General features: G+C 57.7%; 48 protein-coding genes and 2 tRNA genes. 20 read left to right on the top strand and 30 right to left on the bottom strand.

The window, feature by feature from the left end; all coding sequences use genetic code 11:
* Positions 1–27: 27 nt before the first annotated feature.
* A complete protein-coding gene (locus tag QZ534_RS15590) occupies positions 28–2,622 on the top strand; it encodes a bifunctional aconitate hydratase 2/2-methylisocitrate dehydratase (RefSeq protein ID WP_069183680.1) in 2,595 nt (864 codons plus the stop codon).
* Positions 2,623–2,713: 91 nt separating this feature from the next.
* On the opposite strand, the gene QZ534_RS15585 is transcribed toward QZ534_RS15590, so the two are convergent.
* From QZ534_RS15585 to QZ534_RS15525, 13 genes are all read right to left on the bottom strand, one after another.
* Positions 2,714–3,460: a sulfite exporter TauE/SafE family protein gene (locus QZ534_RS15585; RefSeq protein WP_296935684.1), complete on the bottom strand. Its 747-nt coding sequence runs from the start codon at positions 3,458–3,460 to the stop codon at positions 2,714–2,716.
* A gap of 125 nt (positions 3,461–3,585) precedes the next feature.
* A complete protein-coding gene (putP, locus tag QZ534_RS15580) occupies positions 3,586–5,076 on the bottom strand; it encodes a sodium/proline symporter PutP (protein ID WP_296935682.1) in 1,491 nt (496 codons plus the stop codon).
* Positions 5,077–5,379: 303 nt separating this feature from the next.
* A complete protein-coding gene (locus tag QZ534_RS15575; protein WP_296935680.1) occupies positions 5,380–6,159 on the bottom strand; it encodes an AraC family transcriptional regulator in 780 nt (259 codons plus the stop codon).
* Between the two features lie 111 nt (positions 6,160–6,270).
* Positions 6,271–6,900 carry a dTMP kinase gene (gene tmk, locus QZ534_RS15570; RefSeq protein ID WP_296935678.1) on the bottom strand — a complete coding sequence of 210 codons (630 nt, stop codon included), beginning with the start codon at positions 6,898–6,900 and terminating at the stop codon, positions 6,271–6,273.
* Complete coding sequence (gene mltG, locus QZ534_RS15565) at positions 6,897–7,961, bottom strand: endolytic transglycosylase MltG (protein WP_296935677.1); 1,065 nt, start codon at positions 7,959–7,961, stop codon at positions 6,897–6,899. The genes tmk and mltG overlap by 4 nt, the downstream gene beginning before the upstream one ends.
* A gap of 5 nt (positions 7,962–7,966) precedes the next feature.
* Positions 7,967–8,785 carry an aminodeoxychorismate lyase gene (pabC, locus tag QZ534_RS15560; protein WP_296935676.1) on the bottom strand — a complete coding sequence of 273 codons (819 nt, stop codon included), beginning with the start codon at positions 8,783–8,785 and terminating at the stop codon, positions 7,967–7,969.
* Positions 8,786–8,793: 8 nt separating this feature from the next.
* Positions 8,794–10,041, bottom strand: a complete 1,248-nt coding sequence (gene fabF, locus QZ534_RS15555; RefSeq protein WP_296935674.1) for a beta-ketoacyl-ACP synthase II — start codon at positions 10,039–10,041, stop codon at positions 8,794–8,796.
* A gap of 130 nt (positions 10,042–10,171) precedes the next feature.
* A complete protein-coding gene (gene acpP / locus QZ534_RS15550) occupies positions 10,172–10,405 on the bottom strand; it encodes an acyl carrier protein (RefSeq protein WP_008174976.1) in 234 nt (77 codons plus the stop codon).
* Between the two features lie 133 nt (positions 10,406–10,538).
* Positions 10,539–11,282: a 3-oxoacyl-ACP reductase FabG gene (gene fabG, locus QZ534_RS15545; protein ID WP_296935672.1), complete on the bottom strand. Its 744-nt coding sequence runs from the start codon at positions 11,280–11,282 to the stop codon at positions 10,539–10,541.
* 18 nt (positions 11,283–11,300) lie between these two features.
* Positions 11,301–12,239, bottom strand: coding sequence for an ACP S-malonyltransferase (fabD, locus tag QZ534_RS15540; RefSeq protein WP_296935670.1), 939 nt, complete (start codon positions 12,237–12,239; stop codon positions 11,301–11,303).
* Between the two features lie 112 nt (positions 12,240–12,351).
* A complete protein-coding gene (gene plsX / locus QZ534_RS15535; RefSeq protein ID WP_296935668.1) occupies positions 12,352–13,383 on the bottom strand; it encodes a phosphate acyltransferase PlsX in 1,032 nt (343 codons plus the stop codon).
* 13 nt (positions 13,384–13,396) lie between these two features.
* Positions 13,397–13,576 (bottom strand): 50S ribosomal protein L32, encoded by a 180-nt coding sequence (gene rpmF, locus QZ534_RS15530; protein WP_008174968.1) that lies wholly within the window; start codon positions 13,574–13,576, stop codon positions 13,397–13,399.
* Positions 13,577–13,676: 100 nt separating this feature from the next.
* Positions 13,677–14,231, bottom strand: coding sequence for a YceD family protein (locus tag QZ534_RS15525; RefSeq protein ID WP_296935666.1), 555 nt, complete (start codon positions 14,229–14,231; stop codon positions 13,677–13,679).
* Between the two features lie 138 nt (positions 14,232–14,369).
* Between QZ534_RS15525 and QZ534_RS15520 the strand changes: the two genes are divergently transcribed.
* Positions 14,370–14,987: a Maf family nucleotide pyrophosphatase gene (locus QZ534_RS15520; RefSeq protein ID WP_296935665.1), complete on the top strand. Its 618-nt coding sequence runs from the start codon at positions 14,370–14,372 to the stop codon at positions 14,985–14,987.
* Here QZ534_RS15520 and QZ534_RS15515 read toward each other — a convergent pair.
* Genes QZ534_RS15515 through rluC form a run of 3 tightly spaced genes read right to left on the bottom strand, consistent with a single transcriptional unit; the run spans position 14,984 to position 17,769 of the window.
* Positions 14,984–16,027 (bottom strand): S49 family peptidase, encoded by a 1,044-nt coding sequence (locus QZ534_RS15515; RefSeq protein WP_296935663.1) that lies wholly within the window; start codon positions 16,025–16,027, stop codon positions 14,984–14,986. The two genes, QZ534_RS15520 and QZ534_RS15515, sit on opposite strands and share 4 nt — an antisense overlap.
* Before the next feature lie 39 nt (positions 16,028–16,066).
* Positions 16,067–16,714 carry an HAD-IA family hydrolase gene (locus QZ534_RS15510; RefSeq protein WP_296935661.1) on the bottom strand — a complete coding sequence of 216 codons (648 nt, stop codon included), beginning with the start codon at positions 16,712–16,714 and terminating at the stop codon, positions 16,067–16,069.
* Complete coding sequence (gene rluC / locus QZ534_RS15505) at positions 16,711–17,769, bottom strand: 23S rRNA pseudouridine(955/2504/2580) synthase RluC (protein WP_296935659.1); 1,059 nt, start codon at positions 17,767–17,769, stop codon at positions 16,711–16,713. Before rluC ends, QZ534_RS15510 begins: the two co-directional genes overlap by 4 nt.
* Positions 17,770–17,813: 44 nt before the next feature.
* Between rluC and QZ534_RS15500 the strand changes: the two genes are divergently transcribed.
* The 3 genes from QZ534_RS15500 to QZ534_RS15490 all read left to right on the top strand — a co-directional run bounded on the left by QZ534_RS15500 (position 17,814) and on the right by QZ534_RS15490 (position 22,045).
* Entirely contained in the window at positions 17,814–18,104 is a 291-nt protein-coding gene (locus tag QZ534_RS15500) for a hypothetical protein (protein WP_296935656.1), read from the top strand.
* Between the two features lie 260 nt (positions 18,105–18,364).
* The gene (gene rne / locus QZ534_RS15495) at positions 18,365–21,499 is read left to right on the top strand and encodes a ribonuclease E (RefSeq protein ID WP_296935654.1); all 3,135 of its coding nucleotides are present in this window, start codon (positions 18,365–18,367) and stop codon (positions 21,497–21,499) included.
* A gap of 3 nt (positions 21,500–21,502) precedes the next feature.
* Positions 21,503–22,045 (top strand): YecA family protein, encoded by a 543-nt coding sequence (locus tag QZ534_RS15490; RefSeq protein WP_296935653.1) that lies wholly within the window; start codon positions 21,503–21,505, stop codon positions 22,043–22,045.
* Here QZ534_RS15490 and QZ534_RS15485 read toward each other — a convergent pair.
* Positions 22,042–22,920 (bottom strand): PHP domain-containing protein, encoded by an 879-nt coding sequence (locus QZ534_RS15485; RefSeq protein ID WP_296935651.1) that lies wholly within the window; start codon positions 22,918–22,920, stop codon positions 22,042–22,044. The two genes, QZ534_RS15490 and QZ534_RS15485, sit on opposite strands and share 4 nt — an antisense overlap.
* A 131-nt stretch (positions 22,921–23,051) precedes the next feature.
* Here QZ534_RS15485 and QZ534_RS15480 point away from each other — a divergent pair, with 131 nt between their 5' ends.
* From QZ534_RS15480 to QZ534_RS15470, 3 genes are all read left to right on the top strand, one after another.
* A complete protein-coding gene (locus tag QZ534_RS15480; protein ID WP_296935649.1) occupies positions 23,052–23,351 on the top strand; it encodes a YciI family protein in 300 nt (99 codons plus the stop codon).
* 126 nt (positions 23,352–23,477) lie between these two features.
* Positions 23,478–24,149: a TIGR04211 family SH3 domain-containing protein gene (locus tag QZ534_RS15475; RefSeq protein ID WP_296935647.1), complete on the top strand. Its 672-nt coding sequence runs from the start codon at positions 23,478–23,480 to the stop codon at positions 24,147–24,149.
* Positions 24,150–24,153: 4 nt separating this feature from the next.
* On the top strand, positions 24,154–24,444 hold the full coding sequence (locus QZ534_RS15470; protein ID WP_296935646.1) for a PilZ domain-containing protein: 291 nt from the start codon (positions 24,154–24,156) through the stop codon (positions 24,442–24,444).
* Positions 24,445–24,495: 51 nt separating this feature from the next.
* Here QZ534_RS15470 and rraA read toward each other — a convergent pair whose 3' ends face one another.
* Both rraA and ppsA read right to left on the bottom strand, forming a co-directional pair.
* Entirely contained in the window at positions 24,496–24,975 is a 480-nt protein-coding gene (gene rraA / locus QZ534_RS15465; RefSeq protein ID WP_296935644.1) for a ribonuclease E activity regulator RraA, read from the bottom strand.
* A 30-nt stretch (positions 24,976–25,005) separates the two neighbouring features.
* Complete coding sequence (gene ppsA, locus QZ534_RS15460; RefSeq protein WP_296935642.1) at positions 25,006–27,378, bottom strand: phosphoenolpyruvate synthase; 2,373 nt, start codon at positions 27,376–27,378, stop codon at positions 25,006–25,008.
* A gap of 180 nt (positions 27,379–27,558) precedes the next feature.
* On the opposite strand from ppsA, the gene QZ534_RS15455 reads away from it, so the two are divergent.
* Positions 27,559–28,374: a pyruvate, water dikinase regulatory protein gene (locus tag QZ534_RS15455; RefSeq protein ID WP_296935640.1), complete on the top strand. Its 816-nt coding sequence runs from the start codon at positions 27,559–27,561 to the stop codon at positions 28,372–28,374.
* A gap of 74 nt (positions 28,375–28,448) precedes the next feature.
* Here QZ534_RS15455 and QZ534_RS15450 read toward each other — a convergent pair whose 3' ends face one another.
* The gene (locus QZ534_RS15450; protein WP_296935638.1) at positions 28,449–31,373 is read right to left on the bottom strand and encodes an insulinase family protein; all 2,925 of its coding nucleotides are present in this window, start codon (positions 31,371–31,373) and stop codon (positions 28,449–28,451) included.
* A 100-nt stretch (positions 31,374–31,473) separates the two neighbouring features.
* Between QZ534_RS15450 and QZ534_RS15445 the strand changes: the two genes are divergently transcribed.
* The 3 genes from QZ534_RS15445 to QZ534_RS15435 all read left to right on the top strand — a co-directional run bounded on the left by QZ534_RS15445 (position 31,474) and on the right by QZ534_RS15435 (position 34,511).
* Entirely contained in the window at positions 31,474–31,935 is a 462-nt protein-coding gene (locus tag QZ534_RS15445) for a hypothetical protein (RefSeq protein ID WP_296935636.1), read from the top strand.
* A 115-nt stretch (positions 31,936–32,050) separates the two neighbouring features.
* Complete coding sequence (locus QZ534_RS15440; protein WP_296935634.1) at positions 32,051–33,364, top strand: PEGA domain-containing protein; 1,314 nt, start codon at positions 32,051–32,053, stop codon at positions 33,362–33,364.
* Positions 33,365–33,416: 52 nt separating this feature from the next.
* A complete protein-coding gene (locus QZ534_RS15435; protein ID WP_296935632.1) occupies positions 33,417–34,511 on the top strand; it encodes a response regulator in 1,095 nt (364 codons plus the stop codon).
* Here QZ534_RS15435 and QZ534_RS15430 read toward each other — a convergent pair.
* On the bottom strand, positions 34,471–35,175 hold the full coding sequence (locus tag QZ534_RS15430) for a nucleotidyltransferase family protein (protein ID WP_296935630.1): 705 nt from the start codon (positions 35,173–35,175) through the stop codon (positions 34,471–34,473). The genes QZ534_RS15435 and QZ534_RS15430 overlap by 41 nt on opposite strands.
* Before the next feature lie 72 nt (positions 35,176–35,247).
* Here QZ534_RS15430 and QZ534_RS15425 point away from each other — a divergent pair, with 72 nt between their 5' ends.
* The gene (locus QZ534_RS15425) at positions 35,248–36,099 is read left to right on the top strand and encodes a 6-carboxytetrahydropterin synthase (protein WP_296935628.1); all 852 of its coding nucleotides are present in this window, start codon (positions 35,248–35,250) and stop codon (positions 36,097–36,099) included.
* Positions 36,100–36,248: 149 nt separating this feature from the next.
* On the opposite strand, the gene QZ534_RS15420 is transcribed toward QZ534_RS15425, so the two are convergent.
* The 3 genes from QZ534_RS15420 to gltX form a co-directional block, all read right to left on the bottom strand.
* Positions 36,249–36,324, bottom strand: a tRNA-Glu gene (locus QZ534_RS15420).
* 7 nt (positions 36,325–36,331) lie between these two features.
* Positions 36,332–36,407: transfer RNA gene (locus QZ534_RS15415), tRNA-Ala, on the bottom strand.
* A gap of 113 nt (positions 36,408–36,520) precedes the next feature.
* Positions 36,521–38,005 (bottom strand): glutamate--tRNA ligase, encoded by a 1,485-nt coding sequence (gene gltX, locus QZ534_RS15410; RefSeq protein WP_296935626.1) that lies wholly within the window; start codon positions 38,003–38,005, stop codon positions 36,521–36,523.
* 187 nt (positions 38,006–38,192) lie between these two features.
* Here gltX and QZ534_RS15405 point away from each other — a divergent pair, with 187 nt between their 5' ends.
* Positions 38,193–39,176, top strand: coding sequence for a zinc ABC transporter substrate-binding protein (locus QZ534_RS15405; RefSeq protein ID WP_296935624.1), 984 nt, complete (start codon positions 38,193–38,195; stop codon positions 39,174–39,176).
* On the opposite strand, the gene QZ534_RS15400 is transcribed toward QZ534_RS15405, so the two are convergent.
* A complete protein-coding gene (locus QZ534_RS15400; protein ID WP_296935622.1) occupies positions 39,153–40,067 on the bottom strand; it encodes an AEC family transporter in 915 nt (304 codons plus the stop codon). The genes QZ534_RS15405 and QZ534_RS15400 overlap by 24 nt on opposite strands.
* 5 nt (positions 40,068–40,072) lie before the next feature.
* On the bottom strand, positions 40,073–40,843 hold the full coding sequence (locus QZ534_RS15395) for an SDR family oxidoreductase (RefSeq protein WP_296935621.1): 771 nt from the start codon (positions 40,841–40,843) through the stop codon (positions 40,073–40,075).
* Between the two features lie 107 nt (positions 40,844–40,950).
* Between QZ534_RS15395 and QZ534_RS15390 the strand changes: the two genes are divergently transcribed.
* From QZ534_RS15390 to QZ534_RS15365, 6 genes are all read left to right on the top strand, one after another.
* Positions 40,951–41,445: a hypothetical protein gene (locus tag QZ534_RS15390; protein ID WP_296935619.1), complete on the top strand. Its 495-nt coding sequence runs from the start codon at positions 40,951–40,953 to the stop codon at positions 41,443–41,445.
* A gap of 111 nt (positions 41,446–41,556) precedes the next feature.
* A complete protein-coding gene (gene dusA, locus QZ534_RS15385) occupies positions 41,557–42,591 on the top strand; it encodes a tRNA dihydrouridine(20/20a) synthase DusA (RefSeq protein ID WP_296935617.1) in 1,035 nt (344 codons plus the stop codon).
* 127 nt (positions 42,592–42,718) lie between these two features.
* A complete protein-coding gene (gene tal / locus QZ534_RS15380) occupies positions 42,719–43,684 on the top strand; it encodes a transaldolase (protein WP_296935615.1) in 966 nt (321 codons plus the stop codon).
* A gap of 42 nt (positions 43,685–43,726) precedes the next feature.
* Positions 43,727–44,176: a TerB family tellurite resistance protein gene (locus QZ534_RS15375; RefSeq protein ID WP_296935613.1), complete on the top strand. Its 450-nt coding sequence runs from the start codon at positions 43,727–43,729 to the stop codon at positions 44,174–44,176.
* A gap of 11 nt (positions 44,177–44,187) precedes the next feature.
* A complete protein-coding gene (locus QZ534_RS15370) occupies positions 44,188–45,315 on the top strand; it encodes a 3-deoxy-7-phosphoheptulonate synthase (protein WP_296935611.1) in 1,128 nt (375 codons plus the stop codon).
* The gene (locus QZ534_RS15365) at positions 45,312–46,106 is read left to right on the top strand and encodes a glycerophosphodiester phosphodiesterase (protein WP_296935610.1); all 795 of its coding nucleotides are present in this window, start codon (positions 45,312–45,314) and stop codon (positions 46,104–46,106) included. Before QZ534_RS15370 ends, QZ534_RS15365 begins: the two co-directional genes overlap by 4 nt.
* 63 nt (positions 46,107–46,169) lie before the next feature.
* Here the strand turns inward: QZ534_RS15365 and sthA are convergent, their stop codons facing one another.
* The 4 genes from sthA to nqrF are packed head-to-tail and all read right to left on the bottom strand — an operon-like array spanning position 46,170 to position 50,157.
* A complete protein-coding gene (sthA, locus tag QZ534_RS15360) occupies positions 46,170–47,561 on the bottom strand; it encodes a Si-specific NAD(P)(+) transhydrogenase (RefSeq protein ID WP_296935609.1) in 1,392 nt (463 codons plus the stop codon).
* A 58-nt stretch (positions 47,562–47,619) separates the two neighbouring features.
* Positions 47,620–47,859, bottom strand: a complete 240-nt coding sequence (nqrM, locus tag QZ534_RS15355) for a (Na+)-NQR maturation NqrM (RefSeq protein WP_296935608.1) — start codon at positions 47,857–47,859, stop codon at positions 47,620–47,622.
* 12 nt (positions 47,860–47,871) lie between these two features.
* Positions 47,872–48,921: an FAD:protein FMN transferase gene (locus QZ534_RS15350; protein ID WP_296935606.1), complete on the bottom strand. Its 1,050-nt coding sequence runs from the start codon at positions 48,919–48,921 to the stop codon at positions 47,872–47,874.
* A gap of 9 nt (positions 48,922–48,930) precedes the next feature.
* A complete protein-coding gene (gene nqrF / locus QZ534_RS15345; RefSeq protein ID WP_296935604.1) occupies positions 48,931–50,157 on the bottom strand; it encodes an NADH:ubiquinone reductase (Na(+)-transporting) subunit F in 1,227 nt (408 codons plus the stop codon).
* Positions 50,158–50,200: the final 43 nt, after the last annotated feature.

Here is a 50,200-nt window from a genome sequence, read left to right as displayed (position 1 = left end):
ACATTCCAACTGATGAGGGTCCATATCGTGTTAGAAGCCTATCGTGAACACGTTGCCGAACGTGAAGCCCTGGGTATTCCTCCCAAGCCCCTGAACGCCGAGCAGACTGCTGCTCTGGTCGACCTGCTGAAAAACCCGCCGGCCGGTGAGGAAGATACCCTGGTGTATCTCCTGGAAAACCGCGTACCGCCGGGCGTCGATGAAGCCGCCTACGTGAAGGCCGCTTTCCTGACCGCCATTGTTAAAGGCGAAGCGTCTTCTCCGCTGCTGGACAAGCAGACTGCGGTCAAGCTGCTGGGCATGATGCAGGGTGGCTACAACATTGCGACCCTGGTTGACCTTCTGGACGATTCCGAGCTGGCCGAACTGGCTGGTGAGCAGCTCAAGCGCACCCTGCTGATGTTCGATGCCTTCAACGACGTGAAGGAAAAGATGGACGCAGGCAACCCCGTTGCCAAGGCAGTTATCGAATCCTGGGCCAACGGTGAGTGGTTCACCAACAAGAAGAAGGTACCCGAGAGCACCAAGATGGTGGTGTTCAAGGTTACTGGCGAAACCAACACCGACGACCTGTCTCCGGCCCCGGATGCCTGGTCCCGCCCGGACATCCCGCTGCACGCCCGCGCTGCCTATAAAATGGAACGTGACGGCCTGAAGCCCGAGGAGCCCGGCGTGACCGGCCCCATGAGCCAGATCGATGAAATCAAGTCCAAGGGCCTGCCTGTTGCCTTTGTTGGTGACGTTGTTGGTACCGGCTCCTCCCGTAAGTCGGCCACCAACTCCGTTCTGTGGTTCTTCGGTGAAGACATCCCGGGCGTGCCCAACAAGCGTGCCGGCGGTGTCTGTATCGGTAACAAGGTAGCCCCTATCTTCTTCAACACCATGGAAGATGCAGGCGCCCTGGTTTTCGAAGCGCCCGTTGACAACATGAACATGGGCGACGTGATTGAGATCCGCCCGTACGAAGGTAAGATCCTGAACGAAGCCGGTGAGACCATCTCCGAGTTCAAGTTCAAGTCTGACGTCATCCTGGACGAAGTTCAGGCCGGCGGCCGTATCCCGCTGATCATTGGCCGTGGCCTGACTGCCAAGGCCCGTACAGCACTGGGCATGGGCGCGACCGACCTGTTCCGTCTGCCAAAAGATCCCGAGGCTGGTACCAAAGGCTTCACCCTGGCCCAGAAGATGGTCGGCAAGGCCTGTGGCCTGGAAGAAGGCAAAGGCGTTCGTCCGAACACCTACTGCGAGCCACACATGACTACCGTCGGTTCCCAGGATACCACTGGCCCGATGACCCGTGACGAGCTGAAAGATCTGGCGTGTCTGGGCTTCCAGGCCGATCTGGTCATGCAGTCCTTCTGTCACACTGCCGCTTATCCGAAGCCGGTTGACGTGGAAATGCAGCACACCATGCCGGACTTCATCCGCACCCGTGGCGGTGTTTCCCTGCGCCCCGGTGACGGCATCATCCACTCCTGGCTGAACCGCATGCTGCTGCCGGACACCGTGGGCACCGGTGGTGACTCCCACACCCGTTTCCCGATGGGCATCTCCTTCCCGGCCGGTTCCGGCCTGGTGGCGTTTGCCGCTGCCACCGGCGTTATGCCGCTGGACATGCCAGAGTCTGTCCTGGTTCGCTTCAAGGGCGAAATGCAACCGGGCATTACCCTGCGTGACCTGGTACACGCTATCCCGCTGTACGGCATCAAGCAGGGCATGCTGACCGTTGAGAAGAAGGGCAAGATCAACGAGTTCTCCGGTCGCATCCTCGAAATCGAAGGCCTTGAGCACCTGACTGTTGAGCAGGCGTTCGAACTGTCTGACGCTTCCGCTGAGCGCTCCGCCGCCGGTTGTACCATCAACCTGTCTGAAGACTCCGTTGCCGAGTACCTGCGCTCCAACATCACCATGCTGCGCTGGATGATTGCCGAAGGTTACGGCGACCCGCGTACCCTGGAGCGCCGTGCCCAGCAGATGGAAGAGTGGCTGGCTGATCCGAAGCTGATGCGTGCCGACAAAGATGCCGAGTACGCCCACGTCATCGAAATCGACCTGGCCGACATCAAAGAACCGATCGTATGCTGCCCGAACGATCCGGACGACGCCAAGTTCCTGTCCGAAGTGGCTGGCGACAAGGTGGACGAAGTCTTCATCGGCTCCTGCATGACCAACATCGGTCACTTCCGCGCCGCTGGCAAGCTCCTTGAGCAGCACAAGGGCCCGCTGAGCACCCGTCTGTGGATGTCTCCGCCAACCAAGATGGATCAGGCGCAGCTGATGGAAGAGGGTTACTTCAACACCTACGGCACCGCCGGTGTTCGCACCGAGATGCCGGGCTGCTCACTGTGCATGGGTAACCAGGCGCGGGTAGCACCGAAGTCAACCGTGCTGTCCACGTCCACCCGTAACTTCCCGAACCGCCTTGGTGATGGTGCCAACGTGTACCTGACCTCTGCGGAACTGGCGGCTGTGGGTGCGGTTCTGGGCAAACTCCCCTCCCCTGCGGAGTACATGGAGTACGCCAAGGACCTCAACAGCATGTCGAAAGAGATCTACAAGTATCTCAACTTCGACCAGATGGAGAACTACACCAAGAAGGCTGCCGAGGCGAACGTTGCCTGAGCGCTGACCTTCAGGGTTTAGCTCCACGGAAACGCCAGCCCCCGGGCTGGCGTTTTTTATGCCTGATTACCTACCCGGGATACACCTACACTCAGTAGATAATCAGCCTCACCAGAATCGCAGCCACCATGACCAGGGTAATACCCTTGATCCAGCGTGCTCCGCGTTTGCTCATATTGACCCGGGTAGCAATGAATGCGCCGGTAACATTGCCCAGTGCCAGGGTCAGGCCCACGCCCCAGCGCACCTGATCGTTGAGGGCGAACACCACCAGCGCTGCAAAGGTAAACGGCAACACAATCGAGACCTTGAGCACGTTCACCTGGCGCAAGTCGATCTTGAGCATGTGGTACAGCACCACAAGGAAAAGCACTCCCACACCAACCTGAATGAAGCCGCCATACATACCAACGACAAACATCGCCAGGTAGACAGCCGGACCAAGGCGCTCGGGTGTCAATGGGCGGGTATTGAGAACCGGCTGAGGCAGTAACATGAAGACAGAGGCGCCGATCATGGCCGACACGAGCACCCACTCAAACACGGTGTCGGATACCCAGGTTGCGATCCAGGCACCCACCAGAGAGCCCAGAACCGCCGGTATGGCCAGGTGCAGGCTGACAACAAGGTTGCCATGCCCCATCCGGTAGAAGCTGCCTACGGCAGTGATACTCTGCAGGGTTATCGCCACCCGGTTGGTGCCGTTGGCGACCTGAGGCGGAAGACCGAGAAACATCAGCAGGGGCAGGGTCAGCATGGAACCGCCGGCTGAGAGAACGTTAATAAACCCGGCAATGCCGCCGATCGACAGTAAAGCCACGATTTCCAGAACAGTCACCCAGCGCGCTCCATCGGAGATTGGGGGATACGAAAGAAGCCCCGATCCGGAATCATTATGACCAAAAAAAGGACTCCCGGAGGAGTCCTTTTCACATCTTACAACGCGTTTTGCGCGTTTTTTCTTTACCGCTCGATATGCTGGTACTCGCCGGCATCGGCGGTAACCGAGCTCACTACCAGGATTGCAATAAAGGCAGCGATGAAGCCGGGAATAATCTCATAGACACCCGGGCCGCCCATGAACGAGCCGTTCCAGCCCAGGGAAATCCAGATGATGACGGTGGCAGCACCAACTACCATGCCGGCAATGGCGCCTGCGCCATTGGTACGTGGCCACATCAGAGACAGAATAATCAGCGGACCGAAGGCAGCACCGAAGCCTGCCCATGCGTTAGCAACCAGAGCCAGAACCTGAGAGTTCGGATCGGACGCAATAACGGCCGCCACCAGACCGACGAGTACAACGCACACCCGGCCAATATTCACGCATTCCTTGTCGGTTGCTTCCTTGCGCAGGAACAGGCGATAGAAATCCTCAGTCAGCGAAGAAGAAGACACCAGCAGCTGACTGGAGATCGTACTCATCACCGCCGCCAGCAGGGCCGCGTACAGGAAGCCTGTAATCAGCGGGTGGAACAGCATGTCAGACAGAATAATGAAGATGGTTTCCGGATCCTGTACGTCCATGCCATTGCGGATGGCGTAAGCGCGGCCAAACACACCAAGGGAAATCGCACCGATCAGGGAAATCAGCATCCAGCTCATCCCGATGTTCCGGGCAACCGGAACATCTTTCAGGGTGCGGATGGCCATGAAGCGCACGATGATGTGAGGCTGACCAAAGTAACCCAACCCCCAGGTAACCGCAGACAACCAGCCTATGAAGGTCAGGCCTTCCGTCCACGACAGTAGCGTGGGATCCACTTCATTCAGGGTTTGCGACGCCTGGGCAAAGCCTCCGCCGCCCTCACCGAAGAGCACAACCGCAGGCATGATAACCAGCGCCAGCATCATGATGCAGCCCTGAACAAAATCGGTCAGACTCACCGCCAGGAAACCGCCCACGACGGTATAAGCCAGAACCACACCAAGGGTAATCACAATACCGGCAGCATAGTCACTCAGGCCACCAAAGTTGAAAATGCCGGCAAACGCGCTTTCGAACAGCTTGCCACCGGCCACCAGACCGGATGCTGTGTAAACCGCGAAGAAGATAACGATAACGATGGCCGAGACCGTACGCAGCGAAAGAGACTGCGTTGGAAAACGGTTCGCCAGGAACGACGGGATGGTGATCGCATTGCCGTAGTGTACAGTCTGTTCACGAAGACGCGGCGCCACCAGCGTCCAGTTGAAGAATGCACCCACGAGCAGGCCAATACCGATCCAGGCCGATCCCAAACCCGAAGCAAACAGAGCCCCGGGCAGACCCAGGAGCAACCAGCCACTCATGTCAGAAGCACCAGCAGAAAGCGCTGCCACCTTTGGACTCAGGGCTCGACCGCCCAACATGTAGTCCTCAGATGAAGACGTCGCTCTGCGCATTGCGAAAACGCCAATGGCAATCATGAGCGCGAAATATAAAAAGAGACTTATCCAAACACCAATAGCCATAGGGGCTCCTCCGGTTTAATGAGTCGGACTAGATCCGCTCGCAAAGCACATGGCTGACCTGACGCCAACTCGCTGTACTGTTCTTCTTTTCTTTCCGAGTTCCATCTCGATTGAAGCAGGAATTTTCCATGTGACAACTTCCTGAACCTGAGCACGCAAAGATGGTTTGCGACTCGCGCCCCGCACGCACGCGTGAGACCGGGCTTCAGTCGCTATAAGTTAGTATCAGTACGGATTCCGAGCTTACGAAATCCTACGATTCTTTTGCACAATCCTACGGGACTGGGAAACTGGCAGGCCAAATCAGGCCACTCGGTCGCCAACCTGCAATCGTGATGGCGTTGTCCCCTTGTATTTCCGCAAGGCATTAGTCAGTGCGCTTTGGGACGAGAAACCGGTTCGATAACTGATTTCGGACACCGTAAGGGTCGTTGTTGTCAGGAGGGTGGCGGCCTGATCGAGGCGTGTCTGTAACAGGAACTGGTGAGGCGTAATGCCTGCCACCTCCCTGAACACCTCATGGAAACGGCTGACACTCAGGCAAGCTTCTCCTGCCATGTCTTCGACGGTAATCTTCTTGTGAAGGTTTTTGAGAATGTATCGCCGGACCGCATCCGGACTGATGGCATTCCTGTTGGAAGTGAAGGACTGGCCATCCGTGATCCGGTCAGCCATGCAGTAGAGAATACTGGAAGCCAGGTGCTGCTGAAGCGTCGTGTGATCTGGCGCGCGGTCAAACTCGCCGGCGGCGAACTGGACAAGACCGTGCAAGCGGCTGTCCATCTGCAAGGTTCGCGGTTTTTCAAACACCCGCATCATTCGCTCGTAATCTGCGTGAGCGGGAGAATTGACGGCGGGCATGAGCGGATCGAGATTAATGACCAGAACATGATTCTTGTCATTACCACGATAATCGTGCCGGGCTTCCGTGGGCACCAGATAGGCCCGCCAGGTGTCCAGACACGCCCCCGCCCCATCAACGCTTAACTCGGCTTCGCCCCGCACCCCTATGACAATCTGGTGGTGCTCGTGCCAATGCTGATGCGCGGCCATTGGAAGCTTTAGAAGTTTCGCGTTAACCATTAAAACTGCCAGCGTTTAACTGAGAATGTTCCTCAATTAAAGCAGAACATTACAGAAAGTGCACGAATGAGCCAAAAACAGTGGTAAAAGCCACCGGCTGTCAGCAAGCTCCTAATGATTTACCCACTGACTCAACAGGCCCGAGACCTGCTCAGAAACCTCGGCCAGCGGGCGCGCGGCATCAACCACATGATAGCGGGCGGGCTCCGTCGAGGCCCGGGCGAGATAGGCATCTCTGATTCGCTGGAAAAAATCCAGATCTTCCTGCTCGAAACGATCAAGCTCGCCCCGTTTGCGGGCTCTGGCCATCCCTGTATCCACAGGGGCGTCCAGGACAACCACATGATCCGGGCGGATGTCACCCTGAACCAGTGTTTCCAGCAGGGCAATTCGCTCTTCCGGAACGCCGCGCCCGCCGCCCTGATAGGCAAAGGTCGCGTCAGTGAATCGGTCGCACAAAACCCACTGGCCTCGTTCAAGTGCCGGTAAAATTCGCGTATGCAAGTGCTGGGCCCTGGCGGCGAACATCAACAACAGCTCGGTGATTTCATTTACCGGCTCATCCCTGGGCGCCAGCAACAGCTCGCGAATGGCCTCAGCCATCGGCGTGCCCCCGGGCTCCCGGGTGACAATATAATCAACGCCCATCTGATCGAGAGTACTGGCGGCGTTCGTCAACTGTGTCGATTTGCCGACACCTTCGGTGCCTTCGAACGTTATGAACTGCCCCCGCGCCATCATCCTGCATCCTCATCGGCGTCGCTGTCTTGTGGCGCAGGCGAAGAGCGGTAGTCTTCACGCCGGTTCAGCTGGAATTCACGGACTGCTTTCTGGTGCTCCGCCAGCGTACGCGAGAATTTGTGGGTGCCATCGCCCCGGGCAACGAAATAAAGGGCGTCACCGTCATCCGGGTGCAGGGCTGCATGAATGGCCTCGCGGCCCGGCAGGGCTATAGGTGTGGGGGGCAGGCCATTGATCCTGTAGGTATTGTAAGGAGTATGCGTGCGCAGATCCTTGCGACCAATCCGGCCCTGGTAACTATCACCCATACCGTAGATAACCGTGGGATCGGTTTGCAGCCGCATGCCCTTTTGCAAACGACGGACGAACACGCCGGCAACCTGTTCCCTCTCATGGGGGGCCCCGGTTTCTCGCTCCACTATCGAGGCCATGATCAGGGCTTCGTATGGATTGTCATAGGGCAATCCTTCTTCCCGCGCCGCCCATTCCTCTGCCAGCACGGTTTCCATGCGGCTGAAGGCCCGCTTCAGAAGATCAAGGTCAGATTCGCTACCGGTAAAGGCGTAGGTATCCGGAAAAAATCGCCCCTCGGGATGCTCTCCCTCGGCGCCAACAGCTGACATGATCTGCTCACTGGTCCACTGGCCGGTCACCTTCTGCAGCCGCTCAGCCCGGGCCAGGGCCGCTCTCATATCCTTGAAGGTCCAGCCCTCGATGAACTGCACGTACCAGTGCTTGGTGTCTCCCGACACCATCACACCGATCATGTCCCTGGGGCTCATGCCGTCGACGAATTCGTACTCGCCGGCCTTGATCCGGGTTTGCTCAGGTTCGAGCCGACCGTAGAGCCTGAGCCATAGCCGGTCTGAAACCAGGCCCTCAGCCTCAAGCCGGCCAACCACTTCAATGAAGGAACTGCCCTGAGGGACGTTAAACAGCAGTGGCTCTTCGAGCATCACCGGCTTGTCCAGGCCCTGCAGCCCCTGCCACACCCACAGGCCGGTTCCTGCCACGGCGAGAACGGCAACGCAAACGAACGCAAGCAATAACTTCTTGAGCAAACGATTTATTCCAGTGTTTCGAGAGGATTGAAGATTGTCGCAAGTCCGGTATCGACAGGCAAATCATGACCGGCAATAGTGCGAACCGGAACAATACCCAGCACGCTGTTCAGCAGAAACACGCCCTTGCATTCCTGGCCCAGCACGTCACTTACCGTGACCGGACGCTCTGTCACCGTCTCCCCCCTTTGCCTCAGACGCTCCAGCAACCACTGCCTGAGCACACCGGCAACCGCCAGACAGGAGGCTGGAGGCGTTACCCAGCCTTCCCCCTGGCGAAGCAGAAGATTGGTGCGGGTGCCTTCGACCAGATTGCCGTCGCGGTCGGCCATGATCACCTCGAACAGCGAAGGGCCGAGTTCCGCGGCCGCCAGAACCTGTTCGATCCGGTTCAGCGACTTGATTCCGGCCAGCAACGGATTGACTGCCAGAGGCACCCTGGAGAAATCAACCACGACACCCTCAGGGTCCGCAATCGGCGGCAAAGGCGAAGCGGACACCAGCAGATTGGGCTCCATCCCGGGATCCGGGCGATAGCCCCGCCCGCCACTGCCGCGGGTCAGTGTCAGCTTGAGAATCCAGCCGTCCGTCCTGAAGTGATCAGCAAAGCGCTGCGCCGCTTCCACGCACACATTGGCGAGCTCCTTCCGGGACACTTCGATACCAAGGCGCCCGGCATCACGCACCATTCGTTCCAGATGACGGGATAACAGAACACCCTTCTGCCCGGACATCCTGATGGTTTCGAACAGTCCGTCACCATAAGCGAGGCCACGATCATCAGCGGGCAGGCCGCCATCATCGGCCCAATAAAGACGAAACACGGCCAGTGTCAGCCTTCGTAGCGACGGAAAATCAGGGTGCCATTGGTACCACCGAATCCGAACGAGTTGGAAAGCGCCACCCGAACATCGGCCGGACGGCTCTTGTGGGCAACCAGATCCAGATCGCACCCTTCATCGGGATTGTCCAGATTGATGGTTGGCGGTAGCACGCCGTCGCGAATCGCCAGGACCGAGAAGATCGCTTCCACGGCACCCGCGGCGCCAAGCAGGTGCCCGGTCATGGATTTGGTGCTGCTCATGGCGAGCTTTTCGGCATGTGCGCCGAAAACCCGCCGAACAGCAGCCACTTCAGCGACATCACCCACCTGGGTGGACGTGCCGTGGGCGTTGATATAGTCGATTTCTTCCGGATCAAGTCCGGCGTCACGCACGGCGTTGGCCATGGACCGGGCCGCGCCCTCACCGTCTTCTGGCGGTGCAGTAATGTGATGGGCGTCATCACTCATACCGAAGCCAACCACTTCGCCGTAGATTGTGGCGCCCCTCTGTTTCGCGTGCTCCAGTTCCTCAAGAACCACGACACCCGCACCATCACTGAGTACAAAGCCGTCCCGATCTTTATCCCACGGTCGACTGGCCTTTTCCGGTTCGTCGTTTCGCGTGGACAGTGCCCGCGCAGCCGAAAACGCAGCCATACCGGTACGCGTCGTCGCCATTTCCGACCCTCCGGCCAGCATTACCTCGGCATCGCCATAGGCAATGGTACGGGCCGCGTAGCCGATGTTATGGGTACCGGTGGTGCAGGCGGTCACGATCGCAATATTCGGACCGCGATAGCCGAAACGGATAGCGGCATTACCGGAGATCATGTTGATGACAGAGGCAGGCACGAAAAATGGCGAAACCTTTCGGGGCCCGGACTTGTCCATGGTAAGAACACTTTTCTCGATGTACTCAAGGCCACCGATGCCAGAGCCAATCGCAATACCGACGCGCTCCCGGTCAAGTCTGTCAAAAGACTCAAGGCCACTGTCATCAACCGCCTGTTGGGCGGCAATCAGGCCATAGTGGATAAAGGCGTCGAGCTTTCTGGCATCCTTGGGGGACAGATAAGGCTCCATGTCCAGATCCCGTACGGCCCCTCCTATCCTTGTGTTATAGGCCGACGCATCAAAGCGATCGATCATACCGATCCCGCTACGTCCGGCCCGAATAGCTTCCCAGGACGACTCCACGCTATTGCCGACCGGAGACAGCATGCCCATGCCTGTGATGACAACTCGCCGTTTAGTCATAACCTGTTGCACCTGATCTTGTCCGAATGATTCTGAACGCAGATTGAACCCGATTTTCAGCCAATAAAAAAGCCGTCCCTCGCTGTTTCACAAGGACGGCTTTTTGCCTGGCTTTCTTAAATGCAGAGTATCAGGTATGCGCGACGATGTAGTCGATCGCGTCCTGAACACTTGTCAGCTTCTCGGCTTCCTCGTCAGGAATCTCGGTTTCAAATTCCTCTTCCAGTGCCATAACCAGCTCAACGGTGTCCAGTGAGTCAGCGCCAAGATCCTCTACAAAAGAAGATGAGTTCTGAACTTCGGACTCTTTAACGCCCAACTGTTCACAAACGATCTTCTTCACGCGCTCTTCAACTGTACTCATAATGTCCTCACTTTGTGTGTCAACCAAGCAACTCAAGTGCTGCCAGTTTAGTTTAAACCCTACCTGCAAACAAGCAGAGCTTCTGATAAACATGTTGTGCGACAAGGAGTTGCGCACAGACCCCGACTGGGGCTTATCCCATGTACATTCCGCCGTTAACGTTGATGGTTTCACCCGTCACGTATCCGGCTGCGTCTGATGCCAGGAAGGCAACCACGGCTGCCACTTCTTCCGGCTCGCCCAGACGACCCGCGGGTATGATTTCCAGCATAGCCTCACGCTGCTTGTCGTCCAGTTTTTTTGTCATATCCGTGTCAATAAATCCGGGAGCCACGCAATTCGCAGTGATTCCCCGGTTCGACATTTCTTTGGCCAGGCTTCTGGTAAACCCTTCAACGCCGGCCTTGGCAGCGCAATAGTTGCCCTGCCCCGGATTGCCCATACCGGCAACCACGGAACTGATATTGATAATCCGCCCCCATTTCGCCTTGGCCATGCCGCGAAGCACCGCCTTGCTCGTGCGGTAAACGCTGGAAAGATTGGTTTCCAGGACTGATGCCCAGTCCTCGTCCTTCAAACGCATGAGCAGGTTATCACGGGTAATGCCTGCATTGTTGACCAGAATCAGAGGCGCACCGGATTTTTCCGTCAGCGTCTTCAGTCCTGTTTCAATGCTGGCAGGATCTGCCACGTTCATCACCATGCCGTAGCCTTTGTAACCGGCCGACTGGAGTTCATTGGTGATAGATTCGGCACCGGCTTCACTGGTTGCTGTTCCAATAACTTCGGCACCCTGTGCGGCCAGCGCACGGGCAATCGCCTGGCCAATGCCGCGGGTAGCACCGGTTACCAGTGCGGTTTTACCTTCCAGAGACATGAATAACTCCCTTTCGTTTCAGGACTGACCGAAGGCGTCCAGCGCCTTCGACAGCGAGTCCGGGTCTTCGATACTGTGAACGGCCAAGGCCCGGTCGATACGCTTTGCAAGCCCCGCCAACACTTTGCCAGTGCCGCACTCAACGGCGACTTCAACACCGTTAGTAACCAGCGTGCGCACGGAATCTGTCCAGAGCACCGGCGAATAGAGCTGCTTGAGCAGGTTGGCCTTCAGTGTAGCGGATTCAGTCTCGGCCGCGGCGTTAACATTTTGTATAACCGGGATGACAGCATCGTTAAAGCGCACATCTTCCAGCGCTTTGGCCAGCTCCTCCGCAGCGCCCTTCATCAGGGCACAATGGGACGGCACGCTGACGGGCAACGGCATGGCCTTCCGCGCCCCTTTTTCCTTACACGCCTCGATGGCGCGTTCGACCGCCGCGGCCGCTCCGGCAATCACGACCTGCCCGGGAGCATTGAAGTTAACCGCAGACACCACATCACCCTGCGCCGCTCCCTCACAGGCAGCAACAACGTCGTCGTCCTCAAGCCCCAGGATGGCAGCCATTTTGCCCTCTCCTGCCGGTACTGCGTCCTGCATGAGTTCGCCGCGCAGGCGAACCAGCTTTACCGCTTCCACAAAGTCGAGGCTCTCGGCGGCAACCAGGGCGCTGTACTCGCCCAGACTGTGACCGGCGAGAAAGTCCGGGGACACACCACCTGCCACAAACCACTGCCGCCACAGGGCAACACTGGCTGTCAGCAGCGCGGGCTGGGTAACCATGGTTTTATTGAGCTCCTCAGCCGGCCCGTTCTGGCAGAGATCCCAGAGGTCGTAGCCAAGCACATTGGAGGCTTCGGCGAAGGTTTTGTCGATAATGGGCCAAGCTTCAGCGGCAGCCGATAGCATGCCCACTGATTGCGACCCTTGTCCTGGAAAAATAAAGGCTGATTTCATAAGCGGAATCTTATCGTCATTGAGTGGTTACGTGAGATTAGCCAATAGTACAAGTTAGGCCAATTATCCGCGAACGGGAGGCCAAACCGGGACAGACTTTAGTCTCAGGCACTCAAAGCATGAGATCGTCGAGACGCTCGTTGATTCGGCGGGGCACTTCCAGCTCGACTTCGCGGACGGCCTGACGAATGGCCGACAGCATTGCCCGTTCGTTGGCGTTACCATGACTCTTGATCACCACACCCTGCAGCCCGAGCAGGCTGGCACCGTTGTGGCGGGAAGGATCCATCAATTGCAGAAGCCGACCGACAATCGGCCGGGCGAGCAGGCCGACCAGCCTGCCGTAAAGATTCCGGGTGAATGCCTGCTCCATCAACTCGATCAGCAGACCGGCAACGCCCTCTCCCGTTTTCAGGGCAATGTTCCCGACGAAGCCGTCACAGACAACCACATCGGCCACATCGCGGAACAGGTCGCTGCCTTCCACATAACCAATGTAGTTAATGGTATCGCACTGGGCGAGCATGTGAGAGGCCAGGCGGACCTGCTCATTCCCCTTGATCTCTTCCTCGCCCACGTTCAGCAAGGCAACCCGCGGCTCTGCCTGGCTGCAAATGGCCGAGGCCATCAGCGACCCCATCAGCGCGTACTGGTAAAGATTTTCGGCGGTTGAATCGACATTCGCACCCAGGTCCAGGACGTGGCAACGTCCCCGCAGCGAGGGAATCAGCTTGGCAATGGCCGGACGCTCGATTCCCGGATACATGCGGATAATCGTGCGCCCAAAGGCCATCAGCGCGCCGGTGTTACCGGCACTGACACAACCCTGGGCTTCGCCATCCCGGACAAGACCCAGCGCGATGGCCATGGAGGAGTTCTTCTTGTGGCGCAGGGCGTGGGAGGGGCGCTCGTTCATTCGAACCACATCCGCTGCTTCAACGATGCGAATTCGGGCATGCCCCTCACGCAACAAAGCCTCAAGCTCGCTCCGGATTCCCACCAGAACGATGCTCAAGGCCTCATTTTCACGCACCGCCTGCAATGAAGCGGCAACCACAACGGCAGCGCCGCGGTCACCACTCATGGCATCAATCGCGATGGTGACCGGCTTCACCGTTCTGCCATCCGATTCGGGACGATGCATATTGGCAACGAGTTTACTCGTCGCGAGCTTCGATTACCTGCTTGCCACGGTAAAAGCCGTCCGGAGACACGTGGTGACGACGATGAACTTCGCCGGTGGTAGCATCAGTGCTCAGAGCAGCGGCGCTCAGGGCGTCGTGGGAACGGCGCATGCCACGCTTGGAACGGGTCTTACGGTTTTGCTGTACAGCCATGATTATGCTCCTGACCTGTTAACGTAAACTTTGTCTTGCTGAATAAGTAACGTCTGTTCGTTAAATGTGCGCCGGCGTCCTGAGGGATACCCGCGCCCGGTTAATGCTTTGTCTTCTTGAGATCCGCCAGAACGCTGAACGGATTCTCGCCCGATTTTCTTACCGGCTCAGCCGCGGAGCCGTCAGGCTCGTAAGCTTCCAGATCTTCACGGGCCGGACACTCATCCCGCTCGTGAAGCGGGAACGGTGGCAAAACCAGCAACAACTCGTCTTCCACCATCGACCAGAGGTCTGCCGAGAAATCATCGGTCAGAAACGGCTCAAGCTCTTTCGGTAGCTGCTGAGCCTGCTCATCAGACGTGACCAGTCCCAGCTCGAACCGGGAAACCAGCGTCACGCTCATGGCACCCATGCACCGCTGACATTGCAGATCCACCGGCGCGGAGAGCTCGCCAGAGACAACGCGACGTCTCTCGCCATCCATAAAGAAAGACAGCTTCACCCGGCACGCAGCGCCTTCCGAGAACCCGAGAACAGCTTCGCGAAAACGGCCAAGCCCGCTGATGGGAATCTCTCCCTCCAGTGTGCTTTTCTGTTCCGCTAACCGGTAAGGATCAACAGATTTGGGCAACTCGGCGTTGGACGCGTTTGACATAGGCGCGCAATTTTAGGGGCGCAGCCCGCTGCTGTCAAAGACTTCGTTGGTTTTTAACAAGGGTTTCCGTGCAGGTAGGTGTAATTTACGATAACCGCACACCAGATCCTCTGGCCAGGCAATCAAAGGATGTTATCGATGACCCGCAAACCACTTTTACTGGCGTCTTCGTCGCCCTACAGGAAGACACTTCTGGAACGTCTTGGCCTGCCCTTTACCTGCGCCAGCCCCGAGATCGACGAATCGCCCCAACCGGACGAATCCGGAGAGTCGCTGGCCACGAGACTGGCGGAGAGCAAGGCCCGGGCACTCGCAGATCGCTTCCCCGGCCACTGGATCATCGGCTCCGACCAGGTCGCCTGCCTGCCGGATGGTTCGTTGCTGAACAAACCCGGCAATCATCAGCAGGCAACCAACCAGTTGCGCCAGAGTAGTGGTCACCGAGTGCTATTCCTAACGGGCCTGGCCCTGCTTGACGCCGATTCCGGAAAACTGGAGAGCCTCTGCGAACCCTACAACGTCCGGTTCCGTGAACTGACTGACGAGGAGATCGATGCCTACCTGCGGCGGGAGCAACCCTACGACTGCGCCGGCAGCTTCAAGATGGAAGGCTTGGGCATCACGCTATTTGATGCCCTGGAAGGCCGGGATCCGAACAGCCTGGTCGGATTACCCCTGATCGCCCTGAACAGCATGCTGCGACGCTGGGGCCGGAACCCGCTTCTTGAGAACCGGCCTGCCCCGGAAAGAACTTAACGCAGCTCGAGGCGTGACTCGACCAGCTGACTGGCAAAGCCCTCACCGAATGCGACACCAAGCTGGTCGACAATATCCTGGAACGGCGACTTGCGACGACTGTAATCCACGAGCTTTTCCTGACCGATGATCTGCCGGGCCACGTGTGATGCACTGCCAAGCCCATCAGCCAGACCAAGCTCAACGGCCTGCTCGCCACTCCAGACCAGCCCGCTGAACAGGCGCTCGTCATCGGCAAGCCGATCACCGCGCCCCTGCTTGACCGCATCAATAAACTGTTGGTGCGTGTTTTCCAGCACGCTCTGCCAGAACATCACCTCCTCTTCCTCCTCCGGAGAGAAAGGATCCAGGAAAGCCTTGTTCTCGCCGGCAGTGTAAAGGCGCCGATCGACACCGATTTTTTCCATAACGCCGGTAAAACCGAAACCACCAGCCACAACGCCAATGGAACCAACCAGGCTGGCACGGTTGGCGTAAATTTCATCCGCAGCGGCCGCGATGTAATAGGCTCCGGAGGCGCCAATATCGGAGATCACGGCGTAGACCTTCTTCTCCGGGTACTCTTCCCGCAAGCGCTTGATCTCGTCGTAGACGTAACCCGCCTGAACCGGACTGCCACCGGGGCTGTTGATTCGCAGGATCACGGCCACCGAGTTAGGTTCTTCGAAGGCAGTCCGGAGAGAGCCAACGATATTGTCCGCACTGGCCAGCTCATCTGAAGCAATCGGCCCATTAATCTCCACCAGGGCAGTATGCTTTCCTGCCACTCCCTCAATGGATTCGCCAAGGGGAAACTTGAACATGAACAGCAGGGCAATCAGGTAACCGAAGGTCAGAAACTTGAAAAAGATACCCCACCGTCGACTTCTGCGCTGTTCAGCCTGCAGTGACATAACCAGCTTTTCGATAAGCTTCCAGTCACGGCCGGATTCGGGCGGGAGTTTCGGCGATTTACGACCGAACAGTGGCTTGCTTTCTCTCTCCGGCTCTACCGGCTTATCCCCCCAATCGGCAGGCTTGTCAGATTCCCAGTCACTCATGCATGCATCCTGTCAGCAACTTCAATAAATTCGGTCTGTTTACAGCCCCAGCACCCGCCGAAGGTCGGGCACGGAATCAACAATCGCGTGCGGCGAATAGTCACCCAGCACATCCCGCTTGTGCACTCCCCATTCAACCCCGATGGAGGGCATGCCAATCCGCCGCGCCATTTCAAGGTCATATCGGGTATCGCCGATCATCACCGCTTCCTCGGGCTCAATCCGGTAGAAACGAAGAATCTCCTCGAGCATGGCCGGGTCTGGCTTCGAGCGTGTCTCATCGGCGCACCGGGTGATCTCAAAGTGGTCACCGAGGCCGCTGGAGACTAGCGCAAAATCCAGCCCACGCCGACTCTTGCCAGTGGCAACGGAACAGCTGCGACCCGATCCGCGGAGATCTGCAACCACCTCAGCCATTCCCTCAAATACATTCTGGGGCGTTGTCACCTTGCTGAAAAAATAGCGCGCGTAACCTTCCCGGATAGTGTTCATTTCGTCCCGACTGATGCCCGGATAGAGCTTCTCCAGCGCCTCGACCATGCCAAGACCGATGATATCCCGGTAGGCTTCACGCTCCAGGGCGGGATAACCCAGCTCGGTCGCAGCCTGGTGCAGGCTATCGGCAATGTGCTCAACCGAGTCCACCAGGGTCCCGTCCCAATCAAAAATCACCACTCTGACGTTCATTGACCAGTTCCTTTAAGACGCCCCGAAAGCTTCCGGAGTACGTCATTGAATGCATCGTCGTAAGGCGCCTCCAGGCGCATCGCCTCACCAGTAACCGGCAAGGTGAATTCAAGGGCCCGGGCATGCAGCATCAGCCGCTGACCGCCGATGGCCCGAAAAGCCTTGAGGCTGACATCATCCATATACTTGTCGTCACCCGCAATCGGATGACCCGCCCAGGCACTGTGCACCCGGATCTGGTGGGTACGCCCGGTAATTGGCGAGGCTTCCACCAGGCTATACCCCGAATAACGCTCAAGACAGCGAAACGTCGTCAGGGACGCTTTTCCGGAATCATCAACTCTCACCCGGCGCTCACCATTGGGCATCTCATAGCGCAGCAGGGGCACGTCAACCCGGTCGATGCTCGCCGGCCAGTCACCGGCAACCAGCGCATGATAGTGCTTGCGAATACGTTTCTGCCGCAGTTCATCCTGTAAAAAACGCAATGCTGATCGCTTCTTGGCCACCATGACCAGGCCGGATGTATCGCGATCCAGGCGGTGAACGAGCTCCAGGAATTTTGCCGATGGGCGTGCCGACCGAAGCACCTCGATCAACCCGAAACTCAGCCCGCTCCCCCCGTGAACCGCGATACCGGAGGGCTTGTTGACCACCAGCATCTGGTCATTCTCGAATACGACGGCCGACTCCATCACACCCTGCACCCGGGAACCGGGGGCCACCTGCCCGGGTTTTTCCTTACGGGTGATCGGTGGTATGCGCACCTGATCTCCGGTGTTAACGCGGGTGTCCGGCTTCACGCGCCCCTTGTTAACCCGCACTTCTCCCTTTCGTATCACCCGATAAATAATGCTCTTCGGCACGCCACGGAGCTGGGCGAGCAGAAAGTTATCCACCCTCTGGCCGTGATTATCCTCATCCACCGTTACCCTCTGCACGCCCTGACGAACCTCTCCGCGGACAGCCCTGCTTTCACTGCCCGCCTCATTCGTCTTGACCGGCTTTCCGGGCCTGGCTCGGGCTGGCTTTTTGTTTGCTGTCGGTCGGGCCATGAAGTTCCTTGGATGATGGAATGACTGCAGGATTGAACGGCTGCATGAATACTGTTATATTCCGGCGTGCTCTGCCGTTTGTCTACGGCCTGGCCAACTCAAGCCAGAAGCCGGAGCGGCAGAAGTATACCGACACTATTCGAGAGATTGAACGCCGTGCACCCAATCACTACCGGGAACGGCGAGAGAAATGCTCCCGGAGCACCAGGGCAGATCTGCACAAGACTGAACCCTGTACCCGGGAGGAAGAAAAACCGCGCGGAAAACCGCGGGCGACATCGCGAAGAATCATTGCCACCCAGGGCCGGGCCGTCCAGCATACGAATACGACGTGAGACCCAGGCACCTGAGTGAACCTGAAAACGGATAACATGCGTCAACAGACACGAACCTTACACGACCTCTCCCTGCCCACAGGCAGCCGGACCGTCGGCGTTGGTCTCAGACCGATAGGATCACACCCCCAAAGGGTCTGATTCGTCTGGCCGCCGGTCCGCCCTTGATGTAACAGGGCCCGCGGCACGCACATCCTGCTTCGCTGATGCGAACCCCTCCGGTTTTCTGTCAAATTAAACGACAGGAACTCTTTCTTTCCATGAAAAGAATGCTTATCAATGCAACTCATCCCGAAGAGTTGCGCGTCGCCCTGGTTGACGGCCAGCGTCTGTTTGATCTTGATATCGAATCCAGCTCCCGCGAGCAGAAGAAAGCCAACATCTACAAAGGCCGCATTACCCGCGTAGAGCCCAGCCTTGAAGCCGCCTTTGTGGATTTCGGCGCCGAGCGCCATGGCTTTCTGCCGCTGAAGGAAATCTCCAAGGAGTACTTCAAGAAGTCTCCCGGCCAGATTGAAGGCAAGATCAACATCAAGGACGTTGTGTCCGAAGGCCAGGAAGTCATCGTACAGGTTGATAAAGAAGAACGTGGCAACAAGGGCGCTGCCCTGACCACCTTTATTTCCCTGGCCGGCCGCTACCTGGTACTGATGCCCAACAACCCCCGTGCCGGCGGCATTTCCCGCCGCATTGAGGGCGATGAGCGGGCCCAACTCAAAGAAGCCATGAACGATGTCCAGGTACCAAAATCCATGGGCATCATCGTTCGCACCGCCGGTATTGGCCGTAGCACCGAAGAACTGCAGTGGGATCTGGACTACCTGGTGCAGTTCTGGGAAGCCATCACCCAGGCCGCTGGCGAGCGCAAGGCCCCCTTCCTGATTCACCAGGAAAGCAACGTTATCATTCGCGCGGTTCGCGACTACCTTCGCCAGGATATCGGCGAGGTGTTGATTGACGCCAACGGGGTTTATGAAGACGTTCTGAATTTCGTTCGTGCGGTCATGCCCACCTTCGAAAACAAGATCAAGCTGTACAAGGACGAAATCCCCCTGTTCAGCCGCTATCAAATTGAAGGCCAGATTGAGACGGCGTTCCAGCGGGAAGTGAAACTGCCTTCTGGCGGCTCCATCGTGATTGATCCGACCGAGGCACTGGTTTCCATCGACATCAACTCCTCCCGGGCCACCAAAGGTCAGGATATCGAGGAAACCGCTCTCCAGACCAACCTGGAAGCGGCCGAGGAAATTGCTCGTCAGTTACGCCTGCGTGACATGGGTGGCCTGATTGTCATCGACTTCATCGACATGACGCCCGCCAAACACCAGCGGGAAGTGGAGCAGAAGATGCGCGAGGCCCTGGAAATCGACCGGGCACGGGTTCAGGTGGGCAAGATCTCCCGATTTGGCCTACTGGAAATGTCCCGTCAGCGCCTGCGCCCCTCCCTGGGCGAGACTCGCAGCGAAGTGTGCCCCCGGTGTGAAGGCCAGGGTACCATTCGTGGTATCGAGTCCCTCGCCCTGAGCATCATGCGCCTGATCTACGAGGAATCCTCGAAGGACAAGACCGGCGAAGTACGGGCCGTTGTGCCGGTTTCCGTCGCTACCTTCCTGCTCAACGAAAAGCGCAAGCAGCTGGCCGACATTGAAGCCCGACAGGAAGTCAGCGTGGTGGTGGTTCCGGTCCCACACATGGAAACCCCACACTTCGAAATCATCCGGATGCGTCAGGACGAAACCACGCCTGAGCATATCTCCAGCCACCAGGTGGCCCAGGAATACAGCGAGCGTGAAGAAGAAATCTTCGAGGCTCCGGCTCCTGAAAAACCGGTTCGCGAACAGGCCGCGGTAAAGGCCATCCGTCCCAGCGCTCCCGCGCCAACTCCGGCAGCACAGAAGACCGAAGAAGCAGCCGATCAGGAAGAAGGTCTGTTCCGCCGCCTCGGTCGCAAGATCTCAGCGTTCTTCAGTGGCGAAGAAGAGCAGAAGACCGAAATTCTCGATCAGAGCAAAAACCAGCGCGATGATCGCAGAAACCAGGGCCGTCAGGATCGTCGGAAATCCCGTGTAGCCCGCGGCGACGACCAGCGTTCAGGCGGCAACCGCAGTGGTAGCGACCGCCGGCAGGGCGGCCAGCAGAGCCGTGGCGATGACAACCGGGGACGCGGACGCAACCGCAATGATGATCAGGGCCGTGGCAACCAGAATCGCCAGGGCGCTGACAACAAAGGCTCGGATAATCGCGGAGGCGATAACAAGGGCGGTGATGGCAAGGGCCAGGATAACCGCCGTGACAACCGTCGCGACAACCAGGGCCGTGGCCGCAACCGGCCGCAGCGGGATCAGAAGGATAACCGCGATCAAAAGGACCAAAAGGATCAGGGTCCGCAGGATAACGCGGCCAAGTCCGGCCCGGCTGACAAATCCGGCTCTGATGAAAAGCGCCGCAAGCCGCGTCGCCAGCGCAATCGTGACGGATCTCCTTCTGAAACACCGGCATCCTCCCCGGCGGATCGTAAAGCCGCCCGCAGCGAGAAGCACCAGAAGGACACCCAGCCGGAAAAAGGTCGTGACGACGCCAAGCCGGAAGTAAAAACCGAGCAAGCGCAGGAAGCTGCGAGCAAGGCCGTGGCGCCCGAGAAATCTGAAACCCGCACCGAGACAGCAGCCGCTGCCAAGGAAGCACCGAAAGCAGCTGCAGCCCAGGACGAGCCCAAAAAGGAGCAGAAGCCTGAGCAGGCATCTGCAGAAAAGGCACCCTCAGACGGGAAGTCCCAGGCTCAGCCAGAAGAAGCCGCGAAGCCCGCAGAGCAATCCTCTGAAAAGCCGGCTGAAAAGCCAGAGACAGAGAAAGCGAAAGCTGAGAAGACTGAAAAGGCAGAGCCGGCCAAGGCCGAAAAGACCTCCGAGCCTCGCCAGAAGCCTGAGGACAAGGGCGAGAAAGCAGCCGTCGCCAAGCCAGAACCGGAATCCGGGGCAGCACCCGAAGGCAAACAGGCGCCTGCGGCCAAAGAGCAGCCAACGGAACCAAAAGAGGCGCCCGCGCCCAAGGCCAAACCCGAGACGGCGGCCAAAACCGATACCACAGCCGGACCCGAGAAGGCTGAAAAACCGGCAGAGCAGAAGGTAGCGGCCGAGACCCCGGCTCCCGACGCCCAACCGGAACCGAAGAAGCCGGAACCAGCGAAGGCTAAAGCTGAAGAAGCAGAGCCGGTAAAAGCGGAGCCGGAGAAAGCCGATAAGCCTTCGGCTACTGAAACGACCGCGAAGGAGACGCCTGACGAAGCTCCTGCAGTGGACGTTCCGGTAACGCCGGGCCGCGCCTACAATGACCCCAGAGAGGTCCGCAAGCGCCAGAAGGCTGCGGAAGAGGCCAAAAAGGCCGGGAGTAACTAACTGATGCTATCGAACTCCGACATTGAAGCGCTGGAAGACATCCTTTTTGCCGACCCCTGGGGCGATGACGCCCTGGACTTCTTCGGTTTTCACGGGGTGGTCTGCGCCAGCGTCGTCGGCCCGGCAGAACTGAGCGCGGAAGAAATCTTCCGCCTCGCCACGGGCGCCGATCAGGTGCCCGACACCGGGATTCCCGAGGTGTTCAGGCGCTGCTCCGCCCAGCTGGCAAATGACATGGCCCACGCCCTGGATATGGGACAGGCCCTGGAATTGCCCGAGCCCGAGGACGGCGACCCGATGAACGCACTGGAAAACTGGTGCGCCGGGTTCGTGGACACCTTCCTTGAACACGAAGAAAAATGGCTCGAAGCGGCCAGCGAGGAGGAAACCGCCGATCTGATGGTTCCGATGCTGACCCTCTCGGGACTGTTCGATGACGAGGACTTCCAGAAGGTTCGCAACAGTGAGAAGTTGTCGCGGCAGATGGCCGATGCCATTCCGGACTCACTGACGGACCTGTACTTGCTGTTCCACGCCCCGGATTAAGCCGGTCCGTGGCTTAGAACAGGTTGTCTGAATGAATGCCAGACCGGCTCAAGCCCGTCTGGCATTTTCATGATACGGCCAAGTTCACACCAGGGGGCGCCGGGAAAGTGAAAATCACTACCCTGTGATGCCAGCAACTTCTCTTTCCGGCACAGCTCTGCCAGAAAGCCCAGATCGCCGCTGGACTGCCCAGAGGTAGACACCTCAATGGCTTGCCCCCCTGCCCTTCGGAAATCCGCCGTCAGTTCCCTGAGCTTAGTTGCCGTAAGCTGATATTTCCTGGGATGGGCAAGCACTGCAACGCCCCCCGCCCCGGTGATCCAGTGAACGACCTCTGGAAGCTCGGGCCAAAAAGCCTTTACATCTCCAGGCTTACCGTTGCCCAGATATCGCTTGAATGCCTGGGCAGCATTGCGAACCACGCCAGCCTCTGTCAGAACCTGGGCAAAGTGGGGGCGTCCCGGGACATCGCCACCGGCAGCCTCGGAGGCCTTCCCCAGAAGATCATCAACACCAAGCTTGCCCAGGCGCTCGGCGATCATTCGCGCACGAGCCCAGCGATTGTCATTCTGCTGCTCCAGAGCCTGCCGGAAACCACCTGCCTCAGGATCAAAATCGAGGCCGACGATATGGATGGTTCGGCTTTTCCAGAGACAGGAAAGCTCAATTCCCGGAATCAGTACAATGCCTTCTGCCTGCGCAGCCGCCTGCGCTTCGGCAAGTCCAGCGATGGTGTCATGGTCGGTCAGGGAAAGATGGGTAACGCCCTGACCGGCAGCCCGCTCAACCACTGCAGCCGGTGATAGCGCGCCATCAGAAGCCGTGCTGTGGCAATGCAGATCAATGCACAAATGCGGGTCTTGCGGTATAGTCACAAAATATCCTGAGTCATCAGATAACTGGCGGCATGCCGAGATTTTACAGTGTACCAGCCACACCTTGCGCAGCACGACCGCTGATTATCTGCCCGATCACCTCGTTTATGAAAGTCATTTCGGAGAGCTGAATGTATTACGCGATTATCAGTGAAGACGTCGAAAACAGCCTGCCGCTGCGCCAGTCCGCGCGCCCTGCTCACATCGACCGTCTTCAGGCTTTGAAAGAGGAAGGCCGGTTGCTTGTTGCGGGGCCTCATCCGGCGCTTGATACACCGGAGCCTGGCGATGCCGGCTTCACTGGCAGCCTGGTGATCGCGGAATTCGACTCTCTGGAAGCAGCCCAGGCCTGGGCGGATGCCGATCCCTACGTGGATGCAGGCGTCTACCAGAAGGTTGTGGTGAAGCCCTTCAAGGCTGTTTTGCCGTGAGCCACCCTCAGGGGCTGCATGAGTTTATTGTAATGATGGCTCGCTTGCACGGTGGGGCATCTGTGACAAAATTGCGCTTTTAATCACGCTCAGATTTCAACCGAAGAATTTCAGGGAACGTAACCAGTGACGCTTTTTCGTCTCGCCATCAGTGTATTGTTCGCAGTGTCGTCCATTGCCGTTGCCCAGGCCAAAACTGTCTGGGTAGACGACCAGTTGTACCTTCCCGTGAGGTCCGGCGCAGGTTCCCAGTTCCGGATCATTGAAAATGCGGTTCCAAGTGGCACGCCACTGGAAGTGATTGAGGCCTCCGATTCCGGGTATACCCTGGTTCGCACCCCCAAGGGCACCGAAGGCTGGGTTTCCAGCCAGTACCTCAGCGAAACACCGATCGCGGCGGACCGGCTTCGGACAGCCAATCGCCAACTGGAAGAAACCCGCGCCGAGCTGGCCCAGGTAAAAGAGCAGTTGTCGAACGTCGTCAACGAGCGAAATGCGCTGGAAAGCTCCGAGGCCTCCCTTTCCGACCGAACACAGGAACTCCAGGAAGAGCTACAGCGAATCAAGAGTATCGCAGCTGACTCGATTAATCTGGAGCGTCGTAATCGTGAGCTCCGTGAAGAGAACCAGAAGATTCGCAACGACCTTGAGGTACTCACGGCCGAAAATGAACGTCTTGAAGCCAGCAAGGAATACGACTTCATGCTCCTGGGCGCGGGCCTGGTTCTCGGTGGTGTGCTGCTGGCGCTGATCATCCCGATGCTCAAACCGACAAGAAAAACCGACAATTGGGCCTGATGCCATGAAGGATTATTCGGAAAAACGCGATTTCCACCGTATGCAGATAAACTCGGAAATTGAGATTACCGACAGCCAGGGCAATCGCTTCAAAGGAATTTGCCGCGACCTGAGCGCCGCCGGCATGCAGCTTTACGTCGAGCAGGAAGTAGCCGTAGGCGAGGAACTCCAGACGATTCTTCACTCCAGCAGTGACCAGTTTCCGCCACTGGAGACGGTTTGCGAGGTCATTCGCTGCGAACCGGAAGGAGACGGATTCCTGCTGGGAACAAACATCAGCGAAGTCACTCGCTGAACGAAAAACGGCGGCCAATGGCCGCCGTTTTTGTTTGTGCCCGGAAAAGCCTCAGACCAGAGGCTTCTCGGAGACGATGATGCCGTTGTTATCGGCATAGACAAAGTGCCCGGGGTGGAAAGTCACCCCGTGAAAGGTGACCGGAACATTCAGGTCACCCAGACCACGCTTCTCACTCTTCCTGGGGTGTGTTCCAAGGGCCTGGACACCCAGGGCGGTCTTGCCAATCTCATCCACATCGCGAACACAGCCATAGATGATAAGACCGGCCCAGCCATTGCTCGCCGCTTTCTCCGCCAGCATGTCACCCAGTAGCGCATGACGCTTTGAAGCGCCGCCGTCCACAACCATTACACGACCGTTTCCGGGCTGGCCAACCTGCTCTTTCACCACGGAGTTATCTTCAAAGCATTTTACGGTAACAATCTCACCGCCAAAGGCCCTGTTGCCGCCATAGTTGTTGAAACCGGGCTCTACAACCTGCACTTCCGGAAATTCGTCACACAGGTCCGGGGTAATTATCGTCGTCACGTTGTCGCTCTCCTTATCCTGGAAATGAACTCAGTCGATTTTTTCGTCGGCCAGGAAAAACCAGGTGTCCAGAACCGAATCCGGGTTCAGCGACACGGTATCAATGCCCTGATCCATCAGCCATTTGGCAAGATCCGGGTGGTCTGATGGCCCCTGCCCACAGATACCGATGTACTTGCCGGCCTTCTTGCACGCCTGGATTGCATTGGACAGCAGGGCTTTGACCGCATCATTCCGCTCGTCAAACAGGTGGGCAATAATGCCGGAATCCCTGTCCAGCCCCAGTGTCAGCTGGGTCAGATCGTTGGAACCGATGGAGAAACCGTCAAAGTGCTCCAGGAACTGGTCCGCCAGCAGCGCATTCGCGGGTAGCTCGCACATCATGATGACCCGCAGGCCGTTGTCGCCGCGCTTGAGGCCGTTCTCTGCCAACAGGTTCACCACCTGTTCCGCTTCACCCACGGTACGCACGAACGGGACCATCACTTCCACATTGGTCAGCCCCATTTCGTTACGCACTTTCTTAAGGGCGCGGCATTCCAGCTCGAAGCAGTCCCGGAAGGTGTCGGAGATATAACGGGAGGCGCCCCGGAAACCGAGCATCGGGTTCTCTTCGTCTGGCTCATACAGAGTGCCGCCAATCAGGTTGGCGTATTCGTTGGATTTGAAATCCGACAACCGGACGATCACCTTCTTGGGTGCGAACGCGGCCGCCAGCGTAGAGATGCCCTCCACCAGCTTGTCGACGTAGAAATCCACCGGTGAACTGTAGCCGGAAATGCGTTTTTCGACGGTCTGCTTGATATCACGGGGCAGCCCGTCGAAGTTCAGCAGTGCCTTGGGGTGAACACCGATCATCCGGTTGATGATGAACTCCAGCCGCGCCAGGCCAACGCCCTCGTTCGGCAGCGCCTGGAAATCAAAGGCACGGTCCGGATTGCCCACGTTCATCATGATCTTGAACGGGATGTTGGGCATGGAGTCCACGGTGTTTTCCCGCAGTTCGAAATCCAGGGAACCCTCGTAGATCATGCCGGTATCGCCCTCGGCGCAGGAAACCGTCACTTCCTGGCCATCGGTCAGCAACTCGGTGGCATCGCCGCAACCGACCACGGCCGGAATACCCAGCTCACGGGCAATGATGGCCGCGTGGCAGGTACGACCACCGCGATCGGTAACAATGGCGGAGGCCCGTTTCATGACCGGCTCCCAGTCCGGGTCGGTCATGTCGGTAACCAGCACATCGCCGGCCTGAACACGGTCCATTTCCTTGATACTGGTAATGATCTTCACCGGACCGCTACCAATCTTGTGGCCGATGCTCCGGCCCTCGACCAGAACCTTGCCGGTCTCCTTGAGAAGGTAACGCTCCATAACATTGGCGGAAGCACGGCTTTTTACCGTCTCGGGACGAGCCTGAACGATGTAGATCTTGCCGTCATCGCCATCTTTTGCCCACTCGATGTCCATCGGACGCTGGTAGTGCTTCTCGATAATCATCGCCTGGCGCGCCAGGTCTTCCACCTCGGCATCGGTGATGCAGAAGCGGTTGCGGTCTTCCTGCTCCACCTTCACGGTTTCGACGAATTCTCCTTCACCGGGCTTGGTGTGGTAGACCATCTTGATGGCCTTACTGCCCAGATTGCGACGCAGAACCGCCGGACGGTCCGCTTCCAGTGTCGGCTTGTGTACGTAAAACTCATCCGGGTTCACAGCGCCCTGAACCACCGTCTCACCCAGGCCGTAGGAGGCAGTCACAAATACCACGTCACGGAAGCCGGATTCGGTGTCGAGGGTGAACATAACGCCACTGGCGGCGGTTTCACTGCGTACCATCTTCTGGATGCCCGCGGAAAGCGCGACCATCTTGTGGTCGAAGCCGTGGTGTACACGATAGGAAATAGCGCGGTCATTAAACAGCGACGCAAACACTTCCTTCACAGAAGTGCGAACCTGCTCAAGGCCTACCACGTTCAGGAAGGTTTCCTGCTGACCGGCGAACGACGCGTCCGGCAGGTCTTCCGCGGTTGCAGAGGAGCGAACCGCAACGGCCATGTGCTCATTGCCATCCTGCAGAGCAGCGAACGACTCCTTCAGGGCATTTTCCAGAACGTCCGGAAATGGCGTATCGATGATCCACTGGCGAATCTGCGCACCAACCCGGGCCAGTTCGTTAACGTCGTTGATGTCGAGGGCATCCAGAGCGTTGTCGATCCGCTCTTTCAAGCCGTCAGTAGCGAGGAATTCGCGATAGGCGTGCGCTGTGGTGGCAAAGCCACCCGGAACGGTAACACCTGCGTTGGCGAGATTACTGATCATTTCGCCGAGTGAGGCGTTCTTGCCGCCTACCCGATCGACATCGGACATTCCCAGGTGATCAAACCAGATAATGTAATCTTCCAAAGCATGTCTCCCTTGAGTCTGTGAAGCTAAGAGCAAAATCGGGCCAGCGGTTTCAAGCGGCAAAAGCAGGCAATATCCACTGCGGAGTCTCGAACTTGGCGTGTATGATACTGTAACCTGCGGAAATTACCTAGGCCACCAGGCCAGGAATCAAGGAACCATGGAACCGGACGATACAGCATGAAACGCACTGCTTTTTTCATTTCTGATGGCACCGGCCTGACAGCCGAAGCACTGGGGCACAGCCTTCTGGCCCAATTCGAAAAGATCGAATTCGAACGGGTCACCGTTCCCTATATTGCGGACGAAGAAAAAGCCCGGGAAATGGTCAAACGGATCAACAAGGCGGCCGAGACCGATGGCGCACGCCCGCTGGTGTTCGACACCATTGTAAATAGCGATATCCGGGAAATCATCGCCACCGCCGAAGGCTTCATGGTGGATATTTTCGGGACCTTTCTCAAACCCATGGAGGAAGAGTTGCAGTCCTCTTCCTCATATACCGTGGGTAAATCCCATGCCATCAATAACGAAGGGAGCTACGAGCGCAGGATCAATGCGGTCAACTTTGCTCTGGATAATGACGATGGCGCACGCACGCGGCATTACGATGAAGCCGATCTGATACTCGTGGGTGCCTCTCGTAGCGGGAAAACACCCACCTGCCTCTATCTGGCCCTGCAATATGGCGTGAAGGCGGCAAACTATCCGATTACGGAAGAAGATCTGGCAGACCAACAGATCCCCAAAGCACTCAAACCCCATAAAGAGAAGATCTTTGGGCTGACCATTGATCCGGAACGCCTGGCGACCATACGCAACGAGCGCCGGCCGAACTCCCGATACTCATCCATTCAGCAGTGCATGCACGAGATTGAGGAAATCGAGTTGATGTACCGGCGTGAACGGATTCCGTACCTGAACACCACGGCCTATTCTGTCGAGGAAATCTCCACCCGAATCATGGTGACCACTGGATTGAAGAGGCACCGCTGATTAACCGTGGGAGAAACATGAAAAAGGGGTCAGATGAAATTTCATCTGACCCCTCTTCGTATCCGGTATCAGCTTTACAGTTCCTGGATAGCCAATCCCAGCTTCTCGGCCCTCGCCCGGTTTTCAGGGCTGGTTACCACCGCGGTGCTGGCTTTCTCCGGCACCAACCAGGTTCTGGCCACACGCTTCAGATCATCCAGGGTGACCGACAGCACCCGTTCCCGGAATCTGGCCCGCTGCTCCGGGGTACGGCCAAACAGCTTGTTGTGGAAGGCGTGGCGCGCCGCGCCAGCCGGTGACCTGGGCCGGTCAAGCTGACCAATCACGCCAAGAATTGACTCTTCCAGTTCCTGATAGTCATGATCGTTGTCCTGAAGCCAAGCCAGAGCCGCGTCGAAATCGTCCAGCGTTTCCTCCAGGCGCGGATCCCGGTAGGAGAAGAAGCGGAAGGTACCGTTCACGCTGTCCTGGCCGGCGCCCCCACCGTAGGCACCGCCCTTTTCACGGATGGCACGGTGCAGGTAACCGTTGCGCAGGAAGCCACCGAGCACGGTCAATGCCGCCGCATCAGGATGGTCCACGGCTACCGTGCTGTAGGCTCTGGAACAGAAGTTGACCTGGGTGGAGGTCAACCAGGCTTCACGGGTGGTGTAATTGACCGGCTCCATTTTCCAGCCGGAGACACCAGCTTCGGAGGCATCACGCCAGCAGGATTTAAGATCATCGACCATGGCCGGGAGTTGCTCTTCCTCACCAATCACCAGGAACTCACGGCCCTGATTGCGAATCTTCTCATGCAGAGCGGACAGTTTTGCACACAGTGCCGCCAACTCTTCCGGATCTTTAAGGGCCTGGTCCAGCTGCTTGGTGCCGCGGATACCGGCCAGACCACCCAGCCGGAACGACAGCCAGGCACCGGGGCTCATGCCCTGGGAGGCCGCGCCCATGGCCAGGGCGTGGCCACTGCCGGTTACCGCCTGCTCTCGACGGGCCCGGATCTGGGCAATAATCTCCCGGATACGCTCCTTCTCATCGAAGCGGGCACTCGTGTAGACATCTCGCAGAAGACGGGTTAATTCACTGCGATTGCGGGCCAGCGCCTTACCGTTGAAGATGATGTATCCGGACAATTCCTGGACATCGTCAATACGGCCTTTGGCGCTGAAAGCCGCGCCGATCCCACCGGATTCCGCGGAAATACGGTCCTGCATCTGCAGGTAGTCCAGATCGCCACATCCCACTTCGGAGATCAGGGTGGTGTAATAAGGTACCAGCAGCAGTTCCTCTTCGGTCAGGGCCGGCACCGGGACAACAATCTGCTCGTAAACCAGGCCATTGGTACCACGGGCATATACGGTCGCCGAAATATCGCCGTCATAACGGCCTTCCGGCTCCGGCATCTGCAGGGGCACGTCGGACAGATCCACTTTTGGCAGGATGGAGTCGTCATCCTTGTGCATCTGGCGCTCTTCCAGAGCCCTGGCCCGATCCACAATCATCCGGACTTCTTCGTCGGTCAGCTCGGCCTTGCGACGGGCCAGAGCTTCTCGGATAGCCTCCTGCCGACGGGACTCGAGCTTTTCGTCGGGCCGCAAAGTCAGTGTGACCCGGTGTGGGTTCTCCAGAAGCTTACGGCGGATCAGATCCGGCACATACTGCGGATCCCGGATCTTTTCCCGGAGCGTTGCCAGTACCGGCTCCAGATCCAGCAATTCCACTGGGTCGCCACCGTGGACCATGGGCGCGATAGCGCTCATGATGAGTTGCAGGCCATAAGGGAACTGGTCGCCTGCAATTTCCCGTTGGTGCAGTTCCAGTTGATGCAGGATCGCCTCAAGACGTTCCTGGCTGACGCCCTCTTCCACCACCTTCAGAAGCGTGGATTCGAGCAGGGCCTCAAGATCCTTGTGCTTGTCCGGCTCACTGCCTTCGATGCCGCAGACAAAGGTCATCTCACGGTTGGAATCTTCCAGCCCGCACATGGGCGACGGTGCATGCCCCAGGTCCGTGGTTTCCAGGGCCCGCATCAGCGGCGAGGCACTGTTTTCCAGCAGAACGGCAGACAGCAGCTGCCCCTCCAGGTTTTCCTGCAGATCAAAGCTGTGTCCCAGAAGCCAGCCCACCACGATGTGGGTCTTGTTGTCGGTACCCTCGCCTTCGTTTACGGCATAGCCCTGCTCCACACGGACCGGGGCAAACATGCGCTTCTCGTCGCGAACCGGCAGATCAATGTCCAGCCGGTCGAAGCGCTTCAGTGCCAGTTCTTCAAATTTCTCATGGTGCTCATGGGCCGGAATATTGCCGTAAGTGGCGAATATCGCATTGCTCGGATGGTAATGGTGGCGATAGAACTGCAGCAGGTCATCGTAGCTCAGGTCAACAATATGATCCGGCTCGCCGCCGCTGTTGTAGTGATAAGTTGTAGTCGGGAACAAGTGGCTGCTCAGGTTCTGCCATAACTGGGACGTTGGCGAACTCATGGCGCCCTTCATTTCGTTGTAGACAACGCCCCGATACACCAGATCGGTAGAGGGGTCTTCCGGTTTGTCGAATTCCAGGCGATGGCCTTCCTGGGCAAAATCCAGCGGATCCAGCTTGGAAAAGAAAACGCAGTCCAGATACACCGACAGCAGGTTGTCGAAGTCTTTCCGGTTCATGCTGGCGAACGGATAGGCAGTCCAGTCGCTGCTGGTAAAGGCATTCATGAAGGTGTTCAGTGACCGCCGGATCATCATGAAGAACGGGTCGCGGACCGGATAGCGCTCACTCCCACACAGTGCGGTATGTTCAAGAATGTGGGCAACGCCGGTGGAATCCATCGGGAAAGTCCGAAGCGCCACGAAAAAAACGTTCTCATCGTTATCTGCGGCAAGGTGCAGGTGCCGGGCGCCGGTCTTCTTGTGGCGATACTCCTCAACCTCAAGGTTGAGCGTGTCGATCCGGTGACTGCGAAGCTTTTCAAAGGCCGGATGGATTGCGTTGTCGATCACTGCAGCCATTCAAACTATCCTGTCTTTAAACAATTGGAGAATTGTAGGGTAACACGTAAGATCGATTATCATGCATCACTCCCGTAGCCATAAGGTACCACTCCCGTCCATGACAACACCTTCACCTCAGTCAAAGGCTGTTGAGGCCCCGGAAGTAGCCGCCTGGTGGGCGGAACGCCGCCGTTATCTTGACCGGATCCGGAAAGTACCGGAGATCAGACAGCGTTTCTGGCGGGAAGTTGCCATTTACCTGCTTCGCCGCTTGCTCTGGTCTTTCGGATTCTTCCCGGTGTTTATCGCCTTCTGGGTACCGTTCGTAATGGCCAGCTTCAACCCTGTTGTCCTGGCTTCAGATCTTATCCCGCTACTGCAGGATTTCGTCGACTCAAACCCGGAAGTACAAGCTACCACCATGAGTACGCTGGCGATTGCCTGGGCTTCCATCGGATTTTTCTTCCTGGTGTTCGATTTCGTGCTCACCCCGTTCAAATCACCCTACGAATACGAAGCCGATGTGTACATGAGATCATGGGAGCAACTCAACCATGACCAGCTTCCGGATAAAGTGTGATTTGGCCTGCATTCTCGTTAACTGCCGGACACTTTCTGTTACATAGTGTTGCAGTCACTGGGTAAGATGAAGCGGTAGACAGAATTCCAAGAATGCAGGATCACGAGGTTCCGTCATGGTCGATTTCAGACCGCTTCTGTTCATCAATGCCCTGGCACTCATGCTGCTGGTCACCGCCGGGTTCGCATCCGTGCGGGATGACCTTCGAATGACGGAAAACCCCGAACCGCCTGCCATTGATGATGTGGTCGCTTCTGCCACCGCAGAACCCCAAATCAGCAAGGCCCCTGCGCCTGTGGCACCCGCCAAAGCCAATCCTCCTGCACCCAAACCCCGCTCACCGGTGGTCGACAACACCCCGTTTACCATTCCACCCATGCCGGAAGAACCGGAGATTCTGGCAGTGGCTGAACCGTCGGCGGCGATCGCAACCCGAACAGACACAGCTCTGACAACGAAGAAGAAACCCACAGAACAGCGGCAGCCAGAGCCTCCGACGCAGGCACTGCTGGTGCTCCGCTCAAATGTTGTCGGCGATCAGGTCACTATCAACGGTAAGGAATATGGCGCGACCCGCCTGGACCTTGAGCTGGAACCGGGCCGCTATGAAGTCACGATCAGCAAGCCGGGTTTCAAACCCTGGAATCGCACCGTTGCCCTGGAAGCCGGCAAGGAGATGACACTGGTGGGCAAGCTCGAAGCCTTTACCACCGTGAATTTCCGGGACGGCACCTGGATCGGCGGAGTGAAAACCGGTGACGGCACCTATCAGGATGCCGATGGCCTGCGCTATGAGGGCCATTTCGTGGACGGTCAATTCCATGGGCAGGGCACCGCCTGGTATCCCGACGGCAGCCGTTACGAGGGAGGCTGGTCTGCAGGCAGACGCGAGGGTGAAGGCGAGTGGCGCAGCGCTGACGGATCCCGCTACTCTGGCGAATTCCGTGCCGATCAGTTCAATGGCAAAGGCACCCTGACATTGGCAAACGGAGACATACTGACCGGGCACTGGCAGGACGGACAGCTCAATGGCCACGGTTCCCTAACCACCGCAGACGGTATGCTCTATGTGGGCGGCTTCCGGAATGACGAGTTCCACGGCAACGGCACACTGACCTACCCCGACGGGCGCCACTACGAGGGCGAGTTCTCCAATGGCGCTTTCCACGGCACAGGGACGGAAGTGTTTGCCAGTGGCAAGAAGTACGAAGGCCAGTACATCGAAGGGAAATTTCATGGCAACGGGTTGCTGAAGAACCCCAATGGCAGCTCGATCGAAGCCACATTCCGTCATGGCGAGCCTTACGGACAGGTGCGCCTGACTACGGCGGCAGGCGAGATTTTCACTGCCCGAACCACTGAACCCGGTGTGTGTTATCGGGACAAGAGCTACCGGGCCACTGAGTGCCCGAAACTGGAAGGCTGGTGATCACAACGGCCCGATAACAAACGCGTTTGCAGTAAACGATTGAGGTAGTGACATGGCGATCAAAAACGCTCTGCTGGTAGATGACTCCAAGGTGGCACGATTTGCCCTGAGCAAACTCCTGGAGAGTCGCGATATGGAAGTCAACATGGCTGGTTCGGCCGAAGAGGCCCTGGATTTCCTCAGCAGCCATGGCCGCCCGGATGTCATCTTCATGGATCACCTGATGCCCGGCATGAATGGCGTGGAGGCCACCAAGGCCATCAAGGGCAATCCCGAGACCGCCGGCATTCCCATCATCATGTGCACATCCAAGAAATCGTCCTCGTTCATGGAAGAGGCCAGGAACTTTGGTGTTTACAACATCCTGACTAAGCCGCCGCAAACCGAGGGACTCACGGAAGTTCTGGATCAGTTGGCCAGCGATGTCACGGGCGGAACCCTGCCAGAACCGCCCGCCGAAACTGCCTCCTCCCCCAACGACGAGGACGAACTGCTCAATTTCCCAGCGGATGCGTCGGTGGAGCTCTCGCCCAAGACAGGCGATTCAGCCAGCCGCAGTAACCCACAGGCCAATGTAGTTCCCCTGACCAGCGAGCTCATTGAACAAATCGCCCGCTCCGCGGTCAAAACCCACATCAACAATCGCCTGCACGAATTGCTCAGCTCCCTGTTCGACGAACAGTTCGACCACCTGAAGCGGGCCCTGGACGAATCCCGCAGCAAACAGGACGCAGCTATAGAGGAACGCCTGAACGCAGTGACCGACATGGTCGAGGAGCGGACCAGAAACCTGCGCGACGAGGTCGCCGCCGAGGTCAATCTCAACCTCGGTAGCGAGCTGGCAGTGCTCAAGAAGGAACTGAAAAAGAATTCCGGCTTTACCAGCGACCACATGGCCGAACTGAAAGATCACATTACCAGTGTTCAGACCATTGACACGGAGTTCTGGCAAACCCTGCAATCCGAGGCCATTCAGCAGGCCCACGAGATTTCCCGGGAAACGGCGGAAGACATCGCCCAGCGGACAATCGACCTGTTTGTTGCCCAGCAACGCTCGGCGGCGTCACGGATCTACACCATTGGCCTTGCCGTAAGCCTGGGGATCTTCAGCGTCGGGATTGCCTGGCTGTCGGGCCTGTTCGGCTGAGTAGCCCCCGTACTCTTTGCCAGTCTGCCTGCGTGTCCACATCGTCGTGGACACCCGGAATATCTACCCGGGTTGCCCGTACTTCCGCCAGCAGGCGCCCGGCTCCCCTATCCCCCTCCAGATCCAGCACCAGCGGCCAGAGCCAACGCGGCAAATAGGCCGGTACGCCGGGCCGGCCACCGTAATCGGCGGCAATGGGCTGCTCCGGTACGCAACGGGCCGCCTTGCCAAACGCCTCAAGGGCGTTCAGATCCAGCAAGGGCTGGTCCGCCACGAGAACAAAAACGCCTTTAGCAGCCGGCCCCAGGCTTCCGAGTCCCGCAGCCAGCGACGCCGACATTCCTTCCTGCCAATCCGGTGCCCGTAGCCACAGCGATGGCTGACGTCGGCAACGAAACCGGATCAGGGGGTACCAGGCCCCGCACACTACCCGGACATCCGGACTCAATATCCGGCCCTGGCCAATGGCTACATCCAGAAGCGTATGGTTGCGGGAATCCGTGTCTGCCGGGTTGCCGGACACCGGGGACAACAGGGCTTTTGGCCGACCCATACGGGTGGAGGCACCGGCAGCCAGTATCAGTACCGGGAAATGCTGATCGTTGCGCTTGTCGAAGTTTAAGATGATGACCGCTGCCCAGAAAGAAATGGAGCGCTGGCACATTGCCAGACTGCTGTATTCAGTGATTTTTGCTAGAATTCGGCCATCAATCAACCGCACCCGCCTGGAAATTTGATGAACCATCTGTTTGTAGACAACCTGACCGTTATCGATTTCGCCTATCTGGACCCGACCCGGGGACTGGTGGGTGAGAGCTGGATTGCGGATGTGGTGCTTGGCGGGGAGCTGGACGAACAGGGCATGGTGTTCGATTTCAGCAACGTAAAACGCACCATCAAGCGGGTGATCGATGAGCGTGTCGACCATCGCCTGGTGATTCCCCGCGGCTACCAGGGACTGTCCTGGCACGAGGAACAGCCAGACACCTTTACCTGGGCACTCACCGATGGCAGCCAGATCATTCACCGCTCGCCGGACGAAGCTATCGTCTGGCTATCTGCCGACCGGGTTGTGCCCTCAGCAGTTGCCTCGCTGCTGGAACAGGAAATCAAGGCGGTGCTTCCGGCCAACGTGATTTCCGTTGAGATCAACCTCCGGGAAGAGGAGATCGACGGAGCCTACTATCACTACGTGCACGGACTGAAAAAACATCTGGGCAACTGCCAGCGCATCGCCCACGGCCATCGCTCACCGATACGTATCGATCGTAACGGCCACCGCGATTACGACCTGGAACGTCAATGGGCCAAGCTCTGGCGGGATATTTACGTGGGCTCCGAGGAAGATGTGGTGCGGCGCCATGTGGGCGAAGACGACGTTCGCTACGTCACTTTCGAATACGAGGCCAACCAGGGCGAGTTTGCGCTGACCCTGCCTGAGGAGCGGGTGTACATGCTGGATACGGACACCACCGTGGAACTGATTGCAGCCCACATGGCCGACAAGTTAAAGGTGGAGTTTGCGACAGACACCATCCGGGTGAAGGCCTATGAAGGTGTTGGCAAGGGTGCCATTGCCGAGCGCTGAATAAATCCGGAGTCAGATGTGAATGCGGGGTCAGATGAAAACGGGGTCAGAAGAACTTTTCTTCTGACCCCAAATTTACAGGCACAAAAAAACCGCCCGAAGGCGGTTTTTTTGATGGCTTTCCGGTGGACTAAACCTTCAAGCCGTATTGGCGTCCCCTAGGGGGTTCGAACCCCTGTTGCCGCCGTGAAAGGGCGGAGTCCTAGGCCACTAGACGAAGGGGACTAGAAATTGGTGGAGCCAGGCGGGATCGAACCGCCGACCTCAACACTGCCAGTGTTGCGCTCTCCCAGCTGAGCTATGGCCCCTCAACGGCTGCGTATATTAAGGATCCGCCCTATGGGCGTCAACCTCTTAAACACACTTTTTTTCAGTTTTCTGAACATCCCTGTTCAAGCCGTTTATTAATTCAACAAAGCGGTTAATGAATACCCAGAGCCGCGTATTCCTTTTCCACCTTCTTGGTTTCCTTCTTGGAGAATCCACCCATCACTTCCAGGGCATGCCGAAGCCTTGAACGGGTCATGTCCGGGCCCAGCAGCGCCATGGAATCCATTACCGACCATGAATTCGGCGTACCGGCCACCGCCACAAAGATGGAAAACATGAAATCACCCATCTTCAGGTCCATCGCTTTGGCCAGGGCTTTGATGTCCGCGAAGATGGTCTCCTTACTCCAGTGACGCTGGGCTTCAAGCTTCCAGAGCGTAAACTGCAGGACCCGCTTGACCTGCGCCTCTTCCAGCTTGTTGTGGGCAAAGTCTTCCGGCTTGAGGTTGAGCATGCCGGAGAACATGAACTGGGCCATGGGGGCCACGTCCGAGAATACCTCTGCCCTGCCCTTTACGTGAGGCACCAGGGCGCGCAGGGCGTCCTCATTGAACCACCACTGGCGCATACGCTCCATGAACTGCTCTCCAGTCAGCTCTTCACGCAGCCACTGGCCGTTGAGCCAGCGGAGCTTCTCCACGTCAAAGACCGGGCCACCGAGAGACACACGCTGGATGTCGAAGTTCTCGATCATTTCATCCAGGGTGAACTTTTCCCGCTCGTCGGGCATGGACCAGCCCATGCGCCCGAGATAGTTGGTCACGGCCTCCGGCAGAAATCCCATGCGCTCATAGAAATTGATACTGGTGGGGTTCTTGCGTTTGGACAGCTTGCTCTTGTCCGGGTTGCGAAGCAGCGGAAGGTGACACAGCACCGGCATATCCCAGCCAAAGTACTGATACAGCAGCTTGTGCTTGGGCGCCGAGTTGATCCACTCCTCCCCCCGCAAAACATGGGTGATTTCCATCAGATGATCATCAACCACGTTGGCCAGATGATAGGTGGGCATGCCGTCGGATTTGAGCAGGATCTGGCAATCCACCTGGGCCCAGTCGATTTCGATGGTGCCGCGAAGCATGTCGTCGATTTCGCAGATGCCTTCATCGGGCACCTTCATGCGAATCACGTATGGCTCACCTGCTTCGAGGCGGCGCTTCACTTCATCCTCGGGCAACTCCAGATCGCCCTTGATGCCCGGATTCAGGCCCTGGGCCTTGCGTTCTTCGCGGATGGCTTCCAGCTCTTCCGGTGTACGGAAGCAGTAAAACGCATGCCCGGCCGTTACCAGGTCTTCAGCGTACTGACGGTAGGAGTGCTTGCGCTCGGACTGGCGATAGGGGCCGTGAGGACCACCCACGTCGGGGCCTTCATCCCAGTTCAGACCGAGCCAGCGCAACGCCTTGAGAATGTCCTGCTCGGATTCCGCAGTGCTGCGGGCCTGGTCGGTGTCTTCAATACGCAGGATGAACTGGCCGCCGTGCTGACGGGCAAAACACAGGTTAAACAGGGCCACGTAGGCGGTACCAACGTGAGGGTCACCGGTTGGTGACGGAGCAATTCGGGTACGTACAGTCATGAAACCTTCCTGAAAAATCGGTGGCCGTTAGGGAAAACGGGCATTATACCGGCCATCGCCCGGTTTCGCATGATCATGCAGTTAACGAACGCACCAGAATATCCCCGTAGAAAGTTTCTTTTGCCGACTCCACACCGATTTGTTATATTATAACATTACATCATTGCATCGCAGGATCTTCTTTATCATGAGCATTACTGGAAAAGCATTTTCTCTGGCAGTCGGTGCCAGCACCTTCTTAATCAGCGGCGCCCTGCAGGCCGAGACCCGTATCGTTACTTCCATCAAGCCGGTGGAGCTGATTGTCAGTGCGATCGCCACGGAAGACATGCAGACAACCAGCCTCGTCCCACCCGGCTCCAGCCCCCACAACTACACCATGAAGCCATCCCAGCGTCGGGCACTGGAGAACGCCGACGTGATTTTCTGGGTGGGACCCGATATGGAAACCTTCCTCAATCGCCTTCTGACCGGGCAGGAATTCAGCAGCCGGACTGTCGCTCTGATGGATGCCGAGAACGGATCGGGAGAAGACAGCCATGGCGACCACGCTCAGGACGGGCACCACGGGCATGTTCATGAGGCAGAGGAGGAAAAAGAGGAGGATCATCACGTCGAAGGTCACGGCCACGATCACGGTGAGGGAGAGGACCCGCACATCTGGCTGGACCCGGAGCTGGCCCTTGAAATGGCCGAGACGATCCGCGATGCCCTTTCAGCACTGGACGGCGTTGACACGGCCGCATTGAACAGGAATTTCGAGCAGTTCAAAGACAGCGTCCGGGAAACCGATGCCAGCATTCGCGAACGCCTTGCGCCGGCGCACGACATCAGCCTGTTTGCCTATCACGAAGCCTTCACCCGGTTTGCCGAACACTATGATCTGAAACTCGAGGGCGTTCTGACATTGAACCCGGAGCTGTCGCCTGGGGCGCGCCATATCGCAGAGGTTCAGGAAAAACTGCGCAACGCCACCCACCCTTGCCTGCTGACCGAACCGCAGTTCAACCGGCAGTGGTGGCGCTCGATCACCGAGAATCTGGACGTCACCTTCAGCACCTGGGACCCCCTTGCCACCGATATCGAATCAACGGCCGAGGGCTACAACAACTTCCAGCACAGCATTGTCGACGCAGTGCTCAAGTGCCTACCAGAGAATACTGAGCATTAACGGAATGGTGACGATGGCCAGCAAGGTCTGGCCGCTGATGATGCCCGCCATAAGAGGGGCATCACCACCAAGCTGTCGGGCCAGAATGTAGGCCGAAGTGGCCGTGGGAAGCGCCGCCAACAGAACCGCCACCTGCACCATCATTCCCTCAAGACCCAGCAACAATGCCAGTCCCGCCGTCATCATCGGAAACCCGACCAGCTTCAAGGCGGATGAAACAATAAACGGCAGGGAGGCGCCTCGCAGGGCTTTCAGTTGAAGCCCGGCGCCGACCGTCATCAACCCCATCGGCAACGCCAGATTACTGAGCGGCTCGAGAATACCGCCGATCAGCGGATGGAATCCGATCTCGAAGAAACTCCAGACCACCCCGATCACCGAGCCAACAATCAGCGGATTGGTGACAATTGCCTTGAACACTGGCACCAACCTCACCGGCCCTTCCGTGGCCACCAGCGAAAACATCAGGATGCACAGCAGGTTCAGCAACGGCACCATGATGGCCACCGCAATCGCCGTCAGCGAGAGCCCCTCATCCCCCAGTAGCATGCCGCCCGCGGCCAGCCCCACATAGGAGTTGAACCGGATAGCCCCCTGGTAAACCGAAGAGAAAACCGGACCGGACCAGCGCCAGAACCACTGCGCCACTACCAGAACCAGCGTCATCGCAATCAACATGGCACCGATCAGCAAGGCAATATCGCCATAGGCGGAGGCCGGCAACCGCGCCTGCCCCAGCTTGAAAACCAGCATCGCCGGGAACAGCACGTAGTAGGTAAACCGCTCTGCCTGGGGCCAGAAATCGCCGCCGGGGAAATCAATACGCCGGAATACATGCCCGAGCATGATCAGGACAAACACGGGCAACAGGGCCTGCACCATCAGGGGCATAGTCATCAACTCCGGCGCAGTTTTTTCATAACGGCACGAGTCACTGCCGCGGGCGACGAACGGGCAATCGGCCAGAGGATTTTGAACTGATTGGAAACTGGCCTGTGAAGTTGCGGGGAGCACACCTGCTTCCAGACCTCAGCGGCAACCTCAGACGGCGCCAGGTTAACCCCCAGGCTATCGAACAAACGCGACGCTCCGGCATTGGCCTGAACCATACCCGTATTCACAAAAGGCGGCATCAGGTCGCAGACGCGAATGCCATGCACTTCCCATTCGATATCCAGGGCCTCTGTCATGGCCCGAACCGCGTGCTTGCTGGCGGAATAGGAGGCGAAATCCGGTGTGCCATACGCCGCTGAGGCAGAACTCATGTTAACAACCACCGCCCCGGAGGCAGCCTTGAGGTAAGGAAAGGCAGCGTGCAGAACATTCATCAGGCCAATCACATTGATTTCAACGATCGCGCGATGATCCTGAATACCAAGGCTTTCAAAGGGACCTACTTTCAAAATACCGGCGTTATTGTGCAGCGCATCAATGGCTCCTCCGTTTAGTTCAGCGAACTCTGACAGGGCCCCGGCGACAGTCTTTTCATCAGTTACATCGACGACATGAGTGGAGCATACTCTCTCACCCAGTTCTGCCTGCAGACTCTCGAGCGCTTTTTGATCCCGGTCTGCTGCACCGACAAACCAACCTTTTGAGGCGAACAGACGTGCTGTTTCCAGGCCAATTCCGGCACCTGCACCGGTAATGAAAATGGATTTGGTCAAGGTTCCTTTTCCTTTCGAGATCACTGCCAGATGAATCCGATCAACGTTATCTGTAAATTGCGTTGATCACACCCTTTGTTTAAACACTCCAACGCAAGGAACGCGTTATGAACTATACATGGCCCATAAAGGCCGCTGCACTTTCAACCTTCCTGGCAATCTTACTGGCGTTTTCAGCCACCGGCTCCGCTGGCTGGTTGAATCCACACCTGGAAATTTATCCGGATTGCACGAAGGCACAAACCCTTACAGCGAGTGAACTTCTTGATCTCACCGGCAGCGGCGAACTGTTCCTCGTGGTCGCTGGCCCGCGGAGCGACGGCATGGATACGATTCTCGCATTGCGCCATGGTTTCAAGGGCTCGATTTTCGACGTCGATATCCCGAACGATAACCGTATGCTGTCTGAATCGGCTGTTGAGTTCACCGGCACCCTCGTTCGCCGAGACGTGAGCATTCTCGAACGAATGCTAGGCGGATCAAGGGGAGACTCATTCTATTTTGTTGTACAACTCACTACTGGCAACTTCCTACTGCACCCGGGTTCCTTTGATCATTCCCAATTTCCGGTGTGCAGATCACTGCTCGAGGATATGGGTTAGCCATTTCGCCAAAGCCCTACGGAAATCTGCTGGCCAACCCTGTTAAACTAGCGCTCATTCGGCAACGTAACGATTAGCCGCACACGCCATTCAGTTGATCAGGTAACCGTAATGCCAGCAATACCATCACAAGCCACCGCAATGACCGAATCGGGCCTCTCCCGCCGCTTCTGCGTGGCCCCGATGATGGATTGGACCACCAGCCATTACCGCTACCTGGCGCGCCAGCTTAGCCGGCACACCCTACTCTACACTGAAATGGTCACCACCGGAGCACTGATCCATGGCGACACGGCACGGTTCCTGCGCCACGATGAGGCCGAATACCCGCTTGCCCTTCAACTCGGCGGTAGCGATGCCGGTGAGCTTGCCCACTGCGCCAGGCTGGCCCAGCAATACGAGTTTGATGAGGTTAACCTGAACGTAGGTTGCCCCAGCGATCGGGTTCAGAACAACATGATTGGCGCCTGCCTGATGGGCCACCCGGACAAGGTGGCAGAGGGCGTGCGCGCCATGATTGAGGCTACCGACCTGCCAGTCACCGTGAAGCATCGAATCGGTATTGATGGGCGGGAGTCCTGGGACGATCTCTGCGAATTCGTGGAAAAAGTATCCGAAGCAGGCTGCCGGACCTTTATCGCGCACGCCCGAATCGCGATTCTTGAAGGCCTGAGCCCCAAGGAGAACCGGGAAGTCCCTCCGCTTAAATACGACTGGGTCTACCGGCTGAAAGCGAAATACCCGCACCTGGAAATCATTATCAACGGCGGCATCAAGACCTTCGAGGAGTGTCATGAGCATCTGGTACATACTGACGGCGTTATGCTGGGCCGGGAGGCGTACCACAACCCCTGGCTGCTGGCGGGGGTTGATCCGGAGTTTTTCGGGCAGGCTGCGCCGGTGGAAACACGGCATCAGGCGCTTCGGGCCATGCTTCCGTTTATCCGGAGCGAGCTTGAGCGGGGCGTATTCCTCACTCACATGTCCCGACACCTGCTGGGCCTGTTCCACGGCCAGCCTGGCGGTCGGCAGTTCCGTCGCTACATCAGCGAGAATGCCCATAAATCCGGCGCTGGCCTGGAAGTTATCGAGACAGCCCTGGAAAAGGTTCGTGAACCGGCTGTGCCGGAGATTGCGGAAGCTTAATCGCGGGCAATTGCCACCATACCTTTTGTTGTCTTGTTCCTGTCAGAGCAGCCCGTTATTGTAGGCGTATAGCCAGTGCCCGGGATTCGGGCGCACCAATAACAGATCAACCGGGACGACAGGACGAATGACCAGCAAGCTCGACCAACTGAAAACCATGACCACGGTGGTGGCGGATACCGGCGATATTGAAGCTATCGCAAAGTGGCGGCCGGAAGATGCCACCACCAATCCGTCCCTGCTACTCAAGGCGGCCGCCTCGGACGCGTATCGACCCATGCTGGACAAAGCTGTGGCAGAGGCGCGGCGGCATGGCGGCTCAGACGCCGAGCAGCTGACCATGGCCACCGATATGTTGGCCGTGCTTGCCGGCCGGGAAATCCTGAACCTGATTCCGGGTGTGGTTTCCACCGAGGTTGATGCCCGCCTGTCCTTCGACACAGCAGGTACCCTGGAACGCGCACGTCGCCTGGTGGAGTTGTATGACAAACAAGGCGTCGACACCAGCCGCGTGCTGATCAAGATTGCTTCCACCTGGGAAGGTATCCGGGCTGCCGAGCAACTGGAGAAGGAAGGCATTCGCTGCAACCTCACGCTGCTGTTTTCCTTCATCCAGGCCGCCGCCTGCGCCCAGGCCGGTGCGTTCCTGATTTCACCCTTTGTTGGCCGGATTCTGGACTGGCACCTGGCCAGCACCGGCCGGGACAGCTTCCCGGCGGCAGAAGATCCGGGGGTGCTCTCAGTCTCCCGCATCTACAATTACTACAAGGCCAACGGATTTAACACAGTGGTGATGGGGGCCAGCTTCCGCAATACCGGCGAAATAGAAATGCTGGCAGGCTGCGACCGCCTGACCATCAGCCCGGCCCTCCTTCAGGAGTTGCAGGACGACCAGGGCGATCTGCCGCGTCGATTGGTCGCCGACACTGCCCGCTCACCGGATCAGTTTGGCACCATCGACGAGAAGCTGTTCCGCTGGGAATCCAATGAAGACGCCATGGCAACCGAGAAGCTGGCCGATGGCATTCGCCGGTTCACGGCCGACCAGATAGAGCTGGAAAACCGGGTCCGACAACTGGCCAAAGCTGCCTGAACCATCGCCTCGAACCAAACACAGGATTAGGACAGTCGGATCATGATCGAGAGCCTGAAAAAACTGTTTGCGGCACCGGAAGCTGAGAGCGAGAAGCCGGATTCTCACCAACTGGCCGTGGCTGCAACCGCTTTGATGGTTCAGGTTTCGCGGATCGACCAGCACGAGGACGAGCGCGAGCTGCAGGCCATTGTCGATGGCGCGGTGGAAGCGCACCAGGTAACCCGTGCCGAAGCCGAAGAGATTCTGCAGGATGCCCTGGACCACGCCGACGATGCCACGTCGCTCTATGAATTCACCGGCCAGATAAACGAGCACCTCGACCAGGAGGGTAAGCAGGCCCTGCTTGAGAGTATCTGGCGGGTGGCCTTTGCGGACGGGCGCATCGACAAGTACGAGGAACATCTTATTCGCCGCATGGCAGACCTGCTGCATCTTAATCACCGGGAGTTCATGCAGGCGCGGCACCGGGCGCAAGACGCCGGTTCTTAAAAGGAGACAGCATGTTAGCGATTCTTCATCCGAATACCGCTCTGGACAGCGAAGAATACCGGCAGACCATGCATTACCTCGAGAACCTTCCGAATGTCACGGTTCGGGTTCATGAGGTCCAGGGTGCAACCCAGAGGCTGACCGAAATCTATCTTCTTGGTGACACCAAGCCCCTGAACAAGGAAGAAATCGAGGCCCTGCCTGCGGTTGAGCGGGCTATTCGCATTTCGGACGACTACCGCATTCTCGGCCGCCACCGGGATGATCGCCGGCAAAGCGGCTTCACCTACAACGGTGTGGAGTTCAATCAGTCCAATCTGAACATATTTGCCGGCCTGTGCGCCGTTGATGTGCCCGAGCATGTCGAGTTGATGATGCAGGCCCTCGAGGACAATGGCGAAGTCTGCACCCGAATGGGGGCTTACAAGCCGCGTACCAACCCTTATTCGTTCCAGGGCCACGGCAAGGGCTGCCTGCCCTGGGTGTTCGAGAAGGCTGGCAAACACGGCATCAAGGTGATTGCCATGGAAATCACCCATGAGAGCCACATCGAGGAAATCGACACCTGCCTGGAAAAGCTCGGCCGTCCCACCGGCGTGATGCTGCAAGTGGGCACCCGTAACACCCAGAACTTCGAGCTATTGAAGGCCATTGGCCGCCAGAGCACCTACCCGGTGCTGCTCAAGCGAGGATTCGGGATTACCCTGAATGAGTCCCTGAACGCCGCCGAGTACCTGGCCAGCGAAGGCAACGCCAACGTGATTTTCTGCCTCAGGGGCATGAAAACCGAGGCCGGCCAACCCCACCGGAACATGGTGGATTTCGCCCATGTGCCGGCGGTCAAACGCCTCACCCGTATGCCGGTATGCGTGGACCCGTCCCACTCGGTTGGCAGCCGAGAACAGTCTCCGGACGGCATTCTCGATGTCATGCACGCAACGGCCCAGGGCGTGATTGCTGGTGCCAATATGGTGCTGGTGGATTTCCATCCCAAACCGGAAAAAGCGCTTGTGGATGGTCCCCAGGCCTTGCTCATGCACGAATTGCCGGCGTATCTGGAAGACATTCGCCTGTGCCACGACACCTGGAAAAAGCGTCAGGCCATTTATCAGCGGCTAAAGGATGACACAGCGGAATGATTGTCTACGGACACAGGGGCGCAAAGGGAGAGGCCCCGGAAAACACCCTCCCCGGGTTTGTTCATGCTTATCGGCATGGCATACGGCATTTCGAGCTGGATCTGGTGCTTTCAAAGGATGGCAAGCCGGTTCTGGTTCATGACCTTTCAGTCGACCGGACCACCAGCCAGAAAGGCAGTGTCAGCCAGTATACCGCAGCTGAGCTGGCCGCCATGGACGCACGGCGCAACACCAGCTCCTGGCCCACACCAACCGGCATTCCGGCACTGGAAGACCTTCTCGATCAGTTCGACGATCTCGAACATCTGCAACTGGAAGTGAAGAAGGATACGCGCCAGCGGCTGAACATCCTGAGCAACCGCCTGACCGAGGTGATACAGCGTCGCAACCTGTACCAGACGGTGGCGATAACCTCTTCGGATACCTGGTTCCTGAAACAGATCCGGAGGAGGAACACGAATATCCGTATTGGCCTGGTGGCAGAACGCAAGTTCCCGCGCCCACTCAGTGTTGCTGGAAGACTTGGTTGCGAGTACCTGTGCATCAACTGGAAGCTATGCTCGAAAACGCTGGTTGAACAGGCCCATCGGCGGGGAATGCATGTATCTACGTGGACCGTGAACCGGATCCACGACATGCTGCTACTGGAGGAGATGGGCGTGGACAGCATCATCACGGACTTCCCCACCAGCACCCGGATCTTTTTCGATAACAGGGCAAGGTACGCCCTATCGCTGCCACAGAGTCACGAAGGCGTGTCTTCGAGCAGCGGAGCGCTGACCGCGGGATAAACCCGCGACGATGAGCCTGGGGTCAGATGAAAGCCTTCATCGGACCCCGTCTTGAGTCAACCCTCAGAAAATCCGGTTCAGGCCGTTCAATGCGGCAACCCGGTAGGCTTCCGCCATGGTCGGGTAGTTGAACGTGGTATTGATGAAGTAGTTCAGAGAGTTGGCCTCTCCTTCCTGATTCATGATCGCCTGGCCGATGTGGACGATTTCCGCCGCCTGGTCACCGAAACAGTGTATACCCAGAATCTCACGGGTCTCCCGATGGAACAGGATTTTCAGCATGCCGACCGCTTCCCCGGTGATCTGAGCTCGAGCCAGGTCCTTGAAGAACGCCTGTCCAACCTCGTAGGGCACCTTCGCTTCGGTCAGTTCCCGCTCGGTTTTTCCGACGGAACTGATTTCCGGAATGGTGTAGATGCCCGTCGGCACATCTGACACAAACCGGAAGTACTCATCGTCCACAATATCTGACGATGCCGAACGGCCCTGGTCATAGGCGGCGCTTGCCAGACTCGGCCAGCCGATCACGTCGCCCGCAGCGTAGATGTTTTCCACCTCGGTCCGGTAATGCTCGTCAACGGCCAGTTGGCCCCGGCCGTTGGGCACCAGGCCAATATTTTCCAGACCCAGCTTCTCGGTGTTACCACTGCGTCCATTACACCACAGGAATGCATCTGCACGGATCTTCTTGCCGGACTGCAGCGATAGCACCACACCGTGGTCATCCCCCACAACGGATTCATACTGCTCGTTGTGGCGCACCAGAACACCGTTATTGCGCAGGTGGTAACTCAGGGCGTCGGAAATTTCGTCATCCAGAAACGACAACAAGCGGCTACCCGGATTGATCAGGTCCACCTTCACGCCCAACCCGGCAAAAATCGAGGCATATTCTGAACCGATAACCCCGGCGCCATAGATAATCAGGGTTCTGGGAGTATGGGAGAGGTTCAGAATGGTGTCCGAGTTGTAGATCCGGTGGTGACGGAAATCCACGTCGGGCGGCAGATAGGGCCTGGAACCGGTGGCGATGATCGCCTGCTTGAAGTGCAGGGTTTCCGACGACTTGCTGCCACGAACTTCAATGCGGTTCTGGTCTACGAAAAAAGCCCGGCCGTTGATCAGATCGACCCGGTTGCGGGAATAGAACTGGGTCCTGAGCTTGACCTGCTTGCCGATGACCTTCTGCGCGTTCTGGAGCACACGGGGGAAGGAGAACCAGCGAGGCTCTCCGATATCCCGAAACATCTGGTTGGTGTTGAAAGTAATGATCTGTTTGACGGAGTGGCGCAGCGCTTTGGAGGGGATGGTGCCCCAGTGAGTGCAGTTCCCGCCGACGGTAGGCTTATCCTCGATGATCGCGACACGTTTGCCGTGTTTCGTCGCATTCATCGCCGCGCCTTCGCCGGACGGACCGGCGCCGATAACGACGACGTCGTAATGATGTTCTGCCATGCGCGCAGTGACTCCTTATCTACGTCGTGAAAAGATGATTGTAATTGTCAGAAACAGATCATTGCTTGCTGGCGTCGTAGGCCAGAGCTTCGGGCTCCTTACCCTCGTTAGCCAACCGCTCATTTTCCTCTTCGCACTTCTGGGTATTGCCGCCGCAGATGTCACAGGACTGGCTGATACCAAGAGCGCCAATACCACCGCAGGTTCCACTGATGGGCTTGCGGCCCAGAATTACGCCAATGGACATGGCTGCAACCAGCAGCACTACAATAAGCAGAACCAAAAGAAAGGTACCCATGTTGCCCTCCCCTCATTGAGTCACGTAGGACGAAAAAGCGGGCGTCTGGTGCGTCTCGAAGCCCTGTTCCGTCCTGACAATAAAATAGGCCGGGATATTTTCCCTCACCGCGAGCTCATTGGCCCGCTCGTAGCCCATCACATTAAAGCCGGTCGCCAAAGCGTCCGCTGTCATACAGTCGTCTGCAATAACGGTGACCGACGCCAGCTTGTGGGCTATCGGCTTACCCGTCTCGGGGTCTATTGTATGGGAATAGCGACGCCCGTCCGATTCGTAATAATTACGATAGTCACCCGATGTTGCCATAGCGCGGGATTCCAGCGCCACCACCCGATTTACCTCGCGCCTCTCGGATACCGGCTGTTCGATGGCCAGGCGCCAGGTGCTGCCATCCGGCTTCCTGCCATTGACCCGCACTTCTCCGCCGATTTCCACCAGATACGCCTCTACCCCTTCACTTTCCAGAAAGCGGGCTACCGCATCCACACCATAGCCCTTGGCAATGGCCGACAGGTCCACATATTGCGGTGGTGTTGCACGTACGGCAGGCGGATCTGCCTGAAGTTCCAGCTTCTCGAAACCAGTGGCCGCCAGAACCGTCGAAAGCGATTCTTCAGACGGCGTCTTTTCCGGCCGCGCCTGGGGCCCGAATCCCCATAGATTCACTACCGGGCCAATCGTTACATCGAAGGCGCCATCGGTCAGCCGGGAAATCTCATTGGCTTTTTGAAGAACCTCGAACAGCCCTGCTGAAACGGGGACCCATCCAGATTGATCGGTTCGCTGGTTGAAACGGGACAGCTCGGAATCGTCACGCCAGGTCGACATTGATGCGTCTACGTCTTCAAGCACCTCGTCAATGCCACTGGCCAGAGTTTCAAGCCTCTCCTGATCCTCGGTCAATACGACATTAATGTGGTAACTGGTGCCGAAAACAGGGCCGGAGATTTCCCAGATTTTTTCTTCTGGCTCAAACGAACAACCCGCCAGCGCGGCAAAGACCAGCGCCGTAAAAGCACTGGCCAGGGCCACCCTGGCGGGTCGTACCATGCGGGATGTCATCAGGACTGCTTAGCCTCCGAAGTCATCCAGCATGATGTTTTCATCCTCAACACCAAGGTCCTTGAGCATCTTGATGCAGGAAGCGTTCATGATTGGGGGCCCACACATGTAGTACTCACAGTCTTCCGGAGCCGGATGGTCCTTCAGATAGTTCTCGTACAACACATTATGGATGAAGCCAGTAGGCCCTTCCCAGTTATCCTCGGGCAATGCGTCGGAGAGCGCCACGTGCCACTCGAAGTTGTCGTTCTCTTCCTGCAGCCCGTCGAAATCTTCCACATAGAACATTTCCCGAACGCTTCGAGCACCGTACCAGAAGCTGATCTTCCGCTTGGAATTCAGGCGCTTGAGCTGATCGAAGATGTGGGAACGCATGGGCGCCATACCGGCACCACCACCGATGAACACCATTTCAGCGTCAGTCTTCTTGGCGAAGAACTCACCGAACGGCCCCATAACGGTAACCTTGTCACCCGGCTTCAGGTTGAACACGTAGCTGGACATGATACCCGGCGGGTGATCGGTGCCCGGAGGCGGCGTGGCGATACGGATGTTGAACTTGAGAACACCCTTCTCTTCCGGATAGTTAGCCATGGAATAGGCCCGGATGGTCTCCTCCTTGTTAATGGCTTTGTAGCGCCAGATATTGTGCTTGTCCCAATCCTCGTGGAACTCCTCCTCGATATCGAAATCCTTGAAGTCGATTTCGTAGGGAGGGCACTCGAGCTGAACATAACCGCCGGCACGGAAGTCCACTTCCTCGCCTTCAGGCAGCTTGAGTACGAGTTCCTTGATGAAGGTGGCCACGTTGTGGTTGGAGACAACCTCACATTCCCACTTCTTGACGCCGAAGAACTCTTCGGGCACTTCGACCTTCATATCCTGTTTTACAGGAACCTGGCAGGACAGGCGCCAGCCTTCTTTTTCTTCACGGTTGGTGAAGTGGGTCTTTTCCGTTGGCAGCATGGCACCGCCGCCTTCCAGCACCTTGCACTTGCACTGCGCACAGGTACCGCCGCCACCACAGGCAGAGGACAGGAAAATACCACTGTTCGCCAGAGTACCGAGCAGCTTGCCGCCGGCTTCGGTCTTCAGCGTGTGTTCGGGATCATCGTTGATCTCAATGGTCACATCACCGGTGCTTACCAGCCTGGACCGGGCCGCAAGAATCACTGCGACCAGGGCCAGAACGATAACGGTGAACATGACCACGCCGAGAATAATTTCTGTATTCATGGTCTCGCCTTTTCGTTAAACCGAATCACCGGGTGAATTACAG

It is taken from the genome of uncultured Marinobacter sp. (assembly GCF_913055835.1).
GTDB lineage: Bacteria > Pseudomonadota > Gammaproteobacteria > Pseudomonadales > Oleiphilaceae > Marinobacter.
This window is presented reverse-complemented; position numbering and strand designations above follow the sequence as displayed.

Excerpts from the sequence above, each read along its gene's own strand:
- putP (WP_296935682.1), bottom strand. The coding sequence starts at position 5,076 with ATGGCTATTGGTGTTTGGATAAGTCTCTTTTTATATTTCGCGCTCATG.
- QZ534_RS15575 (WP_296935680.1), bottom strand. The coding sequence starts at position 6,159 with ATGGTTAACGCGAAACTTCTAAAGCTTCCAATGGCCGCGCATCAGCAT.
- tmk (WP_296935678.1), bottom strand. The coding sequence starts at position 6,900 with ATGATGGCGCGGGGGCAGTTCATAACGTTCGAAGGCACCGAAGGTGTC.
- fabF (WP_296935674.1), bottom strand. The coding sequence starts at position 10,041 with ATGACTAAACGGCGAGTTGTCATCACAGGCATGGGCATGCTGTCTCCG.
- acpP (WP_008174976.1), bottom strand. The coding sequence starts at position 10,405 with ATGAGTACAGTTGAAGAGCGCGTGAAGAAGATCGTTTGTGAACAGTTG.
- fabG (WP_296935672.1), bottom strand. The coding sequence starts at position 11,282 with ATGTCTCTGGAAGGTAAAACCGCACTGGTAACCGGTGCTACCCGCGGC.
- fabD (WP_296935670.1), bottom strand. The coding sequence starts at position 12,239 with ATGAAATCAGCCTTTATTTTTCCAGGACAAGGGTCGCAATCAGTGGGC.
- plsX (WP_296935668.1), bottom strand. The coding sequence starts at position 13,383 with ATGCATCGTCCCGAATCGGATGGCAGAACGGTGAAGCCGGTCACCATC.
- rpmF (WP_008174968.1), bottom strand. The coding sequence starts at position 13,576 with ATGGCTGTACAGCAAAACCGTAAGACCCGTTCCAAGCGTGGCATGCGC.
- QZ534_RS15525 (WP_296935666.1), bottom strand. The coding sequence starts at position 14,231 with ATGTCAAACGCGTCCAACGCCGAGTTGCCCAAATCTGTTGATCCTTAC.
- QZ534_RS15520 (WP_296935665.1), top strand. The coding sequence starts at position 14,370 with ATGACCCGCAAACCACTTTTACTGGCGTCTTCGTCGCCCTACAGGAAG.
- QZ534_RS15515 (WP_296935663.1), bottom strand. The coding sequence starts at position 16,027 with ATGAGTGACTGGGAATCTGACAAGCCTGCCGATTGGGGGGATAAGCCG.
- QZ534_RS15510 (WP_296935661.1), bottom strand. The coding sequence starts at position 16,714 with ATGAACGTCAGAGTGGTGATTTTTGATTGGGACGGGACCCTGGTGGAC.
- rluC (WP_296935659.1), bottom strand. The coding sequence starts at position 17,769 with ATGGCCCGACCGACAGCAAACAAAAAGCCAGCCCGAGCCAGGCCCGGA.
- QZ534_RS15500 (WP_296935656.1), top strand. The coding sequence starts at position 17,814 with ATGAATACTGTTATATTCCGGCGTGCTCTGCCGTTTGTCTACGGCCTG.
- rne (WP_296935654.1), top strand. The coding sequence starts at position 18,365 with ATGAAAAGAATGCTTATCAATGCAACTCATCCCGAAGAGTTGCGCGTC.
- QZ534_RS15490 (WP_296935653.1), top strand. The coding sequence starts at position 21,503 with ATGCTATCGAACTCCGACATTGAAGCGCTGGAAGACATCCTTTTTGCC.
- QZ534_RS15480 (WP_296935649.1), top strand. The coding sequence starts at position 23,052 with ATGTATTACGCGATTATCAGTGAAGACGTCGAAAACAGCCTGCCGCTG.
- QZ534_RS15470 (WP_296935646.1), top strand. The coding sequence starts at position 24,154 with ATGAAGGATTATTCGGAAAAACGCGATTTCCACCGTATGCAGATAAAC.
- QZ534_RS15455 (WP_296935640.1), top strand. The coding sequence starts at position 27,559 with ATGAAACGCACTGCTTTTTTCATTTCTGATGGCACCGGCCTGACAGCC.
- QZ534_RS15450 (WP_296935638.1), bottom strand. The coding sequence starts at position 31,373 with ATGGCTGCAGTGATCGACAACGCAATCCATCCGGCCTTTGAAAAGCTT.
- QZ534_RS15445 (WP_296935636.1), top strand. The coding sequence starts at position 31,474 with ATGACAACACCTTCACCTCAGTCAAAGGCTGTTGAGGCCCCGGAAGTA.
- QZ534_RS15440 (WP_296935634.1), top strand. The coding sequence starts at position 32,051 with ATGGTCGATTTCAGACCGCTTCTGTTCATCAATGCCCTGGCACTCATG.
- QZ534_RS15435 (WP_296935632.1), top strand. The coding sequence starts at position 33,417 with ATGGCGATCAAAAACGCTCTGCTGGTAGATGACTCCAAGGTGGCACGA.
- QZ534_RS15430 (WP_296935630.1), bottom strand. The coding sequence starts at position 35,175 with ATGTGCCAGCGCTCCATTTCTTTCTGGGCAGCGGTCATCATCTTAAAC.
- QZ534_RS15425 (WP_296935628.1), top strand. The coding sequence starts at position 35,248 with ATGAACCATCTGTTTGTAGACAACCTGACCGTTATCGATTTCGCCTAT.
- gltX (WP_296935626.1), bottom strand. The coding sequence starts at position 38,005 with ATGACTGTACGTACCCGAATTGCTCCGTCACCAACCGGTGACCCTCAC.
- QZ534_RS15405 (WP_296935624.1), top strand. The coding sequence starts at position 38,193 with ATGAGCATTACTGGAAAAGCATTTTCTCTGGCAGTCGGTGCCAGCACC.
- QZ534_RS15400 (WP_296935622.1), bottom strand. The coding sequence starts at position 40,067 with ATGCCCCTGATGGTGCAGGCCCTGTTGCCCGTGTTTGTCCTGATCATG.
- QZ534_RS15390 (WP_296935619.1), top strand. The coding sequence starts at position 40,951 with ATGAACTATACATGGCCCATAAAGGCCGCTGCACTTTCAACCTTCCTG.
- dusA (WP_296935617.1), top strand. The coding sequence starts at position 41,557 with ATGCCAGCAATACCATCACAAGCCACCGCAATGACCGAATCGGGCCTC.
- tal (WP_296935615.1), top strand. The coding sequence starts at position 42,719 with ATGACCAGCAAGCTCGACCAACTGAAAACCATGACCACGGTGGTGGCG.
- QZ534_RS15375 (WP_296935613.1), top strand. The coding sequence starts at position 43,727 with ATGATCGAGAGCCTGAAAAAACTGTTTGCGGCACCGGAAGCTGAGAGC.
- QZ534_RS15370 (WP_296935611.1), top strand. The coding sequence starts at position 44,188 with ATGTTAGCGATTCTTCATCCGAATACCGCTCTGGACAGCGAAGAATAC.
- QZ534_RS15365 (WP_296935610.1), top strand. The coding sequence starts at position 45,312 with ATGATTGTCTACGGACACAGGGGCGCAAAGGGAGAGGCCCCGGAAAAC.
- sthA (WP_296935609.1), bottom strand. The coding sequence starts at position 47,561 with ATGGCAGAACATCATTACGACGTCGTCGTTATCGGCGCCGGTCCGTCC.
- nqrM (WP_296935608.1), bottom strand. The coding sequence starts at position 47,859 with ATGGGTACCTTTCTTTTGGTTCTGCTTATTGTAGTGCTGCTGGTTGCA.
- QZ534_RS15350 (WP_296935606.1), bottom strand. The coding sequence starts at position 48,921 with ATGACATCCCGCATGGTACGACCCGCCAGGGTGGCCCTGGCCAGTGCT.
- nqrF (WP_296935604.1), bottom strand. The coding sequence starts at position 50,157 with ATGAATACAGAAATTATTCTCGGCGTGGTCATGTTCACCGTTATCGTT.